The sequence below is a fragment of the Blastococcus sp. SYSU DS0828 genome (assembly GCF_054050975.1).
Map to the genome: position 1 here is coordinate 1 of NZ_JBJHAK010000029.1, position 43,381 is coordinate 43,381.

General features: G+C 73.3%; 61 protein-coding genes. 9 read left to right on the forward strand and 52 right to left on the reverse strand.

Going from position 1 to position 43,381, the window contains the following annotated elements:
• Positions 1 to 136 precede the first annotated feature (136 nt).
• A complete protein-coding gene (gene groL, locus ACI79Q_RS18345; protein ID WP_456590410.1) occupies positions 137 to 1,780 on the reverse strand; it encodes a chaperonin GroEL in 1,644 nt (547 codons plus the stop codon).
• Positions 1,781 to 1,927: 147 nt separating this feature from the next.
• On the reverse strand, positions 1,928 to 2,236 hold the full coding sequence (groES, locus tag ACI79Q_RS18350) for a co-chaperone GroES (RefSeq protein WP_014377938.1): 309 nt from the start codon (positions 2,234 to 2,236) through the stop codon (positions 1,928 to 1,930).
• A 196-nt stretch (positions 2,237 to 2,432) separates the two neighbouring features.
• Here groES and ACI79Q_RS18355 point away from each other — a divergent pair, with 196 nt between their 5' ends.
• The gene (locus ACI79Q_RS18355; RefSeq protein WP_456615151.1) at positions 2,433 to 3,668 is read left to right on the forward strand and encodes a THUMP-like domain-containing protein; all 1,236 of its coding nucleotides are present in this window, start codon (positions 2,433 to 2,435) and stop codon (positions 3,666 to 3,668) included.
• Between the two features lie 67 nt (positions 3,669 to 3,735).
• Here ACI79Q_RS18355 and tsaD read toward each other — a convergent pair whose 3' ends face one another.
• The 4 genes from tsaD to ACI79Q_RS18375 form a co-directional block, all read right to left on the reverse strand.
• On the reverse strand, positions 3,736 to 4,770 hold the full coding sequence (tsaD, locus tag ACI79Q_RS18360) for a tRNA (adenosine(37)-N6)-threonylcarbamoyltransferase complex transferase subunit TsaD (RefSeq protein ID WP_456600104.1): 1,035 nt from the start codon (positions 4,768 to 4,770) through the stop codon (positions 3,736 to 3,738).
• A gap of 67 nt (positions 4,771 to 4,837) precedes the next feature.
• Positions 4,838 to 5,293: a ribosomal protein S18-alanine N-acetyltransferase gene (gene rimI / locus ACI79Q_RS18365; RefSeq protein WP_456590413.1), complete on the reverse strand. Its 456-nt coding sequence runs from the start codon at positions 5,291 to 5,293 to the stop codon at positions 4,838 to 4,840.
• Positions 5,290 to 5,928 (reverse strand): tRNA (adenosine(37)-N6)-threonylcarbamoyltransferase complex dimerization subunit type 1 TsaB, encoded by a 639-nt coding sequence (tsaB, locus tag ACI79Q_RS18370; RefSeq protein ID WP_456590414.1) that lies wholly within the window; start codon positions 5,926 to 5,928, stop codon positions 5,290 to 5,292. Before tsaB ends, rimI begins: the two co-directional genes overlap by 4 nt.
• A gap of 6 nt (positions 5,929 to 5,934) precedes the next feature.
• Positions 5,935 to 6,459: a GNAT family N-acetyltransferase gene (locus tag ACI79Q_RS18375; protein ID WP_456612447.1), complete on the reverse strand. Its 525-nt coding sequence runs from the start codon at positions 6,457 to 6,459 to the stop codon at positions 5,935 to 5,937.
• A 261-nt stretch (positions 6,460 to 6,720) separates the two neighbouring features.
• Between ACI79Q_RS18375 and ACI79Q_RS18380 the strand changes: the two genes are divergently transcribed.
• Positions 6,721 to 7,137, forward strand: coding sequence for a hypothetical protein (locus ACI79Q_RS18380; RefSeq protein ID WP_456600101.1), 417 nt, complete (start codon positions 6,721 to 6,723; stop codon positions 7,135 to 7,137).
• Positions 7,138 to 7,153: 16 nt separating this feature from the next.
• Here ACI79Q_RS18380 and tsaE read toward each other — a convergent pair whose 3' ends face one another.
• The 12 genes from tsaE to ACI79Q_RS18440 all read right to left on the reverse strand — a co-directional run bounded on the left by tsaE (position 7,154) and on the right by ACI79Q_RS18440 (position 18,453).
• Entirely contained in the window at positions 7,154 to 7,606 is a 453-nt protein-coding gene (gene tsaE, locus ACI79Q_RS18385) for a tRNA (adenosine(37)-N6)-threonylcarbamoyltransferase complex ATPase subunit type 1 TsaE (protein ID WP_456615152.1), read from the reverse strand.
• Positions 7,603 to 8,241, reverse strand: a complete 639-nt coding sequence (locus ACI79Q_RS18390) for a uracil-DNA glycosylase (RefSeq protein ID WP_456612449.1) — start codon at positions 8,239 to 8,241, stop codon at positions 7,603 to 7,605. Before ACI79Q_RS18390 ends, tsaE begins: the two co-directional genes overlap by 4 nt.
• Positions 8,242 to 8,285: 44 nt before the next feature.
• The gene (locus ACI79Q_RS18395) at positions 8,286 to 9,491 is read right to left on the reverse strand and encodes an alpha/beta fold hydrolase (protein WP_456615153.1); all 1,206 of its coding nucleotides are present in this window, start codon (positions 9,489 to 9,491) and stop codon (positions 8,286 to 8,288) included.
• The gene (gene alr / locus ACI79Q_RS18400) at positions 9,491 to 10,627 is read right to left on the reverse strand and encodes an alanine racemase (protein ID WP_456612450.1); all 1,137 of its coding nucleotides are present in this window, start codon (positions 10,625 to 10,627) and stop codon (positions 9,491 to 9,493) included. Before alr ends, ACI79Q_RS18395 begins: the two co-directional genes overlap by 1 nt.
• The gene (locus tag ACI79Q_RS18405; RefSeq protein ID WP_456590421.1) at positions 10,624 to 12,090 is read right to left on the reverse strand and encodes an NAD(P)H-hydrate dehydratase; all 1,467 of its coding nucleotides are present in this window, start codon (positions 12,088 to 12,090) and stop codon (positions 10,624 to 10,626) included. Before ACI79Q_RS18405 ends, alr begins: the two co-directional genes overlap by 4 nt.
• The gene (locus tag ACI79Q_RS18410; protein ID WP_456590422.1) at positions 12,087 to 12,473 is read right to left on the reverse strand and encodes a holo-ACP synthase; all 387 of its coding nucleotides are present in this window, start codon (positions 12,471 to 12,473) and stop codon (positions 12,087 to 12,089) included. Before ACI79Q_RS18410 ends, ACI79Q_RS18405 begins: the two co-directional genes overlap by 4 nt.
• 78 nt (positions 12,474 to 12,551) lie before the next feature.
• Positions 12,552 to 14,429, reverse strand: a complete 1,878-nt coding sequence (glmS, locus tag ACI79Q_RS18415) for a glutamine--fructose-6-phosphate transaminase (isomerizing) (RefSeq protein WP_456615154.1) — start codon at positions 14,427 to 14,429, stop codon at positions 12,552 to 12,554.
• A gap of 84 nt (positions 14,430 to 14,513) precedes the next feature.
• Positions 14,514 to 15,860 (reverse strand): phosphoglucosamine mutase, encoded by a 1,347-nt coding sequence (gene glmM, locus ACI79Q_RS18420; protein ID WP_456590424.1) that lies wholly within the window; start codon positions 15,858 to 15,860, stop codon positions 14,514 to 14,516.
• Between the two features lie 20 nt (positions 15,861 to 15,880).
• Complete coding sequence (rpsI, locus tag ACI79Q_RS18425) at positions 15,881 to 16,300, reverse strand: 30S ribosomal protein S9 (protein ID WP_456590425.1); 420 nt, start codon at positions 16,298 to 16,300, stop codon at positions 15,881 to 15,883.
• A complete protein-coding gene (rplM, locus tag ACI79Q_RS18430; RefSeq protein WP_456590426.1) occupies positions 16,297 to 16,740 on the reverse strand; it encodes a 50S ribosomal protein L13 in 444 nt (147 codons plus the stop codon). The genes rpsI and rplM overlap by 4 nt, the downstream gene beginning before the upstream one ends.
• 224 nt (positions 16,741 to 16,964) lie before the next feature.
• On the reverse strand, positions 16,965 to 17,450 hold the full coding sequence (locus tag ACI79Q_RS18435; RefSeq protein WP_456590427.1) for a beta-class carbonic anhydrase: 486 nt from the start codon (positions 17,448 to 17,450) through the stop codon (positions 16,965 to 16,967).
• The gene (locus ACI79Q_RS18440; protein WP_456615155.1) at positions 17,443 to 18,453 is read right to left on the reverse strand and encodes a PfkB family carbohydrate kinase; all 1,011 of its coding nucleotides are present in this window, start codon (positions 18,451 to 18,453) and stop codon (positions 17,443 to 17,445) included. The genes ACI79Q_RS18435 and ACI79Q_RS18440 overlap by 8 nt, the downstream gene beginning before the upstream one ends.
• Positions 18,454 to 18,503: 50 nt before the next feature.
• Here ACI79Q_RS18440 and moeA point away from each other — a divergent pair, with 50 nt between their 5' ends.
• Genes moeA through ACI79Q_RS18455 form a run of 3 tightly spaced genes read left to right on the forward strand, consistent with a single transcriptional unit; the run spans position 18,504 to position 20,682 of the window.
• The gene (moeA, locus tag ACI79Q_RS18445; RefSeq protein WP_456615156.1) at positions 18,504 to 19,715 is read left to right on the forward strand and encodes a molybdopterin molybdotransferase MoeA; all 1,212 of its coding nucleotides are present in this window, start codon (positions 18,504 to 18,506) and stop codon (positions 19,713 to 19,715) included.
• A complete protein-coding gene (gene moaC / locus ACI79Q_RS18450; RefSeq protein ID WP_456590430.1) occupies positions 19,712 to 20,185 on the forward strand; it encodes a cyclic pyranopterin monophosphate synthase MoaC in 474 nt (157 codons plus the stop codon). The genes moeA and moaC overlap by 4 nt, the downstream gene beginning before the upstream one ends.
• Complete coding sequence (locus ACI79Q_RS18455; RefSeq protein WP_456590431.1) at positions 20,182 to 20,682, forward strand: MogA/MoaB family molybdenum cofactor biosynthesis protein; 501 nt, start codon at positions 20,182 to 20,184, stop codon at positions 20,680 to 20,682. Before moaC ends, ACI79Q_RS18455 begins: the two co-directional genes overlap by 4 nt.
• Positions 20,683 to 20,822: 140 nt before the next feature.
• Here the strand turns inward: ACI79Q_RS18455 and fdhD are convergent, their stop codons facing one another.
• Positions 20,823 to 21,650 (reverse strand): formate dehydrogenase accessory sulfurtransferase FdhD, encoded by an 828-nt coding sequence (fdhD, locus tag ACI79Q_RS18460; RefSeq protein WP_456590432.1) that lies wholly within the window; start codon positions 21,648 to 21,650, stop codon positions 20,823 to 20,825.
• A 40-nt stretch (positions 21,651 to 21,690) separates the two neighbouring features.
• Between fdhD and mobA the strand changes: the two genes are divergently transcribed.
• The 4 genes from mobA (at position 21,691) to ACI79Q_RS18480 (ending at position 24,554) form a co-directional block, all read left to right on the forward strand.
• A complete protein-coding gene (gene mobA / locus ACI79Q_RS18465; RefSeq protein ID WP_456590433.1) occupies positions 21,691 to 22,281 on the forward strand; it encodes a molybdenum cofactor guanylyltransferase in 591 nt (196 codons plus the stop codon).
• Between the two features lie 9 nt (positions 22,282 to 22,290).
• Positions 22,291 to 22,956 carry an NAD(P)H-binding protein gene (locus tag ACI79Q_RS18470; protein ID WP_456590434.1) on the forward strand — a complete coding sequence of 222 codons (666 nt, stop codon included), beginning with the start codon at positions 22,291 to 22,293 and terminating at the stop codon, positions 22,954 to 22,956.
• 69 nt (positions 22,957 to 23,025) lie between these two features.
• A complete protein-coding gene (locus ACI79Q_RS18475) occupies positions 23,026 to 23,928 on the forward strand; it encodes an alpha/beta fold hydrolase (protein ID WP_456615157.1) in 903 nt (300 codons plus the stop codon).
• Positions 23,928 to 24,554 (forward strand): TetR/AcrR family transcriptional regulator, encoded by a 627-nt coding sequence (locus tag ACI79Q_RS18480; RefSeq protein WP_456600091.1) that lies wholly within the window; start codon positions 23,928 to 23,930, stop codon positions 24,552 to 24,554. Before ACI79Q_RS18475 ends, ACI79Q_RS18480 begins: the two co-directional genes overlap by 1 nt.
• Here ACI79Q_RS18480 and truA read toward each other — a convergent pair.
• The 33 genes from truA to rpsJ form a co-directional block, all read right to left on the reverse strand.
• Positions 24,532 to 25,401, reverse strand: coding sequence for a tRNA pseudouridine(38-40) synthase TruA (gene truA / locus ACI79Q_RS18485; protein WP_456615158.1), 870 nt, complete (start codon positions 25,399 to 25,401; stop codon positions 24,532 to 24,534). The genes ACI79Q_RS18480 and truA overlap by 23 nt on opposite strands.
• Before the next feature lies 1 nt (position 25,402).
• Positions 25,403 to 25,777, reverse strand: coding sequence for a hypothetical protein (locus tag ACI79Q_RS18490; RefSeq protein WP_456590438.1), 375 nt, complete (start codon positions 25,775 to 25,777; stop codon positions 25,403 to 25,405).
• Positions 25,774 to 26,382 (reverse strand): 50S ribosomal protein L17, encoded by a 609-nt coding sequence (gene rplQ, locus ACI79Q_RS18495; protein WP_456590439.1) that lies wholly within the window; start codon positions 26,380 to 26,382, stop codon positions 25,774 to 25,776. The genes ACI79Q_RS18490 and rplQ overlap by 4 nt, the downstream gene beginning before the upstream one ends.
• Positions 26,383 to 26,558: 176 nt before the next feature.
• Positions 26,559 to 27,635 carry a DNA-directed RNA polymerase subunit alpha gene (locus tag ACI79Q_RS18500; RefSeq protein WP_456590440.1) on the reverse strand — a complete coding sequence of 359 codons (1,077 nt, stop codon included), beginning with the start codon at positions 27,633 to 27,635 and terminating at the stop codon, positions 26,559 to 26,561.
• Between the two features lie 166 nt (positions 27,636 to 27,801).
• Positions 27,802 to 28,428 (reverse strand): 30S ribosomal protein S4, encoded by a 627-nt coding sequence (rpsD, locus tag ACI79Q_RS18505; RefSeq protein ID WP_456590441.1) that lies wholly within the window; start codon positions 28,426 to 28,428, stop codon positions 27,802 to 27,804.
• Between the two features lie 33 nt (positions 28,429 to 28,461).
• Entirely contained in the window at positions 28,462 to 28,869 is a 408-nt protein-coding gene (gene rpsK, locus ACI79Q_RS18510) for a 30S ribosomal protein S11 (protein WP_091319594.1), read from the reverse strand.
• Between the two features lie 99 nt (positions 28,870 to 28,968).
• Complete coding sequence (gene rpsM, locus ACI79Q_RS18515) at positions 28,969 to 29,349, reverse strand: 30S ribosomal protein S13 (protein WP_456590442.1); 381 nt, start codon at positions 29,347 to 29,349, stop codon at positions 28,969 to 28,971.
• A 14-nt stretch (positions 29,350 to 29,363) separates the two neighbouring features.
• Positions 29,364 to 29,477: a 50S ribosomal protein L36 gene (rpmJ, locus tag ACI79Q_RS18520; protein ID WP_012950458.1), complete on the reverse strand. Its 114-nt coding sequence runs from the start codon at positions 29,475 to 29,477 to the stop codon at positions 29,364 to 29,366.
• A 67-nt stretch (positions 29,478 to 29,544) separates the two neighbouring features.
• On the reverse strand, positions 29,545 to 29,766 hold the full coding sequence (gene infA, locus ACI79Q_RS18525; RefSeq protein WP_012950459.1) for a translation initiation factor IF-1: 222 nt from the start codon (positions 29,764 to 29,766) through the stop codon (positions 29,545 to 29,547).
• A 294-nt stretch (positions 29,767 to 30,060) separates the two neighbouring features.
• Positions 30,061 to 30,918 (reverse strand): type I methionyl aminopeptidase, encoded by an 858-nt coding sequence (map, locus tag ACI79Q_RS18530; RefSeq protein ID WP_456590443.1) that lies wholly within the window; start codon positions 30,916 to 30,918, stop codon positions 30,061 to 30,063.
• A 40-nt stretch (positions 30,919 to 30,958) separates the two neighbouring features.
• Positions 30,959 to 31,567, reverse strand: coding sequence for an adenylate kinase (locus tag ACI79Q_RS18535; RefSeq protein ID WP_456590444.1), 609 nt, complete (start codon positions 31,565 to 31,567; stop codon positions 30,959 to 30,961).
• Positions 31,567 to 32,877: a preprotein translocase subunit SecY gene (secY, locus tag ACI79Q_RS18540; protein WP_456590445.1), complete on the reverse strand. Its 1,311-nt coding sequence runs from the start codon at positions 32,875 to 32,877 to the stop codon at positions 31,567 to 31,569. Before secY ends, ACI79Q_RS18535 begins: the two co-directional genes overlap by 1 nt.
• A 119-nt stretch (positions 32,878 to 32,996) precedes the next feature.
• Positions 32,997 to 33,440: a 50S ribosomal protein L15 gene (rplO, locus tag ACI79Q_RS18545; protein ID WP_456590446.1), complete on the reverse strand. Its 444-nt coding sequence runs from the start codon at positions 33,438 to 33,440 to the stop codon at positions 32,997 to 32,999.
• 13 nt (positions 33,441 to 33,453) lie between these two features.
• A complete protein-coding gene (gene rpmD / locus ACI79Q_RS18550; protein ID WP_284491275.1) occupies positions 33,454 to 33,633 on the reverse strand; it encodes a 50S ribosomal protein L30 in 180 nt (59 codons plus the stop codon).
• A gap of 1 nt (position 33,634) precedes the next feature.
• A complete protein-coding gene (gene rpsE / locus ACI79Q_RS18555) occupies positions 33,635 to 34,249 on the reverse strand; it encodes a 30S ribosomal protein S5 (protein WP_456615159.1) in 615 nt (204 codons plus the stop codon).
• A 49-nt stretch (positions 34,250 to 34,298) separates the two neighbouring features.
• Complete coding sequence (gene rplR, locus ACI79Q_RS18560; RefSeq protein ID WP_456590447.1) at positions 34,299 to 34,721, reverse strand: 50S ribosomal protein L18; 423 nt, start codon at positions 34,719 to 34,721, stop codon at positions 34,299 to 34,301.
• Positions 34,721 to 35,260: a 50S ribosomal protein L6 gene (gene rplF, locus ACI79Q_RS18565; protein ID WP_456590448.1), complete on the reverse strand. Its 540-nt coding sequence runs from the start codon at positions 35,258 to 35,260 to the stop codon at positions 34,721 to 34,723. The genes rplR and rplF overlap by 1 nt, the downstream gene beginning before the upstream one ends.
• A gap of 14 nt (positions 35,261 to 35,274) precedes the next feature.
• Complete coding sequence (gene rpsH / locus ACI79Q_RS18570) at positions 35,275 to 35,685, reverse strand: 30S ribosomal protein S8 (RefSeq protein ID WP_456590449.1); 411 nt, start codon at positions 35,683 to 35,685, stop codon at positions 35,275 to 35,277.
• A gap of 165 nt (positions 35,686 to 35,850) precedes the next feature.
• Positions 35,851 to 36,036 (reverse strand): type Z 30S ribosomal protein S14, encoded by a 186-nt coding sequence (locus ACI79Q_RS18575; protein ID WP_091929101.1) that lies wholly within the window; start codon positions 36,034 to 36,036, stop codon positions 35,851 to 35,853.
• A gap of 19 nt (positions 36,037 to 36,055) precedes the next feature.
• The gene (gene rplE, locus ACI79Q_RS18580; protein ID WP_456615160.1) at positions 36,056 to 36,640 is read right to left on the reverse strand and encodes a 50S ribosomal protein L5; all 585 of its coding nucleotides are present in this window, start codon (positions 36,638 to 36,640) and stop codon (positions 36,056 to 36,058) included.
• A 5-nt stretch (positions 36,641 to 36,645) separates the two neighbouring features.
• A complete protein-coding gene (gene rplX / locus ACI79Q_RS18585; protein WP_456590451.1) occupies positions 36,646 to 36,981 on the reverse strand; it encodes a 50S ribosomal protein L24 in 336 nt (111 codons plus the stop codon).
• A 2-nt stretch (positions 36,982 to 36,983) separates the two neighbouring features.
• Positions 36,984 to 37,352 carry a 50S ribosomal protein L14 gene (rplN, locus tag ACI79Q_RS18590; protein ID WP_305998210.1) on the reverse strand — a complete coding sequence of 123 codons (369 nt, stop codon included), beginning with the start codon at positions 37,350 to 37,352 and terminating at the stop codon, positions 36,984 to 36,986.
• Positions 37,353 to 37,567: 215 nt separating this feature from the next.
• Positions 37,568 to 37,858, reverse strand: a complete 291-nt coding sequence (gene rpsQ / locus ACI79Q_RS18595) for a 30S ribosomal protein S17 (protein WP_456590452.1) — start codon at positions 37,856 to 37,858, stop codon at positions 37,568 to 37,570.
• Positions 37,855 to 38,088, reverse strand: coding sequence for a 50S ribosomal protein L29 (rpmC, locus tag ACI79Q_RS18600; RefSeq protein ID WP_097194642.1), 234 nt, complete (start codon positions 38,086 to 38,088; stop codon positions 37,855 to 37,857). Before rpmC ends, rpsQ begins: the two co-directional genes overlap by 4 nt.
• Positions 38,088 to 38,504 carry a 50S ribosomal protein L16 gene (gene rplP, locus ACI79Q_RS18605; protein WP_014377986.1) on the reverse strand — a complete coding sequence of 139 codons (417 nt, stop codon included), beginning with the start codon at positions 38,502 to 38,504 and terminating at the stop codon, positions 38,088 to 38,090. Before rplP ends, rpmC begins: the two co-directional genes overlap by 1 nt.
• Before the next feature lie 3 nt (positions 38,505 to 38,507).
• Positions 38,508 to 39,419, reverse strand: coding sequence for a 30S ribosomal protein S3 (gene rpsC / locus ACI79Q_RS18610; protein ID WP_456590453.1), 912 nt, complete (start codon positions 39,417 to 39,419; stop codon positions 38,508 to 38,510).
• Complete coding sequence (rplV, locus tag ACI79Q_RS18615) at positions 39,419 to 39,886, reverse strand: 50S ribosomal protein L22 (RefSeq protein ID WP_091929107.1); 468 nt, start codon at positions 39,884 to 39,886, stop codon at positions 39,419 to 39,421. The genes rpsC and rplV overlap by 1 nt, the downstream gene beginning before the upstream one ends.
• A gap of 20 nt (positions 39,887 to 39,906) precedes the next feature.
• The gene (rpsS, locus tag ACI79Q_RS18620) at positions 39,907 to 40,188 is read right to left on the reverse strand and encodes a 30S ribosomal protein S19 (RefSeq protein WP_236825796.1); all 282 of its coding nucleotides are present in this window, start codon (positions 40,186 to 40,188) and stop codon (positions 39,907 to 39,909) included.
• 23 nt (positions 40,189 to 40,211) lie between these two features.
• Positions 40,212 to 41,045 carry a 50S ribosomal protein L2 gene (gene rplB / locus ACI79Q_RS18625; protein ID WP_456590454.1) on the reverse strand — a complete coding sequence of 278 codons (834 nt, stop codon included), beginning with the start codon at positions 41,043 to 41,045 and terminating at the stop codon, positions 40,212 to 40,214.
• A 44-nt stretch (positions 41,046 to 41,089) separates the two neighbouring features.
• Positions 41,090 to 41,392, reverse strand: coding sequence for a 50S ribosomal protein L23 (gene rplW / locus ACI79Q_RS18630; RefSeq protein WP_347058012.1), 303 nt, complete (start codon positions 41,390 to 41,392; stop codon positions 41,090 to 41,092).
• On the reverse strand, positions 41,389 to 42,165 hold the full coding sequence (gene rplD, locus ACI79Q_RS18635) for a 50S ribosomal protein L4 (RefSeq protein ID WP_456590455.1): 777 nt from the start codon (positions 42,163 to 42,165) through the stop codon (positions 41,389 to 41,391). The genes rplW and rplD overlap by 4 nt, the downstream gene beginning before the upstream one ends.
• The gene (gene rplC, locus ACI79Q_RS18640; RefSeq protein WP_456590456.1) at positions 42,162 to 42,827 is read right to left on the reverse strand and encodes a 50S ribosomal protein L3; all 666 of its coding nucleotides are present in this window, start codon (positions 42,825 to 42,827) and stop codon (positions 42,162 to 42,164) included. Before rplC ends, rplD begins: the two co-directional genes overlap by 4 nt.
• Before the next feature lie 15 nt (positions 42,828 to 42,842).
• Positions 42,843 to 43,148 (reverse strand): 30S ribosomal protein S10, encoded by a 306-nt coding sequence (gene rpsJ / locus ACI79Q_RS18645; protein WP_014377994.1) that lies wholly within the window; start codon positions 43,146 to 43,148, stop codon positions 42,843 to 42,845.
• Positions 43,149 to 43,381: the final 233 nt, after the last annotated feature.

A 43,381-nucleotide genomic window follows, 5' to 3' on the forward strand; every position in this document is an offset into this window, starting at 1 on the left:
CCCCAGCCCCCCCCCCGCCCCCGCCCCCCCCCCGCCCCCCCCCCCCCCCCCCCCCCCCCCCCCCCCCCCCCCCCCCCCGGCCCCGTCCAGAGGCTCGCCGCGAGCGTGCGAGCGGCGAGGAGGACGGGGTCCTTTCTCAGTGGCTGTGCCCGTGGCCGTGCGAGTGGCCGTGGGTGTGGTGCCCACCGCCGTCGTGGTCGTGCTCCTCCTCGGGAGCCTCGACGACGGCGGAGTCGGTCGTCAGGACCATCGCCGCGATCGAGACGGCGTTGCCCAGCGCGGCCTTGGTGACCTTCACCGGGTCGATGACCCCCTGCCCGGCCAGGTCGCCGTACTCACCGGTCGCGGCGTTGAAGCCGTTCCCGGTGCCGAGGTCGCGCACCTTGGCGACGACGACGCGGCCCTCGAACCCGGCGTTGTCGGCGATCTGCACCAGCGGGGCCTCCAGCGCGGTGCGGACGGCGCGCGCGCCGGTCAGCTCGTCGCCGGTCAGCTCGAGGGCGTCGATCGCGCTCGCGGCGTGCACCAGCGCCGAGCCACCGCCGGGGATCACGCCCTCTTCCACCGCCGCGCGGGTGGCGGCGATGGCGTCCTCGATGCGGTGCTTGCGCTCCTTGAGCTCCACCTCGGTGGCCGCGCCGACCCGGATGACGCCGATGCCGCCGGCCAGCTTGGCCAGCCGCTCCTGCAGCTTCTCGCGGTCCCAGTCGGAGTCGGTCGCGTCGATCTCGCGGCGGATCTGCGCGACGCGGTCGCCGATGGTCTCCGACGTGCCGCCGCCGTCGACGATGGTCGTCGCGTCCTTGGTCACGGTGACCCGGCGCGCGGTGCCGAGCACCTCCAGGCCCACCTGGTCGAGCTTGAGGCCGACGTCCTCGCTGACCACCTGACCGCCGGTGACGACGGCGAGGTCGGTCATGAACGCCGTGCGCCGGTCGCCGAAGTAGGGCGACTTCACGGCGACGACCTTGATGGTCTTGCGGATCGAGTTGACGACCAGCGTGGACAGCGCCTCGCCCTCGACGTCCTCGGCGACGATCAGCAGCGGGCGGCCCCCGGTCGACAGCACCTTCTCCAGCAGCGGCAGCAGGTCGGCCAGAGCACTGATCTTGCCGCTGACCAGCAGCACGAGGGCGTCCTCGAGGACGGCCTCCATGGCCTCGGGGTCGGTGACGAAGTACGGCGAGAGGTAGCCCTTGTCGAACTGGACGCCCTCGGTGACGTCGAGCTCGGTGTCCAGGGTGTTGCTCTCCTCGACGGTGATGACGCCGTCCTTGCCGACGCGCTCCATCGCCTCGCCGATCAGCTCGCCGACCTCGGCGTCCTGGGCGGAGATGGTGGCGACACCCGCGATCGCGTCGCGCTTCTCGACCGGGATGGCGGCGGCGTCGAGCGCGGCGTGCACGGCGTCGACCGCGGCACGCATACCGCGGCCCAGCGCCATCGGGTTGGCCCCGGCGGCGACGTTGCGCATGCCCTCGTGCACCAGCGCCTGGGCGAGCACGGTGGCGGTGGTGGTGCCGTCGCCGGCGACGTCGTTGGTCTTGGTCGCGACGCTCTTCGCCAGCTGGGCGCCGAGGTTCTCGTACGGGTCCTCGAGCTCCACCTCGCGGGCGATGGTGACGCCGTCGTTGGTGATGGTGGGAGCGCCGAACTTCTTGTCGATGACGACGTTGCGGCCACGCGGGCCGATCGTCACCTTCACGGCGTCGGCGAGCTTGTCGACACCGCGTTCGAGGGCGCGGCGCGCATCCTCGTTGAACTTGATGATCTTGGCCATGGGCCCTTCCGATCAGGGAGTGCTGGGCGAAGACGACCGCCCCGGGACCCGGTGTTCGGGTCGCCGGGGCGGACGCAACGTGCTGGAACGGCCCCCTCGCAGGGCCCCGCGGGGAGCGGAGCGAGGCGTGGGGGTGAGGGGGTCCTTCTACTTCTCCACGACGGCGAGCAGGTCGCGGGCGGAGAGCACGAGGTACTCCTCGCCGGCGTACTTGACCTCGGTGCCGCCGTACTTCGAGTAGATGACCACGTCGCCGACGTTCACGTCGAGCGGAACGCGGTTGCCGTTGTCGTCGATGCGGCCGGGGCCGACGGCGACGACGGTGCCCTCCTGGGGCTTCTCCTTGGCGGTGTCCGGGATGACCAGACCGGACGCGGTGGTGGTCTCGGCCTCGTTGGCCTGGACCACGACGCGGTCCTCCAGCGGCTTGATGCTGACCTTGGTAGCGGTCGTCACGTCGGTGACGCCCCCTTCGGTGTAGGACGGCAGGGATGTTCGATGCTGTGGCACGGGGTCCGGGCACCCGCCGTCGCGGGGGTCGGGCGCCAGCCCGTGTCGTTTGGCACTCTACCCAGGAGAGTGCCAGCCGCTCAACCCGGTCGCCGAGGTGGGTGACGTGGGGGCTGACCAGCCCGTGCGCCACCCTGTGCAGGTGGACCGGCCGACCGACGAGCAGACCGTCGAGACCGTGCGCCAGCTGCGCGCGCTGGTGACCCCGGAGGGCGCCAGGGCGCTGTCGCGCGCGGCGACGTTGCTGGACGAGGGGACCGATGCGGTCACCGCGCTGACGCGGCTGCGCGCCGAGGTGGGCACCGATCTCGCCGGGCCGGCGTGGGGCATCGCCCGGCAGCGGCAGAAGGCGCGGCCGACGTTCGGGGCCGACGCGGACCGGATGCTGTTCACCGGCGACACCCTCGAGCAGGCAGGACGTCCGGAGCTCGCCGCCCGGCGCGCGGCCCGCCTGCTGGCCGGAGGGGCCGACTCCGTCGCCGACCTCGGGTGCGCCGCCGGCACCGACACGATCGCCCTCGCCCGCGCGGGCGCTCGGGTGCTGGCCGTCGACGTCGACCCGGTGGCGCGCGAGCTCACCGCCCTGAACGCCGAGGCGCTCGGCGTCGACGACGACGTCTGGGTGGTCGCCGGCGACGCGGTGGAGCTGGTGGCGGCCGCCCGTGGTGGGGAGGTGGCCGGGTGCGGGGCCGCCGTCCTGGACCCGGCCCGGCGGGCGGGTGGGCGGCGGCTGCTGGACCCCGACCGCTGGTCCCCGCCGTGGTCCACCGTCGTCCAACTGCTGGACCGGGTGCCCACCTCGGTGGTGAAGGTGGCCCCCGGGCTCGACCACGAGCGGGTGCCCGACGGGGTCGAGGCCGAATGGGTGTCGGTCGGCGGTTCGATCGTCGAGGCGCTGCTGTGGGGCCGCGGGCTGTCGACGACGTGGCGTCGCGCCACCCTGCTGCGCGACGACGAGGTGCACGAGCTGACCGCGGACGCCGACCCCGGCCCCGCGCCGGCCGGCCCGGTGCGCGGCTGGCTGCACGAGCCCGACCCCGCCGTCATCCGCTCCGGCCTGGTGTCGCTCGTCGCCGCCGACCTCGGCGCGAGCCTGGTCGACCCGACGATCGCCTACCTGACCTCCGACACCCGCGCGGACTCCCCCTGGGTCAGCTCCTACCGGGTCGACGAGGTGCTGCCGTTCAACCTGAAGAAGCTGAAGGCGCTGCTGCGGGAGCGCGGGGTGGGCCGGGTCGTGGTGAAGAAGCGTGGCTCGGCGATCGAGCCGGAGACCCTGGCCCGCCAGCTGCGCACCGACGCCCCCGGCACCGCGACCGTCGTCGTCACCCGCGTCGCCGGCGCCCCGACCGCGCTGGTCTGCGACGTCACCACCTGACCAGCCGTCGGCCCCGACCAGGGGCCCGCCCCGAGCCTGCGAGGGGCGGGGAGGGCGGGGTCGTCTCTCAGCGGCTGACGACGTCGATCGGCAGGGAGCTGTCCGCCCCGAGGTCCGGAGCGGACGGCGCCACCCCGGCGGCGACCAGCCGCGAACCGAGCGCCGCCACCATCGCGCCGTTGTCGGTGCAGAGCTTCGGGCTCGGCACCCGCAGCACGATGCCCGCCTTCGCGCACCGTTCCTCGGCCAGCGCGCGCAGCCGCGAGTTGGCTGCCACTCCCCCGCCCAGCACGAGGTGGTCGACGCCGTGGTCGCGGCAGGCGCGCACGGCCTTGGCGGTGAGCACGTCGGCGACCGCCTCCTGGAACGAGGCGGCCACGTCGGCCACCGGCACCGGCTCCCCGGCGCGCTCCCGGGCCTCGATCCACCGGGCGACGGCGGTCTTCAGCCCGGAGAAGGAGAAGTCGTAGGCCGGGTCGCGCGGACCGGTGAGCCCGCGCGGGAACGCGATGGCGTGCGGATCCCCCTCGCGCGCGGCCTTGTCGATCGGCGGGCCGCCCGGGAACGGCAGCCCGAGCACGCGGGCGACCTTGTCGAACGCCTCCCCGGCCGCGTCGTCGATGGTGCGCCCCAGCGACTGCACCTCCTGCGCCAGGTCGGGCACCAGCAGCAGCGAGCTGTGGCCGCCGGAGACGAGCATCGCGATCGACGGCTCGGCGAGCGGCCCGTGCTGGAGCTCGTCGACGGCGACGTGCGCGGCCAGGTGGTTGACCCCGTAGAGCGGCTTCCCCAGCGCCAGTGCGTACGCCTTCGCGGCCGCGACCCCGACCAGCAGCGCGCCGGTCAGGCCGGGACCCGAGGTCACCGCCACCGCATCGACGTCGGAGGCCCGGATGCCTGCGTCTGCCAGCGCCCGGTGCACCGTCGGCACCATCGCCTCCAGGTGCGCGCGGGAGGCGATCTCCGGGACGACGCCGCCGAAGCGTTCGTGCTCGGCCATCGAGGTCGCCAGCGCATCGGCGAGCAGGGTGTGCCCGCGGACGATGCCGACGCCGGTCTCGTCGCACGAGGTCTCGAACCCGATGACCAGCGGCTCGCTCACGGCGTCCCTCCGTCACATGTCGCTCCCGCGGGGCGCTCCGCTCCTCGCTCGTTCCTCGCTGCGATGCTCACGCCCCTGTCCGCTCCCGCTTCATCACCACGGCGTCCGTGCCGCTCGGTTGGTAGTAGCCGCGCCGCCGGCCGATCTCGGCGAACCCGCGCCGCCGGTAGAGCCCTTGCGCCGTCTCGTTGTCCGCCCGCACCTCGAGCAGCACCACCGGTGCGCCGCGCCGGTCGGCCTCGGCCAGCAGCGCGTCGAGCAGCCGGGCGCCGATCCCCTCGCCCTGCCGGGCGCCGGTGACTCCGATCGTGGCGATGTGCGCCTCGTCGTCGTAGGCGATCAGCCCGGCGTAGCCGACGACCGCCCCCTCGTCCTCGGCCACCAGGTAGTGCCGGGTGTCGGTGCGCGCCAGCTCGTCGCGGTACATGGCGACCGTCCACGTGTCGGGGGCGAAGAGCTCCTCCTCCAGCTCCATCACCGCGGGCAGGTCGGCCAGCCGCATCGGGCGCAGCCGGACGGTCACTTCTGCGACACCGCCTTGATCGAGCTGGGCGGGACGGCGTCGGGGCGGCGCAGGTACAGCGGCACCAGCGGCGCGGCGGACGACGGGTCGGCCAGCTGTGCCGCCGCGGCGCGCAGCAGCCCCGCCGTCGTCACCTCCGCCGGTTGCACGTCGGCACCGAGCCGCTCGGCGAACGCCGGGTCACCGACGAACGGCCCGGTCCGGCCGAGCTCCTCGGGGCGCTCGACGCCCGGGCCGTCGACCCGCCGGTCCTGGTCGTCGTAGGCGGCCCAGTAGACCTCCTTGCGGCGGGCGTCGGTGACCACCGTGCGGGCGCCCGAGCCGACGGCGTCCAGCGAGCAGACCCCCACGACCGGCAGGCCGCGCGCGTCCGCGATCGCCGCCGCGGTGACGATGCCGACCCGCAGACCGGTGAACGGCCCGGGGCCGAGCCCGGTGACGACCGCCTCGACGTCGCCCAGCGCGACACCGGCGTCGGCGAGCACGCCCTCGATCGCCGGGGTCAGCAGCTCGGCGTGCTTCGTGCCCGACGGGACGGCGCGCTCGGCGAGCACCTCCGTGCCGCCGTCAGGGGTCCACCGCGCGAGCCCCGCGACGAGCGTCGGGGTGGCGGTGTCGAGCGCGAGGACCAGCACGACCGCTCAGCGTAGGCGAGTGCCGGCGGCCACCTCGTAGACGATCTCGAGACCGTCCTCCTCGTCGACCTGCTCCCCCACGGCGACGAACCCCTCGCCGAGCACCAGGTCCCGCGAGGCGGTGTTCGCCGGGGCCACCGACGCGCGAACCGTGGTCACCGCCGGCTCGTCGGCCGCCCACGCCAGCAGCGCCCGCAGCGCCGCCCGCGCGTACCCCTGCCGCCGGTGCTCCGGATCGATCGAGTAGCCGACCTCCACCATGCCGGAGGCGTCCGGCGGCCCGTGGAAGCCGGCCCGGCCGACCGTCAACCCCCGTCCGGGGTCGCGGACCACCCGGGTGATCCAGCGGGCGCTGCCCGGGTCGGCCACCACCTGCTCGGCCCGGACCCTCCACACCCAGCGGCACTCCCGCCCGGCGAGGTAGGGGCTCAGGGGCACCGGCGCCGCCGCCTCGGCCGCGGCCAGGTCCCCGTCGGCGAGCGCACGCAGCGCGGTCGGGCCGAGGGCGATGAGCTCCACCCGGCGGTCCACGGGCGGCAGGCTAGCCGTGAGCCGTTGCCCCCGTCACCGGCCGGGCGCTACGGTCGCCGACGTGACTGCCGGGTCGGCCTCGAGCCACGAGCGAGTCAGGGTCCCGGCCCGCCGGTGACCGCCGGGTGGCCGCGAGGGCCGCCCTGCCGAGCACCGCCGTGACGCCGTGCTCCCCGCCGTGGCCCTGCCCGGCCCATTCCCCGTCGTCCCCGTGCGTCTGCCGGACGACGCCCCTTGCCGTACCCCCCTCTGGAGCTCCCCATGCCCAGCGCCACCGCCCTGCACCACCTGATCGTCCTGGTCGAGGACCGCGACGCCGCCGTCTCCTGGATCGTCGAGCTGCTCGACCTCCGCACCCCCTGGGACAACGGGTTCTTCCGGTCCGTGCAGCTCGACGACCAGCTCGTGCTCAACTTCGCCGCCGCTCCGGCCCCGGTCGAGCCGCAGCACTACGCGTTCCTCGTGACCGACGAGCGCTTCGACGTCATCAAGGCTCGGTTCGACGCCGACGGGACGCCGTACCAGGCGGACCCGCCGGGGCGCCGTCCCGGCCAGGTCGGGGAGGTCAACCCCGACGGCAGCGGCCGGCGGCTGTACTTCCGCGGTCCCAGCGGGCACCTGCTGGAGGTGCTGACCGCCCGGTACACCGACGTCCCGGACGCCTCGGCGGCGGGCTGAGGGGGGCGGCCGGGTCTCAGCCCCCGTCGAGCCGGGCCGCCCACCCCGGGCCGTGGGGCACGAGCATCGCGGTACGGACGTCGTCGTCGCGCCGGTCCAGCCGCACCTCCAGGTGCTCGTCGACCAGCTGCTCGACCAGCCCCTGCCCCCACTCGACGACCGTGACCGACTCCTCGGTCGAGGCGTCGAGGTCGAGGTCGTCGACGTCGGCGTGCCCGCCGAGCCGGTAGGCGTCCACGTGCACCAGCGGGATCCGCCCGCCGCGGTGCACCCGGGCGATGACGAACGTGGGCGAGGTGACCGGTTCCCGGACGCCGAGCCCGGCACCGATGCCCTGGGTGAGCGCCGTCTTGCCCGCGCCGAGCGGGCCGACCAGCACCAGCAGGTCGCCGGGGCGGGCGAGGGCGGCCAGCGCCTCGCCCAGGGCGTGGGTGTCGGCGAGCTCCGGCAGCACGTGCTCGCGCTTCACGCGACCTCCTCCAGCGCCCCGGCGACGGCGGTCAGGTCAGCCAGCAGCCCGGCGCGGGGGGCACCGTTCGGACCGAACCGGATGGCGGCCGACGGGTGGTAGGTGGCCCAGACGGCGCGGCCGTCGACGTCGTGCGGGCGGCCGCGGACCGCCGCGAGCACCGTGCGCGGGCCGAGGAACCACTTGGCCGAGGAGAGCCCGAGCGCGACGACGACGGGCGTGTCGAGGAGCTCGAGCTGACGGCGGAGCCACCCGCTGCACCGCGCCACCTCGGCAGCCTTCGGTGTGCGGTTGGCCGGCGGCCGGCACTTCACGATGTTGAGCACGGCGGCCTCGGCCCGCGACAGCCCGGCCTCGGCCAGCAGCTGGTCCAGCAAGGCCCCCGACTTCCCGACGAACGGCCGGCCGGTCTCGTCCTCGGTCGCGCCCGGCGCCTCGCCGACCAGCACGAACCTGGGCCGGCCGCCGCGCGGGAGGTCCCCGACGACGACGTGCTCCCGGGCCGCGGCCAGCTCGGGGCACGCCACGCAGGAGCGGGCCACGTCCGCGAGGGCCGCCCAGTCCGCGGCCGCTGCCGCGGTGCGGGCGACCTCGTCGGCGGCGGCGTCGAGCCGGGGCGGACGGAGGGCGGCCACCCCCGCACCCTAACCGCGCCGGCAGGCCCGCTCCGGGGGCCGGGTCAGCTCGTCGCGCCCACGCCGAGCCCGGCGGCCACGCGCCGGAGCAGCCCGGCGATCGCCCGGCTCACCTGGTCGGGCTCCTCCAGGGGGACCATGTGCCCGGCCCCGGGGACGACGACGTAGTCGACGGCGTTCTCCCCCGTCGCGTCGAGCCGCTCCACGATGAGGTCGCTGTGCTCCCTGGGGATCATCCTGTCCCGGTCCCCGGTGAGCACCAGGGTCGGCACCCGGCGCAGCGGCTCCAGGCGACCGGTCTCGTCCAGGCCGGCGAGCGCCGGGTAGAACTCCGCGATGACGTCGACCGGGGTGCCGGCGATCATCGCGTCGACGTAGCGCACCAGCGCGGGGTCGACGTCGGACGAGCCGAACGAGAGCGCCCGGGTCGCCGCCGAGACGAGGTCGGCGGCCACCCGACGGGTGCGCTCGGCGAAGGCCGGCCGGCGGCGCATCGTCCAGGCGGCGACCGGCAGCACCGCGGCCCGCATCCGGGTGAGCATCTCGGGCAGACCGAAGCTGAGGTCGGCGAGGTTGCCGCTCGAGGTGGAGACGAGTGCGACGCCGCGCACCCGGCTGCCGAACAGGTCCGGTCGCGTCGCGGCCAGGCCCATGATCGTCATCCCGCCCATGGAGTGACCGACGAGGACGACCGGTCCACGCGCCACCCGGGCGTCCAGGACCGCCACGAGGTCGGCCGCCAGCTGCTCGATGGTGGAGTGCTCGGCCGGGCCCCGGCCGGAGGAGCCGTGGCCGCGCTGGTCGTAGAAGACGAGCCGGGCCTGCGGTCGGTGCCCGTTCCCGGTGGCCAGCTCCGCGGCGAGGGTGCGTCGCTGGAACGCCCACGACGCCATCGAGAGCGTGTAGCCGTGCACGAAGACGACGGTCAGGGGTGCGTCGCGGGGCCCGATCTCCTCCACGGAGAGGAGCACGCCGTCGTCGGCGCGCACCAGTGCGGTGCGGTCGGCCGGGCGGGCGTCGGCGCCGAGCGGGTCGGCCTGCCGCAGCCGGCGCTCGGCCCGCGCGGCCGAGAGCTCGGCGGCGGGGCCGAGCTCGGCAGCGCGCACGCGGCGGGCCGCGACCCGGCTGAGCGCCACGCCGGCCGCGGTGCCGGCGGCGGCCAGCCCGACGACGGCACCCAGCAGGCCGGCGGCGTGCGCCGTGGGGTGCTTGTGCGGGCGCCGGGCCGGCCGCGAGCGGTTCCGCACCATCAGACCGCCCCCGCCGACCCGACGTAGCGGCGGGTGAACCGCCCGCCGATCCGGGTGACCAGCTCGTAGTGGATGGTGCCGACGGCGTCCGCCCACTGCTGGGCGGTCGGCTCTCCACCGTCCCCCGGCCCCCAGAGGACCACCTCGTCGCCGGCGGCGATCGTGTCGTCGCCGACGTCCAGGACGAACTGGTCCATGCACACCCGGCCGGCGATGGTCCGCTGCGTGCCCGCCGCCAGGACGGGTGCGCTGTTGCCAGCGGCCCGCGGCACCCCGTCGGCGTAGCCGACGGGCACCAGGGCCAGGGTGGTCTCGGCCGGGGTCGCGTAGGTGTGGCCGTAGGAGACCCCGGCCCCGGCTGCGACGCGCTTGGTGAGCGCCACGCGGGCCCGCACCGTCATCGCCGGCCGCAGGCCGTGGTCGGCGGCGTCCCCGCCGAGGGGGTCCAGCCCGTAGACGGCGACGCCCGGGCGCACCATGTCGTACCAGGTCCCCGGCAGGGCGACCGTCGCCGCCGAGTTGGCCAGGTGCCGGCGGGCGTCGGTGAGCCCGGCTGCCCGGGCCACCGCGACCGCCTCCTCGAAGACCCGCACCTGCGCGCCGATGGTGGGGTGCGTGGGCGCGTCGGCGTAGGCCAGGTGGCTCCACAGCCCCACGACCACGACGTCGCCGTCGGCCTGCGCGCGGGCGGCCGCGGCCACGAGCGCCGGCCACTCGGCCACCGGGGCGCCCTCCCGGGAGAGCCCGGTGTCGACGAACAGGTGCAGCCGCGCGGTCCGGCCGGTCGCCCGGGCGCCGGCGACGACCTCGGCGAGGCCCCACGCGGCGTTGACCGACACCTCGACGTCCGCGGTCAGCGCAGCGGCGACGTCGGCACCCGGGCCGTTGAGCCAGGCCAGCACCGGCGCGGTGATGCCCGCCGCCCGCAGGGCCAGCGCCTCGCTGATCACCGCCACGCCCAGCTGGTCGGCACCGCCGGCGAGCGCGGCCCGCGCCGAGGGGACGAGACCGTGCCCGTACCCGTCGGCCTTGACGACCGCCATCAGCGGGCGGCCCACCCGTTCGCGCAGCACCGCGGTGTTCCGGGCGATCGCGTCGAGGTCGACGACCACCTCCGCACCGGTTCCGTTCGTCACGCCTCCGAGTCTGGCAGGCCGGCCGGCGAGGTCCCACGGACCCGGCTGATCGCCTCGGGGAGGTGTCGCACGACGTCGCCCGCGAGGAACGGGCCGCCGGCCGCGGCGACCTGCCCGGCCCGCCCGTGGACGTGCGCGGCCACCGCCGCCGCCTCGGCCGCGGACAGACCCGCCGCCAGCAGTGCGCCGGCGATGCCCGAGAGCACGTCGCCGGTGCCCGCGGTGGCCAGCCACGGGGTGCCGGTGCCGTTGACGAACGCGGTGCCCTCCGGATCGGCGACCACGGTGGCGTCGCCCTTCAGCAGGACGACCGCCCCCAGGTCGGCCGCCAGCCGGCGGGTGGCCCCGAGGCGGTCGTCCCCGGGCTCGGCACCGAAGCGGGCGAACTCCCGGTCGTGCGGGGTGAGCACGGTGGCGGCCGCCCGGCGGCGCACGAGCTCGGGCTCGCGGGCGAGCAGGGTCAGCCCGTCGGCGTCGACGAGCACGGGCAGATCGGTGGCGAGCACCTCGGCGAGCACGCTCCGGGCGTCGTCGCCGGTGCCCAGGCCCGGCCCGACCACCCACGCCTGCACGCGGCCGGCGTCCCCCGGCCGGCCGTCGGTGACGATCGCCTCCGGCCACGCGGCCCGCACGCCGTCGGCCGCCGTCCCGGCGTAGCGCACCAGCCCGGGACGGGTCCGCAGCGCCGCACCGGTGCAGAGCACCCCGGCCCCGGGATAGGCGGCCGAGCCGGCGACCACGCCGACGACCCCCTGCGAGTACTTGTCGTCGTCGGCGTCGGGCAGCGGCAGCCGGGCGGCGACGTCGGCGTCGGTCAGCTGGCGGGCGGTCGGTGCCGGCAGGTGCGGCCCGAGCCCGATGTCGACCAGGTGCACCTGCCCGGCGCAGCCGCGCCCGGCCCCGGTGACCAGGCCCGGCTTGACCGCCCCGAAGGTGACGGTGTGGGTCGCCGGAAAGGCAGCGCCCGGCACGGCACCGGTGTCGGCGTCCACGCCGCTGGGCAGGTCGACCGCCACCATGTGCGCCGGCCCGGCGGCGGCCCGCTCGACGAGTGCGGCGGCCGGCTGCCGCAGCCCGCCGGTACCGCCCAGGCCGACGATGCCGTCGAGCACCAGGTCCGCGCGGTCGAGCAGCGGACCGGCCGACCCGGCGTCGACGGTGCGGCCACCGGCCCGGCGGAAAGCGGCGAGGCCGGCCGGGTGCGTGCGGTCGGCGGCGAGGAGGACGGCGGTCACCCGGGCGCCACGCGCAGCGAGCCGGGCGCCGGCGAAGAGGGCGTCGCCGCCGTTGTTCCCCGCGCCCACCAGCAGGGCCACCCGGGCGCCGTACGGGCGGGCCAGCAGCCGCAGGCACACGGTGGCCAGCCCGGCAGCCGCCCGCTGCATGAGGGCGCCGTCCGGGAGGGCGGCCAGCAACGGGGCCTCGGCCGCCCGCACCTCCGCGGCGGTGTGCAGGTCGATCATGTGGCCTCCCGGGTCAGGCCCTCGGCGACGACCACCGCGGAGGCGATGCCGCCGTCGTGGCTCAGCGAGACGTGCCACGACGTGACGCCCAGCTGCGCGGCCCGCCCGGCCACCGAGCCGCGGACGGCCAGCTGCGGGCGCCCGTGCTCGCCGACGGTCACCTCGGCGTCGTGCCAGCGCAGGTCACCGGGCGCGCCGAGGGCCTTGGCGAGCGCCTCCTTGGCGGCGAACCGGGCGGCCAGCGACTCCCCGGTCCGCGGGGCCCCGGAGGGGGTGCGCTGCTCCTCGGCGGTGAACAGCCGGTCGCGCAGCCCCGGCGTGCGGGTGAGCGACTGCGCGAACCGCTCGACCGGCACGACGTCGATCCCCACCCCGATGATCACCGAGGCGACCGGATGGAACGGCCTCGATGCAGGGGCCCGCGGCGAGCGGAGCGAGTCGTGGGGGGCATCGAGGTCCTTCTACTCGACGGTGACGCTCTTGGCCAGGTTGCGCGGCTGGTCGACGTCGTACCCACGGGTGTCGGCGATCTCGCAGGCGAGCACCTGCAGCGGCACGGTCGTCACCACGGGGGCCATGAGGGTCGGCGTGCGCGGCACCCGGATCAGGTGGTCGGCGAACGGCACCACGTCGTCGTCGCCGTCCTCGGCGATCACGATCGTGCGCGCCCCGCGGGCCCGGACCTCCTGGATGTTGGACACGACCTTGCCGTGCACCGAGTTGCGGCTGCGCGGCGAGGGCACCACGACGACGACCGGGGTGCCCTGGTCGACGACGGCGATCGGCCCGTGCTTCAGCTCGCCCGCGGCGAAGCCCTCGGCGTGGATGTAGGCCAGCTCCTTGAGCTTGAGCGCGCCCTCCAGCGCCACGGGGAACCCCACGTGCCGGCCGAGGAACAGGATGGTGCCCGCGTCGGCGAGCGACCGGCCCAGCGCGCGCACCGGCTCCATCTGCTCCAGCACCTTCTCGACGGCGTCGGGCAGCTGGCGCAGGTCCTCGACGATCGCGGCGATCTCGTCCTCGTACTTGACCCCGCGCACCTGGGCCAGGAAGAGCCCGACGAGGTAGCAGGCGACGACCTGGGCGAGGAACGCCTTGGTCGACGCGACGGCGATCTCGGGGCCGGCGTGGGTGTACAGGACGGCGTCGGACTCCCGGGGGATGGTCGAGCCGTTGGCGTTGCAGATGGCGAGCACGCGGGCCTTCTGCTCCTTGGCGTGCCGCAGCGCCATGAGGGTGTCCATCGTCTCGCCGGACTGGCTGATGACGATGACCAGCGTGGAGCGGTCGAGCACCGGGTCGCGGTAGCGGAACTCGCTGGCGACCTCCACCTCGACCGGGATGCGGGTCCAGTGCTCGATGGCGTACTTGGCGATCAGGCCCGCGTGGTAGCTCGTGCCGCAGGAGACGACGAAGATCTTGTCGATGTCGCGGAGCTCCTGGTCCGACAGCCGGACCTCGTCGAGAACCAGCTCGCCGTTCTCGCCCAGCCGGCCCAGCAGGGTGTCGGCGATCGCCTGCGGCTGCTCGGCGATCTCCTTGAGCATGAACCAGTCGTAGCCGCCCTTCTCGGCGGCGGCGGCGTCCCAGTCGACCGTGTAGGCCGTGGGCTCGGCCGGCGCCCCGTCGAAGCCGGTCACCGTGAGCCCGCGGGTGCGGTCGATCTCGACCACCTGGTCCTGGCCGAGCTCCCGGGCCTCCTTGGTGTGCCCGATGAACGCCGCGACGTCGGAGCCCAGGAAGTACTCGGCCACGCCGTCGGCCGTCTCCCCGATGCCGACCACGAGCGGGCTGCTGCGCCGGGCGGCGACGAGGGTGTCGGGCTCGGCGACGTGGGTGGCGACGAGGGTGAACGCGCCCTCCAGCCGCCGGCAGACCCCGCGCATCGCCTCGGCCAGCCGGCCCGGCCCCTCCGGGGTCGAACCGTAGACGGCGGCGAGCAGGTGGGCCACCACCTCGGTGTCGGTCTCCGACGTGAACTCCACGCCGGCGGCCTCGCACTCGGCCCGCAGCGCCACGAAGTTCTCGATGATGCCGTTGTGGATCACCGCGACGGTCCCGTCACCGGAGACGTGCGGGTGGGCGTTCCGGTCGGTGGGGCCGCCGTGGGTCGCCCACCGGGTGTGCCCGATGCCGATCGTGGCGGCCGGCAGCGGCTCGTCGGCCAGCACCTTCTCCAGGTTGGCCAGCTTGCCGGCCTTCTTCGCCGTGCTCAGCTCACCGCCGGAGACCACGGCGATGCCCGCGGAGTCGTACCCGCGGTACTCGAGCCGGCGCAGCCCCTCCAGGACGACGTCCAGCGCGTCCTGAGGGCCGACGTATCCCACGATGCCGCACATTTCACCGAGAGTACCGGGGACCGTGGCCCGTTCGTCCCCCGCGCGCGACCGGTCCGCCCCGAGGGGTGAGGCCGGATCCAGCCGTCAGCCGACCGCGGCGACGACCTCCGCGAGCCGCTGGGCGACGGCGTCGGCCTGCTCCTGCGTGGGCGCCTCCACCATGACGCGGATCAGCTGCTCGGTGCCCGACGGGCGCAGCAGCACCCGGCCGCTGTCGCCCAGCTCCGCCTCCACCGCGTTGACCGCGGCGGCGACCTCGTCGCTCTCGGCCACGGCGAGGCGGTCGGAGACCGGCACGTTGACCAGCACCTGCGGCAGCCGCTGCACCACCGAGGCCAGCTCCGCCAGCGAGGCGCCGGTGCCGGCCATGCGGGAGAGCAGGGCCAGCCCGGTGAGCAGGCCGTCGCCGGTGGTGGCGTGCTCCAGGAAGACGAGGTGCCCGCTCTGCTCCCCGCCGAGGCTGAGGTCGTGGGCGCGCAAGGCCTCGAGCACGTAGCGGTCGCCGACGGCCGTCGTGCTCACGGTGATCCCGGCGTCGCGCATCGTGTGGTGGAACCCGAGGTTGCTCATCACCGTCGCGACGACCGTGTCGGACTTCAGCGCACCGCGCTCGTGCAGGTCCAGCGCGCAGATGGCCAGGATGGCGTCGCCGTCGACGACGTCGCCGTCGGCGGTGACGGCGAGGCACCGGTCGGCGTCCCCGTCGTGGGCGAGCCCGATGTCGGCGCCGCGCGCCCGGACGGCCTCGACCAGCGGCCCGAGGTGGGTGGAGCCCACGCCGTCGTTGATGTTCCAGCCGTCGGGCGCGCAGCCGATCGCGTGCACCGTCGCGCCGGCCCGCCGGTAGACCTCGGGGGCGGCCGTGGCGGCCGCTCCGTGGGCGGCGTCCACGACGACGGACAGGCCGGTCAGCGGCCGGACGGCCGTGCCGAGCAGGTGCTCGACGTAGGCGTCGGTGCCGTCGTCGAGTGCGCGGACGCGGCCGACCCCGCCGCCGGTGGGGCGGTGGCCGTCGGAGGAGCCGGAGGCGACGGTCTGCTCGATGGCCGCCTCGACGGCATCGGGCAGCTTGTGCCCGCCCCGGCTGAAGAGCTTGATGCCGTTGTCGGGCATCGGGTTGTGGCTGGCCGAGATCATGACGCCGAGATCGGCGCCGCTGCGGCCGGTCAGCCAGGCCAGCGCCGGCGTGGGGACCACCCCGGCGAGGAGCACCTCGGCTCCGGCGCTCGTGAGGCCCGCGACGACCGCGGCCTCGAGCATCTCCCCGCTGGCACGGGGGTCGCGGCCGACGACCGCGACGGGACGCGAGGTCCCGTCGCGGTCGGCGAGCACGCCTGCGGCGGCGCGTGCCACCGAGAGGGCCAGCTCCGGCGTGAGGTCGGCGTTCGCCCGACCCCGGACGCCGTCGGTGCCGAAGAGTCTCCCCCCCATGGCCGACGCAGCCGTGCCGGTCAGCGCTTGGAGTACTGAGGCGCCTTGCGGGCCTTCTTGAGCCCGTACTTCTTGCGCTCCTTGACCCGCGGGTCACGGGTCAGGAAGCCGGCCTTCTTGAGGGCCGGGCGGTCCTCGCTCTCGACCTCGATGAGGGCGCGGGCGATGGCCAGGCGCAGCGCGCCGGCCTGGCCCGTGACGCCGCCACCCTTGAGGAGGCCGACGACGTCGTACTGCTCGGCCTTCTCGAGGGTCACGAACGGCTCACGGATGAGCTGCTGGTGCACCTTGTTCGGGAAGTACTCCTCGAGGGTGCGGCCGTTGAGCTTGAACTGGCCGGTGCCGGGGAGCAGCCGCACGCGGACGACTGCCTCCTTGCGCCGGCCGACGGTCTGCACCGGACGCCCCTCGGCGTCGGTCACGGTCAGTGCGCTGGTCACTGGGCCACCTGCTTGATCTCGTAGGTCTGGGGCTGCTGCGCGGCGTGCGGGTGCTCCGGGCCGGCGTAGACCTTGAGCTTCTTGATCATCTGCCGACCGAGGCTGTTGTGCGGCAGCATGCCCTTGATCGCGCGCTCGATGACGCGGTCGGGGTGCGTGCGCAGCTGGTCGCCCACGTTGATGGTCTTGAGGCCACCCGGGTGGCCGGAGTGCCGGTAGGCGCGCTTGTCCTCGCGCTTGGACCCGGTCAGGGCGACCTTGCCGGCGTTGACGATGACGACGAAGTCGCCGACGTCCACGTGCGGGGCGTACTGGGGCTTGTGCTTGCCGCGCAGGAGCTGCGCGGTCTGGCTGGCCAGTCGACCGAGCACCACGTCCGTGGCGTCGATGACGTGCCAGGCCCGGGCGACCTCGCCGGGCTTGGGGGTGTACGTGCGCACGGCGCGCGTCCTCCGTCGTCGTCGGGATGGCTGGTGGGATCGCCTCGCCGAGCACGGGAGACGGTTCTGCACGCGCGGCACCAGCCGGCACGCGCGCCAACCGAGCACGATACCAGTCGAAGGACCTCCGTCCTCCTCACCCCTCGCAGGCTCGGGGCGAGCCTCTGGACGGGGGCCGTTCCAGCGTGTCACCGGGACCCTGGACGGGGGCCGCTGACGGCCGGTTACCGGACTTCGCGCAGCCGCCCGGTGTCGACGTCGTAGACCGTCCCCCGCACCTCGCGCGACAGGAGGTAGGGGCAGTCCCGCAGCAGCCGCATCGACTCGCGGACGTCGGCGTCGACGTCGGTGAACGTGCGCGCCGACCACGGGGGACGGCGGCCGGTGGCCTGCTCGACCCGGTCGGCGAAGTCGACGTCATTGCTCTTCTGCAGCCCGCAGTCGGTGTGGTGGACCAGCACGATCTCCCGGGTGCCGAGCAGGTGCTGCGAGATGGTCAGCGACCGCACGGTGTCCTCGGTGACGACGCCGCCGGCATTGCGGATGACGTGCGCGTCACCGACCTCCAGACCCAGGAGGGGGAACAGCGGCATCCGGGAGTCCATGCACGCCACGACGGCGACCTTCCGGGCCGGGGCCACCGGCTTGCTGCCGGGGAACCGCTCGGCCCACTCCGCGTTCGCTTCGAGCATCCGGTCGATCTCAGCCACGACCGGACGATAACCGGACTCCCAGGCGTCCGCGCTCGCGGGCGACCACGTCGGCCAGCACCGCCGGGTCCAGCGCCGGCCTGCCCCCTGCCTGCGAGACCGTCGCGGCCGCCGCCGCGGCGGCGAGCCAGGCCGCGTCCTCGGGGCCGCCCCTGCCGAGCAGCGCGGCGACGAGCGCCGCCACCCACACGTCCCCGGCTCCGGTCGGGTCGACCGGCGCCTCCCCGAGCAGCGGCACGACGAGCTCGCCATCGGCCCACGCCGGGTCGACCTCGCGCTCCCCCGCCGCGACGCCGAGGGCCGGTCCGGACCGCCAGGCCACCAGGTCGCCCTGCTTCCCCACCGCCATCGCCACCAGCCGGGGGCCCGCCGCCAGCAGCTGCGCCGCGGCGTCGCGGGCGTCCTCCACACGGGGCAGCGGGCGGCCGACCAGGAGCTCGGCCTCGGTGGCGTCGGCCCGGACGACGTCCGCGCGGGCGAGCACCGCCTCCCTCGTCGCCGGGTCCTCCGCGGCGCCGTCGGCCACCACGAAGGCCGTCCGGGGGACGCGCGCCAGCGCCGCGCGCACCGCCGCGCCGGGCTGCTGCAGCTGCAGGCTCAGCACCTGGCAGGCCGCCAGCTGCTCGGCCGCGCCGGCCACGTCGGCGGGGGTCAGCAGCGCGCCGGGCGGCACGTCCTCGACCAGCCGCCGGCGGCCGCCGTCCTCCACCAGGTCGAGCAGCAGCGCGGTGGGCGTGCCCGGCCGGGTGACGACGCCGGAGACGTCGATCCCGTCGGCGGCGGCCTGCGCCCGCACGTCGCGTCCCGCGGCGTCGTCGCCGACGACGCCGACCAGCGCCACCGGGACGCCGAGCTGGGTCAGCGCGACCGCCTGGTTCGCCCCCTTCCCGCCGAGCAGCTCCCGGCGCCCCGTGGCCGGGGCCGACCCACCGGCCGCGGGCACCCGCGAGAGCCGGAGCACCAGATCGCGGCCGATCTGGCCCAGCACGACGACCGCTGCCATCCACGCGCCCCCTTCCACCGCCGGTGGCGGGCACGCGGCGATGGGCGAGGATGTGCCCCGTGCGCACGGTCGAGGAACACCAGTCGGTGGTGGACGCCCTGCTGCCCGCCCTGCCCGAGGAGACCGTGCCCCTGTCGGCCGCGCACGGTCGGGTGCTGGCGCGCGACGTCGTCGCCGAGGTGCCGCTGCCGGGCTTCGACAACTCGGCGATGGACGGCTACGCCGGCCGGTGGGCCGAGCTCGCCGGCGACGACGGCGGCCCGGTCCGGCTGCCGGTGGCCGAGGACATCCCCGCCGGGCGCACCGACGTCGTCCCCCTGGCGCCGGGCACCGTCCACCGCATCATGACCGGGGCCCCGCTGCCCCCGGGGGCCGACGTCGTCGTCCCCGTGGAGCTCACCGACGGGGGCACCGACGTCGTGGAGATCCGCGACCGCCCGCCCGCCGGGAGCCACCTGCGGGCGGCCGGCGAGGACATCACCGCAGGCACCGTCGCCCTCCCCGCCGGGGCCCCGCTCGGCGCCGCCCAGCTGGGCCTGGCCGCCGCGGTGGGGGTTTCGGAGCTGGTCGTCCGGCGCCGGCCGCGGGTACTGGTCCTCTCCACCGGCAGCGAGCTCGTCGCACCGGGGCAGCCGCTGGCGCGGGGGCAGATCTACGAGTCCAACTCGGTGCTGCTGGCCGCCGCGGTCGAGGAGGCCGGCGGCATCCCCCGGCGACTGCACTTCGTCCCCGACGACGTGGACCAGTTCCTCGCCACCGTGCGGGCGGAGCTGGCGACGGCCGACCTGCTGATCACCAGCGGCGGGGTGAGCGCCGGCGCCTACGAGGTGGTCAAGGACGCCTTCCGCACGCTCGGCACCGTCGAGTTCGGCAAGGTCGCCATGCAGCCCGGCGGGCCCCAGGGCGCCGGCACGGTCGACGGCGTCCCCGTGGTCACCCTCCCCGGCAACCCGGTGAGCGCCTTCGTCTCCTTCGAGGTGTTCGTCCGCCCGGCCCTGCGCCGGGCACTGGGGCACAGCTCGCCCGCCCGGGTGCGGGTACCCGCCCGGCTCGCCGGCCCGCTGCGCTCCCCCGCCGGTCGCCGGCAGTACCTGCGCGGCCGCTACGAGGGCGGGGAGGTCTCCCAGGTCGGCGGCCCCGGCTCCCACCTGGTCGCACACCTGGCCCGGGCCAACTGCCTGGTCGTCGTGCCCGAGGACGTCAGTGAACTGCCCGCCGGCGCCTCCGTGGACGTCGTGCTGATCGAGGGAGCGCTCCAGTGACCGGACCACGCCTCACCCACGTCGACGAGTCCGGCGCCGCCCGGATGGTCGACGTCTCCGCCAAGGCGGTCACCGCCCGGGAGGCCACCGCGGCCGGCCGGGTGCTGGTCAGCGCCGAGGTGGTCGACCTGCTGCGCGGGAAGGGCGTCCCCAAGGGCGACGCCGTCGCCGTCGCGCGGATCGCCGGCATCGCCGGGGCCAAGCGGACGCCGGACCTGGTGCCGCTGTGCCACCCGATCGCCCTGCACGGCGTGACGGTGGACGTCGAGGTCGCCGACGACGCGGTCGAGATCACCGCCACCGCCCGCACCGCCGACCGCACCGGGGTGGAGATGGAGGCGCTCACCGCGGTCACCGTGGCCGGGCTCACCATGATCGACATGGTGAAGGCGGTCGACCCGCGGGCGACGATCACCGACGTCCGGCTGCTGCGGAAGTCCGGCGGCAAGAGCGGGGAGTGGACCCGGTGACCGCCGCGCTCCCGGCCGGCGCGCGCGCCGTCGTACTCACCGCCTCGAACCGGGCCGCGGCCGGCGTCTACGAGGACCGCAGCGGCCAGGTGCTCGCCGCCGGGTTGCGCGAGCTGGGCTTCGCGGTGGAGGGGCCGCACGTGCGGCCCGACGACGCCGCCGAGCTGGAGGCCGTGCTGCGCAACGCGGTGGACCTCGGCGTCGACCTGGTGGTCACCACCGGCGGCACCGGCCTCTCCCCCACCGACGTCACCCCCGAGGCCACCCGGGCGGTGCTCGAGCGGGAGGCGCCCGGCATCGCCGAGGCGGTCCGCCGGTACGGCGCCGAGCACGGGGTCCCCACGGCGGTCCTCTCCCGTGGGCTGGCCGGCACCGCCGCGCGCACGCTGATCGTCAACCTGCCCGGCTCCACCGGCGGGGTGCGGGACGGGCTCGCCGTCCTCGGCCCGCTGCTCCCGCACGTGGTGAGCCAGCTCCGCGGCGGAGACCATGTCTGACGTCGTCCTCCGGACGACACCGCGGCCAGGAGCCGTGCCCCAGCTGCGCTGAGCGTGTCCCTCCCTGCGTCGCGGGAGCCTCCGGCCCCCACTCCTGCGGTCATCTCGCGGGGCGCGCAAGGCCCGTGCAGGTGGCCGCGTCAGTCCAGTGCGATGCGCTCCTGGTGGGTGTAGACGTTGCAGCCGTCGCCACGGAGGAAGCCGACGAGGGTGATGCCGACCTCGCGGGCCAGCTCCACGGCCAGCGACGACGGCGCGGAGACCGCCGCCAGCACCGGGATGCCGGCCATCGCCGCCTTCTGGGTCAGCTCGAAGCTCGCCCGGCCGCTCACCATCAGGACGTGCCCGGCCAGCGGCAGCCGGCCGGCCCGCACGCCGTCGCCGATCACCTTGTCCACCGCGTTGTGCCGACCGACGTCCTCGCGCAGCGCGAGCAGCTCGCCGTCGGCGCCGAACAGCCCGGCGGCGTGCAGGCCACCGGTCTTGTCGAACACCTGCTGCTGGGCGCGGAGCCGGTCCGGCAGCGCCAGCAGGGCCGCCAGTGGGAGCCGCAGGGTGTCGGCGGCGACGTCGAAGGAGGTCTTCGTGCGGATCGCGTCGATGCTCGCCTTGCCGCAGACCCCGCAGGAGCTGGACGTGTAGAAGTTCCGCTCCAGCCCGGTGTCGGGCATCGGCACGCCGGGCGCCAGGTCGACGTCCACGACGTTGTACGTGTTGCGCCCGTCCGCGTCGACCGAGTCGCAGTAGCGCAGGCCCGCGACGTCGTCGGCGCCGCGGATCACGCCCTCGGTCGCCAGGAAGCCGTGCACCAGGTCGAAGTCGTCGCCGGGGGTGCGCATGGTGATCGCCAGCGCGGTACCGCCCAGGCGGATCTCGAGCGGCTCCTCCGCGGCGACCGTGTCGGGCCGGGTGGTGTGCTGCGCGCCGCGGATGCGCAGCACCGGGGTGCGGCTGGTGACTCGTCCCACGCGGAGGACGGTACCCATGCCGTGGGCCTACCGTGTCGGCGTGGACCCGCTGCCCCCGTACTCGGCCGTGGTGCTGGCCGGTGGACGGGCCGAGCGGCTTGGCGGGCAGGCCAAGCCCCAGCTGCGCGTGGGCCGCCGGTCGATGCTGACGGCCGTCCTCGACGCCGTCGGCGACGCGCGGCAGCGGATCGTCGTGGGGCCGGCGCAGGAGGTCCCGGGCGATGTCCTCCTGACCCGCGAGGCGCCGCCCGGCGGTGGGCCCGTCGCGGCGCTGCGGGCCGGGCTCGCGGTCGTGGACACCGCCGTCGTCGTCCTCCTCGCCGCCGACCTGCCGTTCCTCACCGCCCACCTGGTCGCGGAGCTGCGCCGACGCCTGCGCCACGACGGTGTCCTGGTGGTCGACGACACCGGTCGCGACCAGCTCCTGCTCGGCGCCTGGCGCACGGCTGCGCTGCGCGCCGCCGTGGCCGCGCCGGACTGCCCTCGCGCCCTGCACCGGGTGGTCTCCGGGCTCGCCGTCGACCGCTTCTCCCCGCCGGTGGCACCCGGCCGCCCGGCGCCGTGGCTGGACTGCGACACCCCCGAGGAGCTGGCGCGCGCCCGGGCGGTAGCCGGCGCGCCCCCCGGGTAGGGCGTGGGCATGCGCATCGTCATCGCCGGGGCCCACGGGCAGGTCGCCCGCCGCCTCGGCCGTCTCCTGTCCGGCCGCGGCGACACCGTCGTCGGGCTCGTCCGCAATCCCGATCACCGGGCCGACCTGGAAGCCGATGGCGTGACGCCGGCGGTGATCGACCTCGAGTCGGCCTCGCTCGAGGAGGTCGCCGAGGTGCTGCAGGGCGCTGACGGGGTCGTGTTCGCCGCGGGCGCCGGGCCGGGCAGCGGGGCCGCCCGCAAGGACAGCGTCGACCGCGGAGCGGCGGTGCTGCTGGCCGACGCCGCCGAGCGGGCGGGGGTGCGGACCTACCTGCTCGTCTCCTCCATGGGGACCGACCTGGTGGCCGGTGGCGCCGCGCCCGACGGCGTCGACGAGGTGTTCGCCGCCTACCTGCGCGCCAAGCTCGCCGCCGAGCAGAACCTGCTCGCCCGCCCCGCCCTCGCGGTCACGGTGCTGCGGCCGGGCGGCCTGACCGACGATCCCGGCACGGGCCGGGTCACCCTCGACCGGCACGTGGAGCGCGGCGAGATCCCCCGCGACGATGTCGCCGCCGTGCTGCTGGCATTCCTCGACTCCCCGCGCGACGGAGCCGTGGTGGAGCTGGTCTCCGGCACGACGCCGGTCGCCGAGGCGGTCGCCTCCGTCCCCTGACGCGGCCTTCCGCCCGGCGACGCTTGGTGGTACATCTGTATCACCAACGCCACCGAGGCAGGAGCCGCCATGCCCACCAGGACCGCCCGCCCGTCCGCGTTCACCAGCGATGCAGCGCGGAACAGGTTCCTCGTGCGCTACGACGAGGTGCTGGACCGGGTCTGGCCGGTCCCGGTCGATCCGGTCGACCTGCCGACCACGGCGGGCACCGTCCGGGGATACCGGGCCGGCCCGACCGGCAGCGCCCCGGTCGTCCTGCTCAGCGGCGCGGGTGGCAACGCGATCGGCTGGTACCGCGCCGTCGCCGCGTTGAGCTGGCAGCACCCGGTGCTGGTCGTGGACACACCCGGTGAGCCCGGCCGCTCCCGGCAGACCGCGCCGCCGGCCGACGGGCCGGCGCTCACGGGCTGGCTCGAGGAGGTGCTCGCCGGGGTCGGGGCCCGTGGCGCCCACCTGGTGGGGTGCTCCTACGGCGGCTGGCTGGCACTGGAGCACGCGCGGGTGCAGCCGGGGCGGATCTCCGCGGTGACGCTCGTGGACCCGGCCGGCCTCCAGCCGCTGACCGGCCGCTTCTACCGCTGGGTGGTCCTCGGCGGGATGGCCGCCGCACTGCCCCGGGGACTGCGCCACCGGGCGGCCCGGCGCCTGGTGAACGGCACGCTCGCCGACGACGACCTCATGGCCCTGGTGTCGGCATCCATGGCCTTCCGGCGCCGGCTCCCCGCCCCCTCGCCGTGGTCGGACGACGAGCTCGAGAGCGTCGCCCCGCCGGTGCAGGTGCTGATCGGCGAGCGCAGCACCATCCACGATGCCACCGCGGTCGCCCGCCGCCTGTCCGCCGTACGGCCGGACTGGCGCGTGGAGGTCGTCCCCGGCACCGGCCACGCGCTGCAGGTCGAGGTTCCCGAGCTGGTGGCCGACCGGGTGCTCTCCTTCCCCCCATCCGTGAGCTGCCCACGCGCGGAGGCCTGATGCCCAGGCGCGTCGACCACGGCGAACGGCGGGCACACATCACAGCGGCTCTGCTGCGCATCGCGAGCAGCCGCGGCCTGCAGGCGGTCACCATGCGGGAGGTCGCCGCCGAAGCGGGGGTGTCGCTGCGCCTGGTGCAGTACTACTTCACCGACAAGCGGACGCTGATGCGGGCCGGCCTGGACGAGCTCGCGGCGCGGTTCGACCGCCGGGTCCGTGAGCGCGCCACCGCGCACGGTGCCGGCCTGCCACCGCGGCTGGCCCTCGAGGTCGTGCTCGGCAGCATCCTGCCCACCGACGAGTCGAGTCGTGCGGACCGCATGGCGTGGACGGCCTACTTCGCCGCAACGCTGACCGACCCCGGGCTGCTGGAGGGCACCACCGACCACCCGGATGCGCTCGCCGACCTGCTGACCGGGTACGTCGTGCGCGCGCAGCAGAGCGGAGATGTCGACGCACAGCGGGACGCCCGCATCGAGGCGGCGAGCCTGCTCGCCCTGGTGAACGGCCTCAGCGACAGCGTGCTCGGCCGGCAGCGGGACGCCGAGGACGCGCTGGCGATCCTGGGCTACCGCCTGGACCGGCTGTTCGACGGCCCGGCCGTCAACCCCGGCGCGCCCGGGTGACCTGGGCACGGGCGGCGAGCTCGGCATCGGGCGGGTAGTCGACGGCCAGCAGCGTCAGGCCGTGGGCCGGGGCGACCGGCACCTCGCTGGACCGCTCGGAGCGTGCCAGGAGGCTCGCCGGCCAGTCGAGCGGGCGCCGCCCCTCACCCACCGCGATCAGGCCCCCCACGAGGCTGCGCACCATCGAGTGGCAGAAGGCGTCGGCGGACGCATCGATGCGGAGCACCTCGACGCCGGCGTCCTCCACGGCCCTCGAGACCTTGAGCCGCAGCAGGGTGCGGATCGTCGTCGCCCCCTCGCGGCGCCTGCAGAAGGCCGCGAAGTCGTGCTCACCGAGGAGCAGCCCCGCCGCGAGATCCATGGCGGTGGCGTCGAGCCGACGCGGCCAGGCCACCGTGTCGTTCCGGCGCAGCGGCGGCGGACCCGCCGGGTCGTCGGTCAGCCGGTACGCGTAGTGGCGGGCCAGCGCACCGAAGCGCGCATCGAAGTCCGGGGGCGCCTCGGTCACCGACCGGACCACCACGTCCGACGGCAGGATGCCGCGGAGCCGCCGGACCAGCTTGGCGGCCTGCTCCTGCCACACCCCCCGCGGGACGTCGCAGTGGACGACCTGACCGGTGGCGTGCACGCCGGCGTCGGTGCGGCCGGCGACGGTGAGGTCGACGTCGCGGCGGAGCACCGTGGCCAGACCCCGCTCCAGCTCGTGCTGGACCGTGCGCATCGCCGGCTGGCGGGCCCAGCCGTGGAAGCCGGTGCCGTCGTACTGCACGGCCAGCCGGAGACGGACGAGCCCGCCACCGGAGTCGGTGGCGGGCTCGTCCGTGCGCTGCTGATCGCTCAGCGGCACGTCACTTCGGGTCCGGAGCGGCGTCGCCGCCCTGGTACTGCTGGCTCGCGGTCGCGGCGTCCCCGAGCTCGGCGGCCTCGACCTCCGCCGCCGCGGCCCGGGCCACCTCGGGCGAGAGCGCCGGGTCGTCCACCAAGGCCGCGTTCTCGCGCTGCGGCTCGGGCGTCACGTCACCGTCGTCCTGCCGGTCGCCGTCGGGGTTGTAGACGTCGGTGACGATCTCCTGCGCCTCGTCCGTGACGCTGCCGTCGGTCACCGCGGGCGAGGTGTCGCCACCGGGACCGGTGGTCTCACCCTGGAACGTCGCCCCCTGGTCGCCGCCACCGGCGGACACGCCGGCCGCGCCGGCGCCCGTCACGTCCTCGGGCGAGCTCATCGGGCGTCCGTGTCCTCGGCGTCGGCGGCGGTCTCGCCGGCCGCCTCCTCGGCGACCTGGTCGGCCGCCGCGTCCTCGGCGACGGAGGTCTCCGCGGCAGCGGACTCGTCGACCGGGGTCTCCTCGGCGTCGGCGGTCTCGATCGCGTCCGCGGTGACCTCGCCGGTGGCAGCGGCCGCGCCGGCGCCGGTGGCGAACTGGGTGCCACGGGCGCGCTCGGCCTCGCCGACGGCCTGCTGGCCGACGGTCAGGGCCTCGACCAGCTCGATGACCGCCATCGGGGCGTTGTCGCCCTTGCGGGGACCGACCTTGGTGATGCGGGTGTAGCCACCGGGGCGGTTCTCGTAGCGAGGGCCGATCTCGGCGAACAGGGTGTGGACGACGTCCTTGTCACGGATGGTCGTCATCACCTGACGACGCGCGTGCAGGTCACCGCGCTTGGCGAAGGTCACCAGCTTCTCGGCCAGCGGACGCAGCCGCTTGGCCTTCGCCTCGGTGGTGGTGATCCGCCCGTGCTCGAACAGCGAGGTGGCCAGGTTGGCCAGCATCAGCCGCTCGTGCGCGGGGGAGCCGCCGAGACGGGGGCCCTTGGTGGGGGTGGGCATGTCGGTCCTTCCTCAGGCGGCCGGGCGCTCGCTGCCGGCTGCATCCGTGGTGGTGCTGTCGTCCTTGCTGCGGTGGTGCTGCACTGCTCGTGGCGTCAGTGTGGCGTGCCCCGAGCGGCCCCGCTGCAGGGGCCCACCGCGGACGTGCCGGCGGCGGGGTGCAGCGGGGCCCTTGCTCAGAGCTGCTCGGTCTCCTGGTAGGAGCCCTCGTCGTACTGCGCCTGGTCGTAGCCGGCCGCGTACTCGCCCGTGCCCTGGTAGGCGTCGGTCTCGTAGCCCTCGTCGTAGCTCTCGATCGAGGTGGGGATGAACCCGGGCGGGCTGTCCTTGAGCGCCAGCCCCATGGCGGCCAGCTTCATCTTGACCTCGTCGATCGACTTGGCCCCGAAGTTCCGGATGTCGAGCAGGTCGGCCTCGGAGCGGGTCACGAGCTCACCGACGGTGTGCACGCCCTCGCGCTTGAGGCAGTTGTAGGACCGGACGGTGAGGTCCATGTCCTCGATCGGCATCGAGAAGTTGGCGATGTCGGCGGCCTCGGCCGGGCTGGGCCCGACCTCGATGCCCTCGGCGTCGATGTTCAGCTCGCGCAGCAGCCCGAAGAGCTCGACCAGGGTCGACCCGGCCGAGGCGATCGCGTCCCGCGGGGCGATGGAGGGCTTGGTCTCCACGTCCACCACGAGCCGGTCGAAGTCCGTGCGCTGCTCGACGCGGGTCGCCTCGACGGCGTAGGTGACCTTGCGGACCGGCGAGTAGATCGAGTCGACGGGGATGCGGCCGATCTCCTGGCCCGGCTGCTTGTTCTGCGGGGCCGGCACGTAGCCGCGGCCGCGCTCGACGACCAGCTCGACCTCCAGCCGACCCTTGCCGTTCAGGGTGGCGATGTGCAGCTCGGGGTTGTGCACCTCGACGCCGGCCGGCGGCGCGATGTCCGCGGCGGTGACCTCACCCGGGCCCTGCTTGCGCAGGTACATGGTCACCGGCTCGTCGGAGTCGGAGCTGACGACCAGGCTCTTGAGGTTGAGGATGATCTCGGTGACGTCCTCCTTGACGCCCGGCACGGTGGTGAACTCGTGCAGGGTGCCCTCGATGCGGATGCTGGTGACAGCGGCACCGGGGATGGACGACAGCAGCGTGCGCCGCAGGGAGTTGCCGAGGGTGTAGCCGAAGCCCGGCTCGAGCGGCTCGATGATGAACCGCGAGCGCTGCTCCGAGATGGTCTCCTCGGTCAGCGTGGGGCGCTGTGCGATGAGCATTGGGTGTCTCCTTCAGGTCCTCCGGCACCCGCCATATGACGCCGTGAGGGGGTGGTGCTGGCCCCGGCGGACATCTGTCCGTCCGCCGGGACCGGTGGTGCTGGAACGGCCCTGTCGCAGGGGCCCGCCGCGCGCGGAGCGTGTGGCGGGGTGCGACAGGGTCCTTCTACTTCGAGTACAGCTCGACGATCAGCTGCTCCTGGACCGGGGTGTCGATCACCTGACGGGCCGGGATGCCGTGAACGAGCACGCGGAGCTGGGTGCTGATGACCTCGAGCCACGGCGGCACGGGGCGCTCGCCCGCGCGGGCCTGGGCCACCTCGAACGGCATCATCGTGCGCGACTTCTCGGCGACCTCGATGATGTCGTTCTCGCTGACCCGGTACGACGGGATGTCGACCTTGCGGCCGTTCACCCGGATGTGGCCGTGGCGCACCAGCTGGCGGGCCATGTCGCGGGACTCGGCGAAGCCGGCCCGGTAGACCACGTTGTCCAGCCGCGACTCGAGGATCTGCAGCAGGACCTCACCGGTCTTGCCCGTCTTGCGGTTGGCCTCTTCGTAGTAGCCGCGGAACTGCTTCTCCAGCACACCGTAGATACGGCGGGCCTTCTGCTTCTCGCGCAGCTGCAGCAGGTACTCGCTGTCCTTGCTGCGGCCCCGGCCGTGCTCGCCCGGCGGGTACGGCCGGATCTCGATCGGGCACTTCGGGGACTCGCACTTGCTGCCCTTGAGGAACAGCTTCATCTTCTCGCGCCGGCACATGCGGCAGTCGGCTCCGGTGTAACGGGCCACGTCTATCTACCTCTTCGTCTCGTCAGTGGCCGGTCAGACCCGGCGGCGCTTCTTGGGGCGGCAGCCGTTGTGCGGCTGCGGGGTGACGTCCTGGATCTGCCCCACCTCGAGGCCGGTGGCCTGGAGCGAGCGGATCGCGGTCTCCCGGCCGGAGCCGGGGCCCTTCACGAAGACGTCCACCTTGCGCATGCCGTGCTCCTGCGCCTTGCGGGCCGCGTTCTCGGCGGCCATCTGCGCGGCGAAGGGGGTCGACTTGCGGGAGCCCTTGAAGCCGACGTGGCCGGCGGAGGCCCAGCTGATCACGTTCCCGCTGGGATCGGTGATCGAGACGATCGTGTTGTTGAACGTGCTCTTGATGTGCGCAGCACCGTGAGCGACGTTCTTCTTCTCCTTGCGGCGGACCTTCTTGGCGCCGGCCGCGGCGCGAGCCCTGGGAGGCATGAGTCTGTCGAGTTCCTTCTCTTCGTGGCCTAGAGAGGCAGCACGCGTGCGCGCCGACGCTCCCCCCTCACGGGATCTGCGGCGACGCGCTCTCGCGGCTTACTTCTTGCCGGCCTTCTTCTTGCCGGCGATGGTCTTGCGCGGGCCCTTGCTCGAGCGCGCGTTGGTCTTGGTGCGCTGACCGTGCACCGGGAGGCCACGGCGGTGCCGCAGACCCTGGTAGCAACCGATCTCCACCTTGCGACGGATGTCGGCGGCCACCTCGCGGCGCAGGTCACCCTCGACGCGGAAGTGCTCGTCGATGTAGTCGCGGAGCTTCAGCAGGTCCTCGTCACTGAGGTCCTTGGCGCGCAGGTCGGGGTTCACACCCGTCGCGGCCAGGGTCTCCTTGGCGTGGTGCTTGCCGATGCCATAGATGTAGGTGAGCGCGATCTCCATCCGCTTCTCGCGGGGCAGGTCGACGCCAGCCAGTCGTGCCATGTTCAGGTACTCCCTCAGCCCTGGCGCTGCTTGTGCCGGGCGTTGTCGCAGATGACCATGACCCGGCCGTGCCGGCGGATCACCTTGCACTTGTCGCAGATCTTCTTCACCGACGGCTGGACCTTCACCGGTGCCGCCCCTCATTCCTCGAAATCGATGTGCCCGGACCGCGCACGCCGTGCGGGTCCGTGACGGTCACTTGTAGCGGTAGACGATGCGACCGCGCGTCAGGTCGTAGGGCGAGAGCTCCACGACCACGCGGTCCTCGGGCAGGATGCGGATGTAGTGCTGCCGCATCTTGCCGCTGATGTGGGCGAGCACCCGGTGCCCGTTCTGCAGCTCGACCCGGAACATCGCGTTGGGCAGCGGCTCGACGACGCGACCCTCGACCTCGATGGCCCCGTCCTTCTTCGCCATGCCCTACACGCACTCCTTGACTCGGTGGTACTGGTTCCTTCGCGCGGCCGCGCCGGTGACCGGCTGGACGCGCTCGGGACTTTGCAGATCGGGTGGTGCCGGCGCTCTCGCAGAGGGCGCTCTGCGTCATGCGGCCACAGCACGACGACAGAACGGCGCTAGCGCCACAGAAGATCGTACCCCGATGTCCCACGCGTCACCAACCCGCCCCGGAGTGACAGTGGTGACGTGCTGAACGGCCCGATCAGGGGCTCACCCCGAGCGTGCGAGGGGTGAGGAGGTCGGGGTCCCTCTTCAGGTGCGGGGCGTGATCCCGAACGGCGCCAGACCCGCGACGCCGCCGTCCTCGGCGGTGAGCACCCACGGACCCTCGGGGGTGATGGCGACCGTGTGCTCGAAGTGTGCCGCGCGCGACCCGTCCTTCGTGACGACCGTCCAACCGTCCTCGAGCTCCACGGTGGCGGGGTCGCCGACGGTCACCATCGGCTCGATCGCCAGGGCGAGGCCGGGGACGAGCTTGGGGCCACGGCCCGGCCGCCCGTAGTTCAGCACGTGCGGGTCCTGGTGCATCTCCGTGCCGATGCCGTGCCCGCCGTAGTGGTCGACGATGCCGTACGGGTGGCTCTCGGCCCGGATGACCTGCTCGACCGCGGAGCTGATGTCGGTCAGCCGGCCGCCGGCGACGGCACGGGCCAGCCCCGCCCACATCGACCGCTCCGTCACGTCGAGCAGCGCCGCATCCTCGGCAGAGGGCTCCCCCACCGTCACCGTCACGGCGGAATCCCCGTGCCAGCCGTTCAGGATGGCCCCGCAGTCGATCGAGATGTTGTCGCCCGAGGCGAGCGCCCGGTCCTTGTGCGGGATGCCGTGCACGATCTCGTCGTTGATCGACGCGCAGATGCTGCCGGTGAAGCCGTGGTACCCCAGGAACGAGGGCACGGCACCCGCGCTGCGGATGTGGTCCTCGGCGATCGCGTCGAGCTCACCCGTGGTGACCCCCGGGCGGATGGCAGCGCGGACGGCCGCGATCGCTCCCGCGACGACGAGCCCCGCGCCCCGCATCAGCTCGATCTCGTGCGGCGTCTTGATCTGGATCATGCGTCCACTCCACTTCGCGACCAACGGAAGGCGGCCGAGGATGCCTGCCGTCATCTTCCGCGTCGCTCCTTCACCGCACCGGCCGGCCGGTGGCTCACGCCGGCTGACCGGCCTCGCCGTCATCGTCAGCGCCCAGCGCGCGCAGCGCCCGGGCGGTGACCTCCTCGACCGGACCGATCGCGTCGATGCGCGCGAGCAGCCCCTCGTCCTCGTAGAAGCCTGCCACCGGTGCGGTCTGTTCCCGGTACACGTGCAGCCGGTGCCGCACCGTCTCGGGCTTGTCGTCGTCGCGCTGGACCTCTTTACCGTCCACGATCATGCGCCGACCCGAGAGCCGCCGGACCAGCTCGTCCTCGTCGACCACGAGTTCCACGACGCGGTCGAGCTTCTGCCCCAGCTCGGTGAGGGACTCCCGCAGCTGCTCGGCCTGGGCGATGGTGCGCGGGAAGCCATCGAGCAGGAAGCCCGACTCCGCGTCGTCCTCGGCCAGCCGGTCCTTGACCATGGCGACGGTGATCTCGTCGGGCACGAGGTCGCCGGCGTCCATGTAGACCTTGGCCTTCTGGCCCAGCTCCGTCTTCCCGCTCACGTTGGCGCGGAAGATGTCGCCGGTCGAGATCGCGGGGACGCCGAGCTTGGCGGCGATGATCTGCGCCTGGGTGCCCTTGCCCGCTCCGGGGGGGCCCAGGAGGACGATGCGCACTACTTCAGGAACCCTTCGTAGTTGCGCTGATTCAGTTGCGTCTCGATCTGCTTCACCGTCTCCAACCCCACTCCGACCATGATCAGGACAGCGGTTCCACCGAACGGGAAGTTCTGGTTCTGCCCTTCCTGCGTGATCGACAGGAAGAGGTTCGGCAGGACTGCGACCAGACCCAGGTAGATCGACCCCGGAAGCGTGATCCGGGACAGGACGTACTGCAGGTACTCGGCGGTGGGCCGCCCCGGCCGGATGCCCGGGATGAAGCCGCCGTAGCGCTTCATGTCGTCGGCCCGTTCCTCCGGGTTGAACGTGATCGACACGTAGAAGTACGTGAAGAAGATGATCATCGCGAAGTAGATCGCGACGTGGACCGGGCTGCTCTGGTCGATCACGTAGTTCTCGAAGAACCGACGCACCGCTCCGGTCTCGTTGCCCTGGAGCTGGGTGATCAGCTGGGGCAGGTACAGCAGCGACGAGGCGAAGATGACCGGGATGACGCCGGCCTGGTTCACCTTCAGCGGCAGGTAGGTCGACGTGCCGCCGTACATCCGGCGGCCGACCATCCGCTTGGCGTACTGCACCGGGATGCGGCGCTGCGCCTGCTCGACGTAGACCACGGTGCCGATGATCACGACGGCGAAGGCACACACGACGGCGAAGACGATGCCGCCCCGCGTCTGCAGGATCGAGCCGCCCTCGGCCGGGATCCGCGCGGCGATCGAGGTGAAGATCAGCACGGACATGCCGTTGCCGATCCCCTTCTCGGTCAGCAGCTCGCCGAGCCACATGATCAGCGCGGTGCCGGCGGTCAGCGTGATCACCAGGATCACCGTCGTCCAGACCGACTCCGACGGGATGATCTCCTGGCTGCAGTTCGGGAACAGCTGCCCGCTGCGGGCGAGGGCGATGATGCCGGTGCTCTGCAGCACGGCCAGCGCGATGGTGAGGTAGCGGGTGTACTGGGTCAGCTTGGCCTGACCCGACTGCCCTTCCTTCTTCAGCTGCTCGAAGCGCGGGATCACCACCACCAGCAGCTGCACGATGATGCTCGCGGTGATGTAGGGCATGATCCCCAGCGCGAACACGCTCAACCGGAGCAGCGCGCCGCCGGAGAAGAGGTTCACCAGCGAGTAGAGGTCCCGCTGGTCGGAGGCCTGGGCCTGCTCCAGGCAGCTGTTGATCGCCTCCACCGAGACGCCCGGCCCCGGGACCGCCGCCCCCAGCCGGTAGACGGCGATGATCGCCAGGGAGAACAGCAGCTTGCGCCGGAGATCTGGCGTCCGGAACGCCGCGGCGAACGCCTGCAGCACGTGCCCTCCCCTGTTCGGTCGAGTGAGGTTAGCAAGAGAAGGACCCCGTCCCCCTCACCGCTCGCGAGCTCGCGGTGAGCCTCCGGACGGGGCCGAGGGAGGGGAAGGGGTCCTTCTACTCAGAGAACGGTGGTGCTGCCGCCGGCCGCGGCGATCTTCTCGGCAGCCGAGGCGGAGAAGGCGTTCGCGTGCACGTCGACCTTGATCCCGCCGAGGTCACCGGTGCCCAGCACCTTGACCGGCTGGCCGCGGCGCACCGCGCCGGCCTCGGCCAGCGTGTCCGGGTTGACCGCGCCCCCCTGCGGGAACAGCGCCGCGATCCGGTCGAGGTTGACGACCTGGAAGACGACCTTGTTGTTGTTCTTGAAGCCCGAGAGCTTGGGCAGCCGCATGTTCAGCGGGGTCTGCCCACCCTCGAACCGCGCGGAGACGGTGCCCCGCGCGCCGGTGCCCTTGGTACCGCGCCCGGCCGTCTTGCCCTTGGAACCCTCACCACGACCCACGCGGGTCTTCTTGGTGTGGGCGCCGGGGGCCGGACGCAGGTGGTGGACCTTCAGTGTCATAGCGAGTCTTTCCTCAGACCTCTTCGACGCGCACGAGGTGCGGCACCGTCGCGACCATCCCGCGGATCTCGGGACGGTCCTCCTGGACGACCGAGTCGTTGATCTTCTTCAGGCCCAGCGAGCGCAGCGTCTGGCGCTGGTTGGGCTTGGTGCCGATCGCGGACTTGACCTGGGTGACCTTCAGCTGCGCCATCTCAGACCCCCTGACCCGCACGCGCACGCAGCATGGCGGCCGGGGCGACGTCCTCGAGGGGCAGACCACGGCGGGCCGCGATCTCCTCGGGGCGGACGAGGTCCTTCAGCGCCTGCATGGTGGCGTGCACGATGTTGATCGGGTTCGACGAACCGAGGCTCTTCGAGAGCACGTCGTGGATACCGGCGCACTCCAGCACGGCGCGCACCGGGCCACCGGCGATGACACCGGTACCGGGGCTCGCCGGCTTGAGGAGCACGACGCCCGCCGCCGCCTCACCCTGCACGGGGTGCGGGATGGTGCTGGCGATGCGCGGCACCTTGTAGAAGTGCTTCTTCGCCTCCTCGACGCCCTTGGCGATCGCCGCGGGCACCTCCTTGGCCTTGCCGTAGCCGACGCCCACGGTGCCGTCACCGTCGCCCACGATCACCAGAGCGGTGAAGCTGAAGCGCCGACCACCCTTGACGACCTTGGACACGCGGTTGATCGCCACCACGCGCTCGATGTAGTTGCTCTTCTCGGCGGGAGCGCCTCCGGGGCCCCGCCCGCCGTCACGACGGTCGCGGCGCTCGTTGCCGCCGCCGGCGCCGCCGCCGCGTCGCTGTGGTCCTGGCATCAGACGTCCCTCTCGATCTGCTCGCTCGTGCTGGTGCGGTGGCTGGTCATCAGAAGTCCAGCCCACCCTCGCGGGCACCGTCGGCCAGCGCGGCGATGCGCCCGGCGTAGCGGTTGCCCCCGCGGTCGAAGACGACCGCCGTGATGCCGGCGGCCTTCGCGCGCTCGGCCACCAGGGCACCCACCTGGCGGGCCAGGGCGGACTTGTCGCCCTCGGCGCCACGCAGGCTGGCGTCCATGGTCGACGCGCTCACCACGGTGCGGCCGACGGTGTCGTCGACCACCTGCACGTGGATGTGGCGCGAGCTGCGCTTGACCACCAGGCGCGGGCGCTCCGGCGTGCCGGCGACCCGCTTGCGCAGCCGGTTGTGCCGACGCAGGCGCGAGACGCGCCGCGCGGTGCTGATGTCGGTGCCGACGGGCTTGCGGCCGCCGGCGGTCTTCCCGTTCGTGGGAGCAGTTGCCTGAGCCATCACTTACCCGTCTTCCCGACCTTGCGCTTGACGACCTCGCCCTGGTACCGCACGCCCTTGCCCTTGTACGGGTCGGGCTTGCGGATCTTGCGGATCTTGGCCGCCACCTCACCGACCAGCTGCTTGTCGATCCCGCTGACCCGCAGGCGGGTCGGGGACTCGACCGCGAAGGTGATGCCCTCCGGGGCCTTCACCGGCACGGGGTGGCTGAAGCCCAGGGCGAACTCGAGGTCCGAGCCGCGCGCCTGGACGCGGTAACCGACACCGACGATCTCGAGGGTCTTGGTGTACCCCTCGGTGACGCCGGTGATCATGTTGGCGATCAGAGTCCGCGAGAGCCCGTGCAGGGCGCGGCTCTGCCGCTCGTCGTTGGGGCGCTGCACCCGCAGCGTGCCGTCCTCGTCGCGCTCGACGGTGATCGGCGCGGCGACCGTGTGGCTGAGCGTGCCCTTGGGTCCCTTCACGCTGACCGTCTGACCGTCGATGGCGACGTCGACACCACCGGGCACGGCGATCGGGAGTCGTCCGATCCGTGACATTGTCGTTCGCTCCCTTACCAGACGTAGGCGAGGACTTCCCCACCCACGCCCTTCTTGTTCGCCTGCTTGTCGGTCAGCAGCCCGGTCGAGGTCGAGATGATCGCGACGCCGAGGCCGCCGAGGACCTTGGGCAGCGCCGTCGACTTCGCGTACACCCGCAGACCGGGCTTGGAGACCCGCCGGACGCCGGCGATGCTCCGCTCGCGGTTCGGGCCGTACTTGAGGTCGACCACCAGCTGCTTGAACGGCTTGCCGTCGGCGTCGGTCTCGTCCACGCGCCACCCCGCGATGTAGCCCTCCTGCTGGAGGATCTCGGCGATGTGCGTCTTGAGCTTCGACGACGGCATGACCGCGGAGTCGTGGTACGCCTGGTTGGCGTTGCGCAGACGCGTCAGCATGTCTGCGATCGGGTCGGTCATGGTCATGACGTAGTGGTGCCTCTCTCGCCGCGGTTCCTCGTGCGCCGGGTCATCGGGGACTTGGCGCGGGGCCTTTCGGCGATCAGTGGTGCGTTGGTGAGGGGATGGAGCGGCCCGGCCCCGTCCCGGGTCCCACCCTGAGCTTGCGAAGGGTGGGGAGGACGGGGTGTTTTACCAGGAACTCTTGCGAACGCCCGGGAGCTCCCCGGCGTGGGCCATCTCCCGCAGGCAGATCCGGCACAGGCCGAACTTGCGGAACACCGAGTGCGGGCGACCGCACCGCTGGCAGCGGGTGTAGCCACGCACCTTGAACTTCGGGGTGCGGGCCGCCTTGTTGATCAGCGCCTTCTTGGCCATCTCTTCTCTCCTGCCCGGCTCAGCGGACGGTCGTGACGACGGGCTGGCCGGCGAAGGGGAAGCCGAGCTGGCGGAGCAGCTCGCGACCCTCCTCGTCGGTGGTCGCGGTGGTGACCAGCGTGATGTCCATGCCGCGGGGACGGTCGATCTTGTCGACGTCGATCTCGCGGAACATCGACTGCTCGTTCAGCCCGAACGTGTAGTTGCCGTGGCCGTCGAACTGCTTGGGGTTCAGGCCGCGGAAGTCGCGGATGCGGGGCAGCGCCAGCGACAGCAGACGGTCCAGGAACTCCCACATGCGGTCGCCGCGGAGGGTGACCTTCGCGCCGATGGGCATGCCCTCGCGCAGCTTGAACTGCGCGATGGACTTGCGGGCCCGGACGACGGCCGGCTTCTGGCCGGTGATGGCGGTGAGGTCGCGGATCGCGCCGTCCATCAGCTTGGCGTCGCGGGTGGCCTCGCCGACGCCCATGTTGACGACGATCTTCGTCAGGCGCGGGATCTGCATGACGTTCTCGTAGCCGAACTCCGACTGGAGGGCCGGCGTGATCGTCTCGCGGTAGTGGGCGAGCATGCGGGGCAGCTCACGGGTGGGTGCGCTCATGAGGTTCAGAGGTCCTTACCGGTGCGCCGCGAGACCCGGATGCTGCGGCCTTCCTCGTCCTTGCGGTAGCCGACCCGGGTCGGCTTCTCCTCGGAGTCGACCACCATCACGTTGCTCACGTGGATGGGCGCCTCCTGCGTGACGATCCCGCCCTGCTGGGCGCCGCGCTGGGTCGAGCTGATGCGGGTGTGCTTCCGCACGCGACCGACGCCCTCGACCAGGACCCGCTGGAGCTTGGGGTAGGCGGCGATGACGCGGCCCTTGGCTCCCTTGTCCTTGCCGGCCAGCACGAGGACGGTGTCGCCCTTCTTGACCTTCATCGACGGGGTCTTGTCCGCCATGATCACAGCACCTCCGGGGCGAGCGAGATGATCCGCATGAAGCGCTTGTCGCGGAGCTCCCGGCCGACGGGCCCGAAGATGCGCGTCCCGCGCGGGTCGCCGCTGTCGCGGATGATGACCGCGGCGTTCTCGTCGAAGCGGATGTAGGAGCCGTCCGGACGACGGCGCTCCTTCACGGTGCGGACGACGACGGCCTTGACGACGTCACCCTTCTTGACGCCTGCACCGGGCAGCGCGTCCTTCACGGTGCCGACGATGATGTCGCCGATGCCCGCGTAGCGTCGCCCGGAGCCGCCGAGCACCCGGATGCAGAGGATCTCCTTCGCACCGGTGTTGTCGGCGACGCGCAGCCGCGACTCCTGCTGGATCACGTCCTACTCCCAAATACTTGTGGTGACAGCCGGGCCGGAACGGTGAACCGGCTGTCCGGCACTCGCGTGCGGACGCACCGGCGGCAGTTGCCGCCGGTGCGTCCGAAGCACGGGTACCGGGATGTGGCGCGCGACCCCCTCGAGCCACGAGGTGCGCGCCAGTCGTTCAGCGTACTCCTACCTGGGGCGACCCTGCCGGGCCGCCTCCTGCAGGACTACTTGGCCTTCTCGATGACCTCGACCAGCCGCCACCGCTTGGTGGCCGACGTCGGCCGGGTCTCCATGATCTGCACGCGGTCACCGACACCGGCGACGCCCTGCTCGTCGTGCGCCTTCAGCTTGCTCGTCCGGCGGATGACCTTGCCGTACAGGCCGTGCTTCACGCGGTCCTCGACCTCGACGACGATGGTCTTCTCCATCTTGTCGCTGACGACGAGGCCCTCGCGGACCTTGCGGTAGCCACGGCCGGCCAGGCCGGGGCCGGACGACTCCTGGGTCTCGCTCATGCCACACCCTCGTTCGGGGCGACCGAGAGACCCAGCTCGCGCTCGCGCATGATCGTGTAGATCCGGGCGATGTCGCGGCGGACGGTCTGCAGTCGCCGATTGTTGTCCAGCTGGCCGGTGGCCACCTGGAACCGCAGGTTGAACAGTTCTTCCTTCGACTCGCGCAGCCGCGAGGCGAGCTCGTCAGCAGAGAGCTCGCGCAGCTCGGGAGCGGTCAGACCGGCGGCCATCACACTTCTCCTTCACGCGTGATGAAGCGGCACTTCATCGGCAGCTTGTGGATCGCACGACGCATGGCCTCGCGGGCCACGGGCTCGGCGACCCCGGACAGCTCGAACAGCACTCGACCGGGCTTGACGTTGGCCACCCACCACTCGGGCGAACCCTTACCGGAACCCATGCGGGTCTCGGCGGGCTTCTTCGTCAGCGGACGGTCGGGGTAGATCGAGATCCACACCTTCCCGCCACGACGGATGTGCCGGGTCATCGCGATACGCGCCGACTCGATCTGCCGGTTGGTGACGTAGGCCGGCTCCAGGGCCTGGATGGCGTACTCACCGAAGTTGATCTCGGTGCCGCCCTTGGCCCGGCCGGAGCGGCTCGGGTGGTGCTGCTTGCGGTGCTTGACGCGCCGTGGGATGAGCATGGCTCAGCTCTCCGTGTTCTCGGTGGCCGTCTCGGCGGCTGCCGTGCCCTGCGGGCCGGCTGCCTCGGCGACGGTCTGCTCGGGAGCGACCTCACCGGAGGTCTGCGCGACCACGGCGTCGGTGGTCTCGGCCACCGGCCCCGTCGTGGACTCGGCAGCGGCGCGGCCGGCCTCGGTGCCACCAGCGGTGGTGCCCGAGGAACCCGAGCGGCGCTGGGGCCGCTGCGCGCGCTCACGTCGCTGCTGACGCTGGGCGAGGGCCTCGAGGGCCTCCCGCTCGGCGCGCGAGCCGCTGACGTCGCCCTTGTAGATCCACACCTTGACGCCGATGCGACCGAAGGTCGTACGGGCCTCGTAGATGCCGTAGTCGATGTTCGCCCGGAGGGTGTGCAGGGGCACCCGGCCCTCGCGGTAGAACTCCGAGCGGCTCATCTCGGTGCCGCCGAGGCGACCCGAGCACTGCACCCGGATGCCCTTGACCTGCGGGCTGCGCTGGGCGGACTGCATCGCCTTGCGCATGGCGCGACGGAAGCTCACCCGGCTGGAGAGCTGCTCGGCGACGCCCTGGGCGACCAGCTGCGCGTCGGACTCGGGGTTCTTGACCTCGAGGATGTTCAGCTGCACCTGCTTGCCGGTCAGCTTCTCCAGCTCGCCGCGGATGCGGTCCGCCTCGGCGCCGCGGCGCCCGATGACGATGCCCGGACGGGCGGTGTGGATGTCGACGCGGACCCGGTCACGGGTGCGCTCGATCTCCACCTTGGAGATGCCGGCCCGCTCCATGCCCTTGGACATGAGCTTGCGGATCGCGACGTCTTCCTTGACGTAGTCCTTGTACAGCTTGTCCGCGTACCACCGGGACTTGTAGTCGGTGGTGATCCCGAGCCGGAACCCGTGCGGGTTGACCTTCTGACCCACTATCGGGTCCCTCCCCTCGTGTTGCTGGTGGACTGCTGGGTGGCCGGGCCGGACTGGCCGGTGTCCCGGCGCGCCTTGCGCGACTTCTGCGCGAGGACGGCGCTGCTGGCGACCTCGCTCACCTCGATGGTGATGTGGCTGGTCCGCTTGTTGATGCGGAACGCCCGGCCCTGCGCACGCGGACGGATCCGCTTGAGCGTCGGCCCCTCGTCGACGTACGCCGCGCTGACCACGAGTGCAGCCGGGTCCAGCTGCAGGTTGTGCTCGGCGTTGGCCACCGCGCTGGCGACCACCTTGGCGACCGGCTCGCTCGCCGACTGCGGGGCGAAGCGCAGCAGCGCCAGGGCCTCGTCGGTCGGCAGGTAGCGGATCAGGTCCACCACGCGGCGGGCCTTCATGGGGGTCACGCGGACGAACCGGGCCGTAGCCCGGGCGACCGGCGCCTCCTGTCCCAACTGGGAAGTCATCTGAATCTCTCTCTACCTGGTCAGCCCCGCCGCGAGCGGCGGTCGTCCTTGACGTGCCCGCGGAAGGTGCGCGTGGGCGCGAACTCCCCGAGCTTGTGCCCGACCATCGCCTCGGTCACGAACACCGGGACGTGCTTGCGGCCGTCGTGCACCGCGAGGGTGTGGCCGAGCATGTCCGGGATGATCGTCGAACGGCGTGACCAGGTACGGATCACGTTCTTGGTGCCCTTGGCGTTCTGGGCGTCCACCTTGGCGAGCAGGTGGTCGTCGACGAACGGGCCCTTCTTCAGGCTGCGTGGCATATCTGTCGGACTCCTCTACCCGCTCAGCGCTTCTTGTTGGTGCGCCGGCGGCGCACGATCAGGGCGTCACTTGCCTTCCGCTTGCGCGTCCGGCCCTCCGGCTTGCCCTTCGGGTTCACCGGGTGGCGACCACCGGAGGTCTTGCCCTCACCGCCACCGTGCGGGTGGTCGACCGGGTTCATCGCCACACCGCGGACGGTCGGGCGCTTGCCCTTCCACCGCATACGGCCGGCCTTGCCCCAGTTGATGTTCGACTGCTCGGCGTTGCCCACCTCGCCGACGGTCGCGCGGCAGCGCACGTCGACGTTGCGGATCTCCCCCGACGGCATGCGCAGCTGCGCGAAGCGACCCTCGCGGGCGACCAGCTGGACGCTGGTCCCCGCGGAACGGGCGATCTTCGCGCCGCCACCGGGACGGAGCTCGATGGCGTGAACCACGGTGCCGACCGGGATGTTCCGCAGCGGCAGGTTGTTGCCCGGCTTGATGTCGGCCGTGGGGCCGCACTCCACCGTGTCGCCCTGCTTCAGCCGCGCCGGCGCGATGATGTAGCGCTTCTCGCCATCGGCGAAGTGCAGGAGCGCGATCCGGGAGGTGCGGTTCGGGTCGTACTCGATGTGCGCGACCTTGGCCGGCACGCCGTCCTTGTCGGCACGACGGAAGTCGATCACCCGGTAGGCGCGCTTGTGGCCGCCACCCTGGTGGCGAGCGGTGACCTTCCCGTGCACGTTGCGCCCGCCACGACCGTGCAGCGGTCGGACCAGCGACTTCTCGGGGTGGTCTCGCGTGACCTCGGCGAAGTCGGCGACGCTGGAGCCGCGGCGGCCCGGCGTCGTCGGCTTGTACTTGCGGATAGCCATTGCTGACTCAGTCCTCTATCTCTGGTCCGAAACGGTCACGGCGCTCAGGCGCCGGGACCACCGAAGATCTCGATGCGGTCGCCGGCAGCCACGGAGACGATGGCGCGCTTGGTGTCCTTGCGCTTGCCCATCTGGGTACCCCGGCTGCGCTTGCGCTTGCCCTGGCGGTTGATCGTGTTCACGCCGAGGACCTTCACCTTGAAGATCTGCTCGACCGCGATCTTGATCTGCGTCTTGTTGGCGTCCGGCCGCACGATGAACGTGTACTGGTTGCCATCCAGCAGGCCGTAGCTCTTCTCGGAGATGACCGGGGCGAGCAGGACGTCCCGGGGGTCGCGGACGCTCATGCCTTCTCCTCGGTGGTCTCTTCGACGGTGCCCTCGCCGGCGGCGGGGGCGATGGACGGGATGCCACCGGGGATCTCGGAGGTGGCGAGGTCGGGCAGGTCGGCGCCGGAGCGCTTGCCCTTGGCCGGACCGGCGACGAACTCGGCCAGCGCCGCCTCGGTGAAGATGACCTCGTCGGAGACCAGCACGTCGTAGGTGTTGAGCTGGCCGGCCTCGATGAGGTGCACCTCGGGGACGTTGCGCAGGCTGACCCAGTTGAGGACGTCGTCGCGGTCGAGGACCACCAGGACCCGCTTGGCCTGGGTGACGGCGTTCAGCGTGGCCAGCGCGGCCTTCGTCTTGGGGGCGTCGCCGTCGACGAACGCGGAGACCACGTGCACCCGGCCCTCGCGGGCCCGGTCGGAGAGGGCACCGCGCAGGGCGGCGGCCTTCATCTTCTTCGGGGTCTTCTGCTCGTAGTTGCGCGGCTGCGGGCCGTGGACGATGCCACCACCGGTGAACTGCGGCGCGCGGATCGAGCCCTGGCGGGCACGCCCGGTGCCCTTCTGGCGGTACGGCTTCGCGCCACCGCCGGCGACCTGACCCCGCGACTTGGTGGCGTGGGTGCCCTGGCGGGCAGCCGCCAGCTGCGCGACGACGACCTGGTGCATCAGGGAGACGTTCGCACTGGCGTCGAAGAGCTCACCGGGCAGCGTCACGCTGCCGGAGGTCTCCCCCGCCGGGGTGCGGACGTCGACCTGGCGGTCGGTGCGCGTCTCGGTCGATGAGGTCACTTGTCGTCACTCCCCACGGGACCGCCCTTGACGGCCGAACGGACGAGCACGAGGCCGCCCTTCGGGCCGGGGATGGCGCCCTTGATCAGCAGCAGACCCCGCTCGGTGTCCACCTTGTGGACGACGAGCGACAGGGTCGTGGTCTTGACCGCACCCATGCGGCCGGCCATGCGCAGGCCCTTGAAGACCCGGCCCGGCGTCGACGCGCCACCGATGGAACCCGGCGACCGGTGCTTGCGCTGGGTGCCGTGCGAGGCGCCGAGGCCCTTGAACCCGTGGCGCTTCATGACACCGGCGGTGCCCTTGCCCTTGCTGGTGCCGATGACGTCGACCTTCGCGACGCCGTCGAACACGTCGGCGGTCAGCTCCTGGCCGACCGTGTAGTTCCCCGCGTCGGAGGTGCGCAGCTCCACCAGGTGGCGCCGCGGCGTCACGCCCGCCTTGGTGAAGTGCCCGCCCTCGGGCTTGTTCACCTTGCGCGGGTCGATCTCACCGAACCCGAGCTGGACGGCGGAGTAGCCGTCGACCTCGGGGGTGCGCACCTGGGTCACCACACACGGGCCCGTCTTGACGACGGTCACCGGCACGAGGCGGTTGTTCTCGTCGAAAACCTGGGTCATCCCCAGCTTCTCGCCGAGGAGACCACGGAATGTGCTCGCCATGTCTGCTGACTGCCCTTACTGAATGTTGACGTCGACCGAGGCCGGCAGGTCGATGCGCATGAGCGCGTCGACCGTCTTCGGCGTCGGGTCGAGGATGTCGATGAGCCGCTTGTGGGTCCGCATCTCGAAGTGCTCGAAGGAGTCCTTGTACTTGTGCGGAGACCGGATCACGGCGTACACGTTCTTCTCCGTCGGCAGCGGCACCGGGCCGACGACGCGCGCTCCGGTCTTCGTCACCGTCTCCACGATGCGCCGCGCCGAGGCATCGATCGCCTCGTGGTCGTAGGCCTTCAGCCGGATGCGGATCTTCTGTCCCGCCATCGCCTGTTCTCGCTCCTGCCGATCGGTTGTGAAAGATCAAGTGGGTCTGTTGACCCGGTGGGTCCAGGACCCGGGAGGGCTCGGGCGGCGTGCCGCCCCGAGCCCATGGCCGGGGGGGGGGGGGGGGGGGGGGGGGGGGGGGGGGGGGGGGGGGGGGGGGGGGGGGGGGGGGGGGGGGGGGGGGGGGCGGGGGGGGGGGGCGGGGCCGGGGGCGCCGCCCCCCCCCCCCCCGC

Bases quoted from the DNA above. Each gene is read 5' to 3' on its own strand.
- ACI79Q_RS18475 (WP_456615157.1), top strand. From the start codon at position 23,026: ATGCCCACCAGGACCGCCCGCCCGTCCGCGTTCACCAGCGATGCAGCG.
- glmS (WP_456615154.1), bottom strand. From the start codon at position 14,429: ATGTGCGGCATCGTGGGATACGTCGGCCCTCAGGACGCGCTGGACGTC.
- groL (WP_456590410.1), bottom strand. From the start codon at position 1,780: ATGGCCAAGATCATCAAGTTCAACGAGGATGCGCGCCGCGCCCTCGAA.
- rpsH (WP_456590449.1), bottom strand. From the start codon at position 35,685: ATGACCATGACCGACCCGATCGCAGACATGCTGACGCGTCTGCGCAAC.
- glmM (WP_456590424.1), bottom strand. From the start codon at position 15,860: ATGGGGGGGAGACTCTTCGGCACCGACGGCGTCCGGGGTCGGGCGAAC.
- rplF (WP_456590448.1), bottom strand. From the start codon at position 35,260: ATGTCACGGATCGGACGACTCCCGATCGCCGTGCCCGGTGGTGTCGAC.
- rplR (WP_456590447.1), bottom strand. From the start codon at position 34,721: ATGGCTCAGGCAACTGCTCCCACGAACGGGAAGACCGCCGGCGGCCGC.
- ACI79Q_RS18500 (WP_456590440.1), bottom strand. From the start codon at position 27,635: ATGCTCATCGCACAGCGCCCCACGCTGACCGAGGAGACCATCTCGGAG.
- rpsQ (WP_456590452.1), bottom strand. From the start codon at position 37,858: ATGAGCGAGACCCAGGAGTCGTCCGGCCCCGGCCTGGCCGGCCGTGGC.
- rpmD (WP_284491275.1), bottom strand. From the start codon at position 33,633: ATGGCGCAGCTGAAGGTCACCCAGGTCAAGTCCGCGATCGGCACCAAG.
- rplO (WP_456590446.1), bottom strand. From the start codon at position 33,440: ATGACACTGAAGGTCCACCACCTGCGTCCGGCCCCCGGCGCCCACACC.
- rpsJ (WP_014377994.1), bottom strand. From the start codon at position 43,148: ATGGCGGGACAGAAGATCCGCATCCGGCTGAAGGCCTACGACCACGAG.
- ACI79Q_RS18395 (WP_456615153.1), bottom strand. From the start codon at position 9,491: ATGGTGCGGAACCGCTCGCGGCCGGCCCGGCGCCCGCACAAGCACCCC.
- ACI79Q_RS18480 (WP_456600091.1), top strand. From the start codon at position 23,928: ATGCCCAGGCGCGTCGACCACGGCGAACGGCGGGCACACATCACAGCG.
- ACI79Q_RS18575 (WP_091929101.1), bottom strand. From the start codon at position 36,036: ATGGCCAAGAAGGCGCTGATCAACAAGGCGGCCCGCACCCCGAAGTTC.
- ACI79Q_RS18405 (WP_456590421.1), bottom strand. From the start codon at position 12,090: ATGATCGACCTGCACACCGCCGCGGAGGTGCGGGCGGCCGAGGCCCCG.
- ACI79Q_RS18490 (WP_456590438.1), bottom strand. From the start codon at position 25,777: ATGAGCTCGCCCGAGGACGTGACGGGCGCCGGCGCGGCCGGCGTGTCC.
- rplV (WP_091929107.1), bottom strand. From the start codon at position 39,886: ATGACTTCCCAGTTGGGACAGGAGGCGCCGGTCGCCCGGGCTACGGCC.
- rplB (WP_456590454.1), bottom strand. From the start codon at position 41,045: ATGGCTATCCGCAAGTACAAGCCGACGACGCCGGGCCGCCGCGGCTCC.
- ACI79Q_RS18470 (WP_456590434.1), top strand. From the start codon at position 22,291: ATGCGCATCGTCATCGCCGGGGCCCACGGGCAGGTCGCCCGCCGCCTC.
- ACI79Q_RS18380 (WP_456600101.1), top strand. From the start codon at position 6,721: ATGCCCAGCGCCACCGCCCTGCACCACCTGATCGTCCTGGTCGAGGAC.
- rplE (WP_456615160.1), bottom strand. From the start codon at position 36,640: ATGAGCGCACCCACCCGTGAGCTGCCCCGCATGCTCGCCCACTACCGC.
- moeA (WP_456615156.1), top strand. From the start codon at position 18,504: ATGTGCCCCGTGCGCACGGTCGAGGAACACCAGTCGGTGGTGGACGCC.
- rpsE (WP_456615159.1), bottom strand. From the start codon at position 34,249: ATGCCAGGACCACAGCGACGCGGCGGCGGCGCCGGCGGCGGCAACGAG.
- rpmC (WP_097194642.1), bottom strand. From the start codon at position 38,088: ATGGCCGCCGGTCTGACCGCTCCCGAGCTGCGCGAGCTCTCTGCTGAC.
- rpsS (WP_236825796.1), bottom strand. From the start codon at position 40,188: ATGCCACGCAGCCTGAAGAAGGGCCCGTTCGTCGACGACCACCTGCTC.
- infA (WP_012950459.1), bottom strand. From the start codon at position 29,766: ATGGCGAAGAAGGACGGGGCCATCGAGGTCGAGGGTCGCGTCGTCGAG.
- rplP (WP_014377986.1), bottom strand. From the start codon at position 38,504: ATGCTCATCCCACGGCGCGTCAAGCACCGCAAGCAGCACCACCCGAGC.
- map (WP_456590443.1), bottom strand. From the start codon at position 30,918: ATGACGGCAGGCATCCTCGGCCGCCTTCCGTTGGTCGCGAAGTGGAGT.
- rplC (WP_456590456.1), bottom strand. From the start codon at position 42,827: ATGGCGAGCACATTCCGTGGTCTCCTCGGCGAGAAGCTGGGGATGACC.
- rplQ (WP_456590439.1), bottom strand. From the start codon at position 26,382: ATGCCCACCCCCACCAAGGGCCCCCGTCTCGGCGGCTCCCCCGCGCAC.
- rpsK (WP_091319594.1), bottom strand. From the start codon at position 28,869: ATGCCTCCCAGGGCTCGCGCCGCGGCCGGCGCCAAGAAGGTCCGCCGC.
- rplW (WP_347058012.1), bottom strand. From the start codon at position 41,392: ATGAGCGTCCGCGACCCCCGGGACGTCCTGCTCGCCCCGGTCATCTCC.
- rplX (WP_456590451.1), bottom strand. From the start codon at position 36,981: ATGGCGGACAAGACCCCGTCGATGAAGGTCAAGAAGGGCGACACCGTC.
- ACI79Q_RS18440 (WP_456615155.1), bottom strand. From the start codon at position 18,453: ATGGCAGCGGTCGTCGTGCTGGGCCAGATCGGCCGCGATCTGGTGCTC.
- rpsM (WP_456590442.1), bottom strand. From the start codon at position 29,349: ATGGCACGACTGGCTGGCGTCGACCTGCCCCGCGAGAAGCGGATGGAG.